Source organism: Desulfotruncus arcticus DSM 17038, assembly GCF_900113335.1.
Lineage (GTDB): Bacteria > Bacillota > Desulfotomaculia > Desulfotomaculales > Desulfallaceae > Desulfotruncus > Desulfotruncus arcticus.
Genome location: NZ_FOOX01000013.1, coordinates 115,343 through 173,013, shown reverse-complemented (window position 1 = coordinate 173,013; position 57,671 = coordinate 115,343). Strand labels below are relative to the sequence as shown.

At 46.3% G+C, this 57,671-nt stretch carries 62 protein-coding genes and 2 pseudogenes (2 of these 64 running past the window's edge); 12 read left to right on the top strand and 52 right to left on the bottom strand.

Annotated features, from left to right (window positions below; all coding sequences use genetic code 11):
- The 9 genes from BM056_RS17270 to BM056_RS17230 form a co-directional block, all read right to left on the bottom strand.
- Positions 1 to 681, bottom strand: partial view of a hydroxymethylglutaryl-CoA synthase gene (locus tag BM056_RS17270; protein WP_238456516.1) — the 5' portion only. 324 nt of this gene lie to the left of the window's left edge; 681 of the gene's 1,005 nt are visible here — the first part of the coding sequence; the start codon lies at positions 679 to 681; its stop codon lies beyond the left edge, outside the window.
- 2 nt (positions 682 to 683) lie between these two features.
- The gene (locus BM056_RS17265) at positions 684 to 1,850 is read right to left on the bottom strand and encodes a thiolase domain-containing protein (RefSeq protein ID WP_238456522.1); all 1,167 of its coding nucleotides are present in this window, start codon (positions 1,848 to 1,850) and stop codon (positions 684 to 686) included.
- Between the two features lie 43 nt (positions 1,851 to 1,893).
- Positions 1,894 to 3,048 (bottom strand): acyl-CoA dehydrogenase family protein, encoded by a 1,155-nt coding sequence (locus tag BM056_RS17260; RefSeq protein ID WP_092472700.1) that lies wholly within the window; start codon positions 3,046 to 3,048, stop codon positions 1,894 to 1,896.
- 29 nt (positions 3,049 to 3,077) lie between these two features.
- Entirely contained in the window at positions 3,078 to 3,857 is a 780-nt protein-coding gene (locus tag BM056_RS17255; RefSeq protein WP_092472740.1) for an enoyl-CoA hydratase-related protein, read from the bottom strand.
- Between the two features lie 31 nt (positions 3,858 to 3,888).
- Complete coding sequence (locus tag BM056_RS17250; RefSeq protein ID WP_092472698.1) at positions 3,889 to 5,076, bottom strand: thiolase family protein; 1,188 nt, start codon at positions 5,074 to 5,076, stop codon at positions 3,889 to 3,891.
- A gap of 88 nt (positions 5,077 to 5,164) precedes the next feature.
- Positions 5,165 to 6,034: a 3-hydroxyacyl-CoA dehydrogenase family protein gene (locus BM056_RS17245; RefSeq protein ID WP_092472696.1), complete on the bottom strand. Its 870-nt coding sequence runs from the start codon at positions 6,032 to 6,034 to the stop codon at positions 5,165 to 5,167.
- A gap of 51 nt (positions 6,035 to 6,085) precedes the next feature.
- On the bottom strand, positions 6,086 to 7,429 hold the full coding sequence (locus tag BM056_RS17240; RefSeq protein ID WP_092472694.1) for an acetyl-CoA hydrolase/transferase family protein: 1,344 nt from the start codon (positions 7,427 to 7,429) through the stop codon (positions 6,086 to 6,088).
- Positions 7,430 to 7,462: 33 nt separating this feature from the next.
- Complete coding sequence (locus BM056_RS17235; protein ID WP_092472692.1) at positions 7,463 to 8,647, bottom strand: thiolase family protein; 1,185 nt, start codon at positions 8,645 to 8,647, stop codon at positions 7,463 to 7,465.
- Between the two features lie 36 nt (positions 8,648 to 8,683).
- Complete coding sequence (locus tag BM056_RS17230; protein WP_092472690.1) at positions 8,684 to 10,522, bottom strand: acyl-CoA dehydrogenase; 1,839 nt, start codon at positions 10,520 to 10,522, stop codon at positions 8,684 to 8,686.
- 400 nt (positions 10,523 to 10,922) lie between these two features.
- On the opposite strand from BM056_RS17230, the gene BM056_RS27340 reads away from it, so the two are divergent.
- The 5 genes from BM056_RS27340 to BM056_RS26945 all read left to right on the top strand — a co-directional run bounded on the left by BM056_RS27340 (position 10,923) and on the right by BM056_RS26945 (position 13,187).
- On the top strand, positions 10,923 to 11,054 hold the full coding sequence (locus BM056_RS27340; protein WP_274377563.1) for a hypothetical protein: 132 nt from the start codon (positions 10,923 to 10,925) through the stop codon (positions 11,052 to 11,054).
- Positions 11,055 to 11,189: 135 nt separating this feature from the next.
- Positions 11,190 to 11,459: a CD3324 family protein gene (locus BM056_RS17225; protein WP_092472687.1), complete on the top strand. Its 270-nt coding sequence runs from the start codon at positions 11,190 to 11,192 to the stop codon at positions 11,457 to 11,459.
- A gap of 147 nt (positions 11,460 to 11,606) precedes the next feature.
- Positions 11,607 to 12,326: an SAM-dependent methyltransferase gene (locus BM056_RS17220; protein ID WP_092472685.1), complete on the top strand. Its 720-nt coding sequence runs from the start codon at positions 11,607 to 11,609 to the stop codon at positions 12,324 to 12,326.
- 109 nt (positions 12,327 to 12,435) lie between these two features.
- On the top strand, positions 12,436 to 12,855 hold the full coding sequence (locus BM056_RS26950) for a recombinase family protein (RefSeq protein ID WP_238456515.1): 420 nt from the start codon (positions 12,436 to 12,438) through the stop codon (positions 12,853 to 12,855).
- The gene (locus tag BM056_RS26945) at positions 12,831 to 13,187 is read left to right on the top strand and encodes a recombinase family protein (RefSeq protein WP_353740152.1); all 357 of its coding nucleotides are present in this window, start codon (positions 12,831 to 12,833) and stop codon (positions 13,185 to 13,187) included. The genes BM056_RS26950 and BM056_RS26945 overlap by 25 nt, the downstream gene beginning before the upstream one ends.
- A 28-nt stretch (positions 13,188 to 13,215) precedes the next feature.
- Here the strand turns inward: BM056_RS26945 and BM056_RS17210 are convergent, their stop codons facing one another.
- The 10 genes from BM056_RS17210 to BM056_RS17165 all read right to left on the bottom strand — a co-directional run bounded on the left by BM056_RS17210 (position 13,216) and on the right by BM056_RS17165 (position 22,139).
- Positions 13,216 to 15,138, bottom strand: a complete 1,923-nt coding sequence (locus BM056_RS17210) for a sigma 54-interacting transcriptional regulator (RefSeq protein WP_092472683.1) — start codon at positions 15,136 to 15,138, stop codon at positions 13,216 to 13,218.
- Positions 15,139 to 15,229: 91 nt separating this feature from the next.
- A complete protein-coding gene (locus BM056_RS17205) occupies positions 15,230 to 16,147 on the bottom strand; it encodes a methyl-accepting chemotaxis protein (RefSeq protein ID WP_092472681.1) in 918 nt (305 codons plus the stop codon).
- A 277-nt stretch (positions 16,148 to 16,424) separates the two neighbouring features.
- A complete protein-coding gene (locus tag BM056_RS17200) occupies positions 16,425 to 17,792 on the bottom strand; it encodes a hypothetical protein (RefSeq protein WP_092472679.1) in 1,368 nt (455 codons plus the stop codon).
- A 167-nt stretch (positions 17,793 to 17,959) separates the two neighbouring features.
- Positions 17,960 to 18,457, bottom strand: a complete 498-nt coding sequence (gene folK / locus BM056_RS17195) for a 2-amino-4-hydroxy-6-hydroxymethyldihydropteridine diphosphokinase (RefSeq protein WP_092472677.1) — start codon at positions 18,455 to 18,457, stop codon at positions 17,960 to 17,962.
- Positions 18,457 to 18,831 (bottom strand): dihydroneopterin aldolase, encoded by a 375-nt coding sequence (folB, locus tag BM056_RS17190; RefSeq protein ID WP_174549973.1) that lies wholly within the window; start codon positions 18,829 to 18,831, stop codon positions 18,457 to 18,459. The genes folK and folB overlap by 1 nt, the downstream gene beginning before the upstream one ends.
- 14 nt (positions 18,832 to 18,845) lie before the next feature.
- Positions 18,846 to 20,039: a dihydropteroate synthase gene (gene folP, locus BM056_RS17185; RefSeq protein ID WP_238456514.1), complete on the bottom strand. Its 1,194-nt coding sequence runs from the start codon at positions 20,037 to 20,039 to the stop codon at positions 18,846 to 18,848.
- 22 nt (positions 20,040 to 20,061) lie between these two features.
- On the bottom strand, positions 20,062 to 20,547 hold the full coding sequence (locus tag BM056_RS17180; RefSeq protein ID WP_238456513.1) for an HD domain-containing protein: 486 nt from the start codon (positions 20,545 to 20,547) through the stop codon (positions 20,062 to 20,064).
- A gap of 212 nt (positions 20,548 to 20,759) precedes the next feature.
- A complete protein-coding gene (locus BM056_RS17175; protein WP_092472671.1) occupies positions 20,760 to 21,194 on the bottom strand; it encodes a DUF3788 domain-containing protein in 435 nt (144 codons plus the stop codon).
- Between the two features lie 68 nt (positions 21,195 to 21,262).
- The gene (locus BM056_RS17170) at positions 21,263 to 21,517 is read right to left on the bottom strand and encodes a TfoX/Sxy family protein (RefSeq protein WP_092472669.1); all 255 of its coding nucleotides are present in this window, start codon (positions 21,515 to 21,517) and stop codon (positions 21,263 to 21,265) included.
- A 13-nt stretch (positions 21,518 to 21,530) separates the two neighbouring features.
- Positions 21,531 to 22,139: a hypothetical protein gene (locus BM056_RS17165; protein ID WP_092472667.1), complete on the bottom strand. Its 609-nt coding sequence runs from the start codon at positions 22,137 to 22,139 to the stop codon at positions 21,531 to 21,533.
- A 532-nt stretch (positions 22,140 to 22,671) separates the two neighbouring features.
- Between BM056_RS17165 and BM056_RS17160 the strand changes: the two genes are divergently transcribed.
- Positions 22,672 to 23,541, top strand: coding sequence for an AraC family transcriptional regulator (locus BM056_RS17160; protein ID WP_165613581.1), 870 nt, complete (start codon positions 22,672 to 22,674; stop codon positions 23,539 to 23,541).
- Positions 23,542 to 23,629: 88 nt separating this feature from the next.
- Complete coding sequence (locus BM056_RS17155) at positions 23,630 to 24,166, top strand: hypothetical protein (RefSeq protein WP_092472663.1); 537 nt, start codon at positions 23,630 to 23,632, stop codon at positions 24,164 to 24,166.
- Positions 24,167 to 24,527: 361 nt separating this feature from the next.
- On the opposite strand, the gene BM056_RS17150 is transcribed toward BM056_RS17155, so the two are convergent.
- From BM056_RS17150 to BM056_RS27520, 4 genes and pseudogenes are all read right to left on the bottom strand, one after another.
- Positions 24,528 to 26,069: an ABC transporter permease gene (locus BM056_RS17150; protein WP_092472661.1), complete on the bottom strand. Its 1,542-nt coding sequence runs from the start codon at positions 26,067 to 26,069 to the stop codon at positions 24,528 to 24,530.
- A 1-nt stretch (position 26,070) separates the two neighbouring features.
- A pseudogene (locus BM056_RS26940) lies at positions 26,071 to 26,214 on the bottom strand (ABC transporter ATP-binding protein); the annotation flags it as partial.
- Positions 26,215 to 26,316: 102 nt separating this feature from the next.
- A complete protein-coding gene (locus BM056_RS17140; protein ID WP_337833521.1) occupies positions 26,317 to 26,754 on the bottom strand; it encodes a sensor histidine kinase in 438 nt (145 codons plus the stop codon).
- Positions 26,755 to 26,805: 51 nt separating this feature from the next.
- Positions 26,806 to 26,955: pseudogene (locus BM056_RS27520) on the bottom strand (sensor histidine kinase); the annotation flags it as partial.
- Between the two features lie 345 nt (positions 26,956 to 27,300).
- On the opposite strand from BM056_RS27520, the gene BM056_RS17130 reads away from it, so the two are divergent.
- The 3 genes from BM056_RS17130 to BM056_RS17120 all read left to right on the top strand — a co-directional run bounded on the left by BM056_RS17130 (position 27,301) and on the right by BM056_RS17120 (position 29,633).
- Entirely contained in the window at positions 27,301 to 27,912 is a 612-nt protein-coding gene (locus BM056_RS17130) for a transglutaminase-like domain-containing protein (RefSeq protein WP_092472655.1), read from the top strand.
- Positions 27,913 to 28,068: 156 nt separating this feature from the next.
- Positions 28,069 to 28,902, top strand: coding sequence for a helix-turn-helix domain-containing protein (locus tag BM056_RS17125; protein ID WP_092472652.1), 834 nt, complete (start codon positions 28,069 to 28,071; stop codon positions 28,900 to 28,902).
- A gap of 71 nt (positions 28,903 to 28,973) precedes the next feature.
- Entirely contained in the window at positions 28,974 to 29,633 is a 660-nt protein-coding gene (locus BM056_RS17120; protein ID WP_165613578.1) for a flavin reductase family protein, read from the top strand.
- A gap of 75 nt (positions 29,634 to 29,708) precedes the next feature.
- On the opposite strand, the gene BM056_RS17115 is transcribed toward BM056_RS17120, so the two are convergent.
- The 14 genes from BM056_RS17115 to BM056_RS17050 form a co-directional block, all read right to left on the bottom strand.
- A complete protein-coding gene (locus tag BM056_RS17115; RefSeq protein ID WP_092472648.1) occupies positions 29,709 to 30,113 on the bottom strand; it encodes a CBS domain-containing protein in 405 nt (134 codons plus the stop codon).
- A 211-nt stretch (positions 30,114 to 30,324) separates the two neighbouring features.
- Positions 30,325 to 30,795, bottom strand: coding sequence for a gamma carbonic anhydrase family protein (locus BM056_RS17110; RefSeq protein ID WP_238456512.1), 471 nt, complete (start codon positions 30,793 to 30,795; stop codon positions 30,325 to 30,327).
- Positions 30,796 to 31,026: 231 nt separating this feature from the next.
- The gene (locus BM056_RS17105; RefSeq protein ID WP_092472647.1) at positions 31,027 to 31,500 is read right to left on the bottom strand and encodes a DUF134 domain-containing protein; all 474 of its coding nucleotides are present in this window, start codon (positions 31,498 to 31,500) and stop codon (positions 31,027 to 31,029) included.
- Between the two features lie 157 nt (positions 31,501 to 31,657).
- The gene (locus tag BM056_RS17100) at positions 31,658 to 33,418 is read right to left on the bottom strand and encodes a formate--tetrahydrofolate ligase (RefSeq protein ID WP_092472645.1); all 1,761 of its coding nucleotides are present in this window, start codon (positions 33,416 to 33,418) and stop codon (positions 31,658 to 31,660) included.
- Positions 33,419 to 33,622: 204 nt separating this feature from the next.
- Positions 33,623 to 34,021 carry a thioesterase family protein gene (locus BM056_RS17095; protein WP_092472643.1) on the bottom strand — a complete coding sequence of 133 codons (399 nt, stop codon included), beginning with the start codon at positions 34,019 to 34,021 and terminating at the stop codon, positions 33,623 to 33,625.
- Between the two features lie 123 nt (positions 34,022 to 34,144).
- The gene (ndk, locus tag BM056_RS17090; protein ID WP_092472641.1) at positions 34,145 to 34,594 is read right to left on the bottom strand and encodes a nucleoside-diphosphate kinase; all 450 of its coding nucleotides are present in this window, start codon (positions 34,592 to 34,594) and stop codon (positions 34,145 to 34,147) included.
- Between the two features lie 12 nt (positions 34,595 to 34,606).
- Complete coding sequence (ftsH, locus tag BM056_RS17085; RefSeq protein ID WP_092472639.1) at positions 34,607 to 36,433, bottom strand: ATP-dependent zinc metalloprotease FtsH; 1,827 nt, start codon at positions 36,431 to 36,433, stop codon at positions 34,607 to 34,609.
- Between the two features lie 75 nt (positions 36,434 to 36,508).
- Complete coding sequence (gene tilS / locus BM056_RS17080) at positions 36,509 to 37,912, bottom strand: tRNA lysidine(34) synthetase TilS (RefSeq protein ID WP_165613577.1); 1,404 nt, start codon at positions 37,910 to 37,912, stop codon at positions 36,509 to 36,511.
- 203 nt (positions 37,913 to 38,115) lie between these two features.
- Positions 38,116 to 40,596 carry a stage II sporulation protein E gene (gene spoIIE / locus BM056_RS17075; protein WP_092472635.1) on the bottom strand — a complete coding sequence of 827 codons (2,481 nt, stop codon included), beginning with the start codon at positions 40,594 to 40,596 and terminating at the stop codon, positions 38,116 to 38,118.
- Between the two features lie 74 nt (positions 40,597 to 40,670).
- A complete protein-coding gene (locus BM056_RS17070) occupies positions 40,671 to 41,534 on the bottom strand; it encodes a Ppx/GppA phosphatase family protein (protein WP_092472633.1) in 864 nt (287 codons plus the stop codon).
- A 51-nt stretch (positions 41,535 to 41,585) separates the two neighbouring features.
- Positions 41,586 to 41,963 carry a S1 RNA-binding domain-containing protein gene (locus BM056_RS17065; RefSeq protein ID WP_092472631.1) on the bottom strand — a complete coding sequence of 126 codons (378 nt, stop codon included), beginning with the start codon at positions 41,961 to 41,963 and terminating at the stop codon, positions 41,586 to 41,588.
- A gap of 74 nt (positions 41,964 to 42,037) precedes the next feature.
- Positions 42,038 to 42,433 carry an FtsB family cell division protein gene (locus BM056_RS17060; protein WP_238456511.1) on the bottom strand — a complete coding sequence of 132 codons (396 nt, stop codon included), beginning with the start codon at positions 42,431 to 42,433 and terminating at the stop codon, positions 42,038 to 42,040.
- A 7-nt stretch (positions 42,434 to 42,440) separates the two neighbouring features.
- Positions 42,441 to 42,665: a helix-turn-helix transcriptional regulator gene (locus BM056_RS17055; RefSeq protein ID WP_092472629.1), complete on the bottom strand. Its 225-nt coding sequence runs from the start codon at positions 42,663 to 42,665 to the stop codon at positions 42,441 to 42,443.
- A gap of 231 nt (positions 42,666 to 42,896) precedes the next feature.
- Positions 42,897 to 43,181, bottom strand: a complete 285-nt coding sequence (locus BM056_RS17050; protein ID WP_174549972.1) for a transcriptional regulator — start codon at positions 43,179 to 43,181, stop codon at positions 42,897 to 42,899.
- A 133-nt stretch (positions 43,182 to 43,314) separates the two neighbouring features.
- Between BM056_RS17050 and BM056_RS17045 the strand changes: the two genes are divergently transcribed.
- Entirely contained in the window at positions 43,315 to 43,953 is a 639-nt protein-coding gene (locus BM056_RS17045) for a stage II sporulation protein R (RefSeq protein ID WP_165613576.1), read from the top strand.
- Positions 43,954 to 43,978: 25 nt separating this feature from the next.
- Here the strand turns inward: BM056_RS17045 and yabQ are convergent, their stop codons facing one another.
- From yabQ to yabN, 7 genes are all read right to left on the bottom strand, one after another.
- Positions 43,979 to 44,539 (bottom strand): spore cortex biosynthesis protein YabQ, encoded by a 561-nt coding sequence (gene yabQ / locus BM056_RS17040; RefSeq protein ID WP_092472625.1) that lies wholly within the window; start codon positions 44,537 to 44,539, stop codon positions 43,979 to 43,981.
- 43 nt (positions 44,540 to 44,582) lie between these two features.
- Positions 44,583 to 44,870, bottom strand: coding sequence for a YabP/YqfC family sporulation protein (locus BM056_RS17035; RefSeq protein ID WP_337833519.1), 288 nt, complete (start codon positions 44,868 to 44,870; stop codon positions 44,583 to 44,585).
- Between the two features lie 114 nt (positions 44,871 to 44,984).
- Positions 44,985 to 45,938 (bottom strand): SpoIID/LytB domain-containing protein, encoded by a 954-nt coding sequence (locus tag BM056_RS17030; protein ID WP_092472621.1) that lies wholly within the window; start codon positions 45,936 to 45,938, stop codon positions 44,985 to 44,987.
- A 118-nt stretch (positions 45,939 to 46,056) separates the two neighbouring features.
- A complete protein-coding gene (locus BM056_RS17025; RefSeq protein WP_092472619.1) occupies positions 46,057 to 46,341 on the bottom strand; it encodes a hypothetical protein in 285 nt (94 codons plus the stop codon).
- Positions 46,342 to 46,498: 157 nt separating this feature from the next.
- Complete coding sequence (locus BM056_RS17020; RefSeq protein ID WP_092472617.1) at positions 46,499 to 46,759, bottom strand: RNA-binding S4 domain-containing protein; 261 nt, start codon at positions 46,757 to 46,759, stop codon at positions 46,499 to 46,501.
- Positions 46,760 to 46,785: 26 nt separating this feature from the next.
- A complete protein-coding gene (locus BM056_RS17015) occupies positions 46,786 to 47,058 on the bottom strand; it encodes an HU family DNA-binding protein (protein WP_092472615.1) in 273 nt (90 codons plus the stop codon).
- 99 nt (positions 47,059 to 47,157) lie between these two features.
- Positions 47,158 to 48,639: a bifunctional methyltransferase/pyrophosphohydrolase YabN gene (gene yabN / locus BM056_RS17010; RefSeq protein WP_092472613.1), complete on the bottom strand. Its 1,482-nt coding sequence runs from the start codon at positions 48,637 to 48,639 to the stop codon at positions 47,158 to 47,160.
- Positions 48,640 to 48,817: 178 nt separating this feature from the next.
- On the opposite strand from yabN, the gene BM056_RS17005 reads away from it, so the two are divergent.
- Entirely contained in the window at positions 48,818 to 49,765 is a 948-nt protein-coding gene (locus tag BM056_RS17005; protein WP_092472611.1) for a methyl-accepting chemotaxis protein, read from the top strand.
- A gap of 28 nt (positions 49,766 to 49,793) precedes the next feature.
- Here BM056_RS17005 and spoVT read toward each other — a convergent pair whose 3' ends face one another.
- From spoVT to BM056_RS16965, 8 genes are all read right to left on the bottom strand, one after another.
- Positions 49,794 to 50,354: a stage V sporulation protein T gene (gene spoVT / locus BM056_RS17000; protein WP_092472609.1), complete on the bottom strand. Its 561-nt coding sequence runs from the start codon at positions 50,352 to 50,354 to the stop codon at positions 49,794 to 49,796.
- Positions 50,355 to 50,487: 133 nt separating this feature from the next.
- Positions 50,488 to 51,528, bottom strand: a complete 1,041-nt coding sequence (locus BM056_RS16995; protein ID WP_165613575.1) for a peptidylprolyl isomerase — start codon at positions 51,526 to 51,528, stop codon at positions 50,488 to 50,490.
- Positions 51,529 to 51,765: 237 nt separating this feature from the next.
- Positions 51,766 to 55,278, bottom strand: a complete 3,513-nt coding sequence (mfd, locus tag BM056_RS16990; protein ID WP_092472605.1) for a transcription-repair coupling factor — start codon at positions 55,276 to 55,278, stop codon at positions 51,766 to 51,768.
- Positions 55,279 to 55,377: 99 nt separating this feature from the next.
- Entirely contained in the window at positions 55,378 to 55,611 is a 234-nt protein-coding gene (locus BM056_RS16985) for an anti-sigma-F factor Fin (RefSeq protein ID WP_092472603.1), read from the bottom strand.
- A gap of 23 nt (positions 55,612 to 55,634) precedes the next feature.
- Positions 55,635 to 56,033: a hypothetical protein gene (locus BM056_RS16980; RefSeq protein WP_092472602.1), complete on the bottom strand. Its 399-nt coding sequence runs from the start codon at positions 56,031 to 56,033 to the stop codon at positions 55,635 to 55,637.
- A 40-nt stretch (positions 56,034 to 56,073) separates the two neighbouring features.
- On the bottom strand, positions 56,074 to 56,640 hold the full coding sequence (gene pth, locus BM056_RS16975) for an aminoacyl-tRNA hydrolase (protein ID WP_238456519.1): 567 nt from the start codon (positions 56,638 to 56,640) through the stop codon (positions 56,074 to 56,076).
- Between the two features lie 96 nt (positions 56,641 to 56,736).
- Entirely contained in the window at positions 56,737 to 57,060 is a 324-nt protein-coding gene (locus BM056_RS16970; protein ID WP_092472600.1) for a hypothetical protein, read from the bottom strand.
- A 75-nt stretch (positions 57,061 to 57,135) separates the two neighbouring features.
- A protein-coding gene (locus tag BM056_RS16965; RefSeq protein ID WP_092472599.1) for a 50S ribosomal protein L25 crosses the window boundary here: on the bottom strand, positions 57,136 to 57,671 show its 3' portion. The gene runs 94 nt beyond the window's last position; 536 of the gene's 630 nt are visible here — the last part of the coding sequence; its start codon lies beyond the right edge, outside the window — the gene reads right to left on this strand; it ends in the stop codon at positions 57,136 to 57,138.

The following is a 57,671-nucleotide window of genomic DNA, read 5'->3' as shown; positions in this document are numbered from 1 at the left end:
CACCACGTGACTGTAATCATTGGGGGCTAATTGCATTTTCTGCAGCAGTCCCTGTGCCGCCCCTTTAATGATTTCATTGTAGACCTGGTTGGCATAAGTTTTTACGCCAATATCCCTGACTCCTGTTTCACCGGGCAGCCTGTAGCGAAGTCCCATCGCTTCCCCGGCCTGCGCATATACGCCCTCAAGCTCCAGACCCGGCTCGTCTTTGGCCAAAACAAAGGCGCACGCGCCTGCGCCGAACCCGTGCTCCAGATCTACGGCGGCAGCCGCCACTGGAGCATCGGCAACGATTACCAGGGCATATTTTTGTTCGGTTTGATCCAGCATCCCCATAGCCGATAAAAAGGCTTCGGTGCCCGCCAGGGTTGAATTGCCGTGCTGGCAGGTCAATATGTTATTGTTAAGGCCCAGCGCTTCAATGACTGTTCCCGCCATTATTTTTTCCGAGTAAGGAAAATTGGCCGAGGCCAGTGATAAGGCGCCAATTTGCGCGGGATCAAGGCCGGCCATAGCGTCTCTGGCTGCTTCAATGGCCATGGTAATTATATCTTCATCTACATCCATTACCGCTTTTTCTTTGAACGCGGCACTGCAGCTGCCCAGGGCACTGATGTATTCATCCCGCTTAATCCTTAGATAAGGCAGATACACCCCATAAGAGATTACGCTTTTATTCATCACTAGTCACCTCTCTGATAGACGAATACCGCTGCCGTTCCACCGGAACCGCCGACATTGTGAGACAGCGCAAACCTGGCGTTTTTAATCTGGCGGCTGGGTTCCTTGGCCTCATCCCGCAGCTGTTTAAATATTTCAACGGCCATGCCGCAGCCCGTAGCGCCAATGGGGTGTCCCTTGGCCTTTAAACCGCCGCTGGCGTTAACCGGCAATTTACCGTCGGGACGGGTATAGCCTTCCTCCAACAATTTGTGGCCTTGCCCCACCTTGCAAAAGCCCAGGTCGCCGTAAGCCATAATTTCAGCTATGGTAAAACAGTCATGCACTTCGGCAAAATCGATGTCCCTGGGACCAACACCGGCCTGTTTGTAGGCCTCGGCGGCGGCTTTTTGCGTTGCGGCCAGGCTGGTGATGGAATTTCTGTCGTGGATGGCCAGGTAATCGCTGGCCGCGCCAAAGCCCCTCAAATATACCGGTTTATCGGTAAAGCTTTTGGCTAATTTGGCGTTGCAAAGCAATACCACCGCAGCTCCGTCAGTGGTGGGGCTGCAGTCCCAAACGTTAAAGGGATGCGCAACCGGAACTCCTTTAAGTGCCTGTTCCATGGTTATTTCTTTACGAAACTGCGCCTTGGGGTTGGCCACGGCGTTGCGGTGGTTTTTAACCGCCACCATTGATAAATGCTCTCTTTGCATCCCGAAATCGTGCATGTACCTGGCCGCCATCAAGGCATAGATACCGGCAAAAGTTGAGCCGGCCAGACGCTCGTATTCAGTGTCCCCGGATACTCCCAGCCAGTAGCGGCCTTTGCTGGAAGATACGTCTCTCATTTTTTCCACGCCGGCGGCTATTACCAGGTCATATTTCCCTGACGCCACCGCGCACGCCGCAGTATGGAGTGAGTACCCCCCGCTGCCGCAGGCGTTTTCGATGCGAACCGCGTTAACGCTGGGCAAGCCCACGTGCCCCATCAGCAGCGGCGCCAGCTGCCCCAGCTGAAAACCGCTGCCGGCGCTTAAACAGCCGATATAAGCGGCCTGGATTTGCTGCGGTTCCAGTCCCTGATCCACACTCTGCAGCATCTCAAAATAAGCTTCGGCAAAAAGTTCTTTGACACCCTTGTTTGGATAATCACCATATTTTGTCTGGCCTGCTCCTATGATGGCCACGCCTTCCAATAGTGACACCTTCTTTCATCGTAAGCTGTGCAAGCTATATTTCAAATTCTTTAAGCAGTCTGCCGGCTATAACCATCCGCTGAATCTCGTTGGTTCCTTCATACAAACGGGTAATCCTGGCGTCACGGTAGAAGCGCTCCAGCGGAAACTCCTTCATGTAACCCATACCGCCGTAAACCTGAACCGCCTTGTCAGCCACCCTGGCCAGCGCCTCGGAAGCAAACATTTTTACCATCGGGCCCTCTTTCAATACCGGCAGCTTCTGATCAACCATCCAGGCCACCCGGTAGGTCAGAGCGCGGGCAGCTTCGGTATCGGTAGCCATTTCCGCCAGCATCCACTGAATGGCCTGGAAGGAGGAAATCGGCTTGCCGAATTGAACCCGCTGCTGGGCGTACCTGGCGCATAACTCCACCAGTTTGTCACAGGCGCCGACACAGCGGGCGCCAAGGGCGACCCGACCCTTGCTCAGGATTTTTAAAGCGCCGGCATAGCCCCGGCCAACTTCACCTATAACATTTTCTTTGGGAACTTCGCAATCCTCAAAAATTACCTCTGAAGTATGCGAGCCGCGCAAACCCATTTTCTTTTCAATGGTGCCGATGGAGAATCCGGGAAAGTCTTTTTCCACCAGGAAAGCCGTATAGCCCCCGCGGGTTCCTTTATCACGGTCGGTTACCGCGATGACGGTAAATACTTTGGCTTCCGGAGCATTGGTAATGAAGTGTTTAATGCCGTTTAAGATCCATTTGTCGCCTTTTAATACGGCATTGGTTTTCATGCTGGAAGCGTCCGATCCGGCATCGGGCTCGGTCAGGGCGAAAGCCCCCAGCGCGTCACCGCTGGCCATGTCGGGCAGGTATTTTTTCTTTAGTTCTTCACCGGCCATTTCCACAATGCCGGTGGAGCCGATACCCGTATGGGCGCCGATCAGGGTGGTAAAACTCATATTGGCCCGGCCCAGCTCCTCCAACAGCAGGCATTTGTCCAGCATGCTCAGGCCCAGCCCGCCGTATTCTTCAGGTATGCTCATGCCGAACAGGCCCATTTCTTTGGCCTGGTCGATCAGGTGCTGCGGAATCTGATCCTCTTCCTCAATTTGCTGAGCATATTTATCCACTTCATTATCAACGAAATCCCTGATGGTGCGCTTCATATCCCGAATCTCATCGGTAATGCTAAAATCCATAACCAGCACTCCTTTGTTTTTTCAATTGATTATTTACCTTTAAAATCAGCCTTGCGTTTCTCTAAAAAAGCCGAGGTTCCTTCGATCCGGTCCTCAGTGGCAAAAGCTATGGTCTGCGCAAATTTCTCAAACAATAATCCGGAATTAATGTCGGTATTGGCGCCCACGTTAATGGCGGTTTTAGCCAGGCTTACGGCCATCGGCCCTTTGGCGATAATCTTTTGAGCCATTTCCCTGGCCGCGGGCAGCAGGTCTTCCGGCTGCTCCACTACCTTGTTCACCAGACCGATTTCTTTGGCCTCTTGGGCGCTGATGATATCACCGGTAAAGATTAATTCTTTGGCTTTGCCGATACCAACAACCCTTTGCAGCCGCTGGGTCCCACCGGCCCCCGGAATAATGCCCAGGTTAACCTCGGGCTGGCCCAGCTTGGAACGCGCGGTGGCTATCCTGATATCACAGGCCATGGACAGCTCACACCCGCCACCGAGAGCAAACCCGTCTATAGCGGCTATCACCGGTTTTTCCAGGTTTTCAACATCGTTTAAAGATTCCTGGGCCTCACTTTTCAGTACTTCCAGGGTTTCACGTTCCCGCAGCGAACGAATATCGGCGCCGGAGGCAAAGGCCTTGCCGCCCGCACCGGTAATGATGACCACGCGCACTTCCCGGTCAAAGCGGCATTCTTTAATGGCTGCGCGTATTTCCGCCCAGGTTTGGGGGTCCAGCGCGTTGCGAACTTCCGGCCGGTTTAAAGTTATAAATGCTATATGTCCGTCTTTTTCCAGCAATAAATTTTTAAATTCCATCTTTGCCACCTCACTTAACATAATTTCATAATTATAGGTTTTCAATCACCGTGGCCATGCCCTGCCCACCCCCGACGCACAGGGTGGCCAGGCCCAGGCGGGAATTTCGCCGCTTCATTTCATATAACAAAGATACGCATAATCTGCAGCCCGTTGCCCCCAGCGGGTGCCCCATGGCAATGGCACCGCCGTTAACGTTGGTGATGGTTAAATCCAGGCCAAGTTCCCTGATGCAAGCCAGCGATTGCGATGCAAAGGCTTCGTTAAGTTCTATCAAATCAATGTCGTGCAAACTCAAATTTAATTTGCCCATTATCTTTCTAACTGCCGGTATGGGACCAACCCCCATATAACGAGGATCAACAGCTACAGCGCTGAAACCCAACAGTTTGGCCAGCGGAGTCAGCCCCAGTTCATTAACCGCTTCGGCCGATGCCAGCACAGTAACCGCCGCGCCGTCGTTTCTACCGCAGGAGTTCCCGGCCGTCACCGTACCGCCCGGCTTAAAAGCTGGTTTCAATTTGGCCAGTGCTTCTATTGTTGTTTCCGGGCGGACATGCTCATCAGTATCAAACATGTAGGTATTCTTCTTAAACTTCACTTCCACAGGAATAATCTCATCTTTAAACTTGCCCTCTTTAATGGCTCTGGTGGTAAACTGGTGGCTGCGCAATGAGAATTCGTCCTGGTCCTCGCGAGAAATTTGGTATTTTTCCGCCACATTTTCCGCGGTCATGCCCATTCCCAGATCGTAGCCGTATACCTCCTGCGGCTGGGCTCCGGTGGCGCCCTCCTGGTTGGAATCAATCAATTGGATCGGCTTATCGTTCCATCTGGCGTTACGGAGATAATGGGGAGCCCTACTCATATTTTCAGCTCCGCCAACAACTACCACGTCACATTCCCCTGCCGCCACCCGTAAAAACCCGCTGTACATAGCTTCCATGGCCGAGGCACATAACCTGTTGATGGTGTATGCCGGCACTTCCTCAGGCAGGCCGGCCCTTAAAGCGGCCACTCTGGCCATGTTGGCCGATTCAGTGCTCTGACGGACTTCGCCCATAATTACTTCATCAACCTTTTCCGGGGCTACCCCCGCCCTTTGTAAAGCCTCTTTGACGACAACGGCCCCCATCTCGCCGGTGGTAATCAGCCTCAGGCTGCCGCCGTAACGGCCAATAGCCGTACGAACGGCGCTGACGATAAATACATCTTTCAATTCTCCAACCTCCCGATTATTATGCCTATAAAAAATAGCATGGCAATGGACGGGTAAATGCTCCGGCCATTGCCATTACCCGGGTCATCTATTTACAGTACTCATAAAAACCTTGACCGGTTTTACGTCCCCATTCTTTCTTGACAAATTTCTCCACAACTACTGGTGAGGGCTTATATTTAGGATCGCCGGTCTCCTGATAGCGTTCCATTCCGACATAGTAACTCAGGTCAATGCCTGTCAGATCCATCAGCCTGAACGGGCCCATGGGATGCCCCAAAGCGTGTACCACCGCGGTATCAATGTCTTCAGGGGTGGCCACGCCCATATCGTAAATATAAAGAGCTTCCGTTTTAATCGCCGACACAACGCGGTTAACCAGGAAACCATAAATTTCTTTTTGCAAAACAACAGGCACTTTACCCATTTTTTTACAAACACCCACTGCAACTTCAACAGTCTCATCCGCTACATGGGGTCCTTTAACCACTTCCACAAGTTTCATTACCAGCGCAGGATTAAAGAAGTGCATGTTGCAGACCTTCTCAGGCCGCCCGGTTACGTCAGCAATTTTAGAGCTGATAATATAGGAGCTGTTGGTGGCCAGAATGGCATGGGGGGGGCAAATTTTATCCAGATCGGCAAATATCTTGCGTTTAAGCTCTAATTTTTCAATTGCCGCCTCGATAACCATGTCGGCATCTTTGGCTGCCTCCGCCAAGCTTGCGGTAAAAGTAAGCCTGGCCCGGGCCGCTTTGGCATCCTCCTCGGCAAGTTTCCCCTTGGCCACTCTTTCCGGCAGGTAGGTATCAGCAAAATTTTCAGCCTTTTGCAATATCTCCCGGTTAATATCGGTACAAATTACCGTATAACCGGCCAGTGCGGCGGAAAGGGATATTTGGTGTCCCATATTGCCCGCCCCGATAACACAAATTGTTTTAACCTCAAAATTTGGCATTTTTCTACACTCCCTTTTTACTTTTCATTCCTGCAGGAAATAAGCGTTAAGCTAGATTTTTTTGTTGGTTTTAGTCCAGATTTTCATTTTCTCAGCCTGTTTGATCAGATCTTCCCGGTATTCCGGATCAGCGACGCTAATCAGCATTTCAGCCCTGTGCCAGGTTGCTTTCCCCTTTAAATTCACTTTACCATGCTCAGTAACCACGTATTGAACGACCGACCTGGGCAAAGTCACAATATTGCCGGGAGTAATGGTTGGCACAATCCTCGATACCACGGTGTCTTGGACCCGTTTGGTGGAGCTCAGGCAGATAAAGGATTTCCCGCCCCGGGAACGAAAAGCGCCATAAACAAAGTCGAACTGTCCGCCCGTTCCCGATATCTGCCGCGAGCCAACTGATTCGGAGCACACCTGGCCGTATAAGTCTATCTCAATGGCATTATTAATTGATATCTGTTTGTCATTTTGGGCAATTACGCCGGCCGAGTTGGTATAATCAACAGGGTAAATGGCGCAGGCGGGATTGTTATGCACAAAGTCATATAGCCTCTGATTGCCCATGGCGAAAGAAAATACCATTTTAAAACGGTCTATCGACTTCCTGGCGCCCGTTATTTTCCCCTGTTCATACAAATCGACGAAAGAAGCGCACAGCATTTCACTGTGTACCCCCAGATCTTTTAAATCTGATTCGGCCAGCATCCGGCCAATCGTGTTGGGCATCCCGCCAATGCCCAATTGCAGGCAGGCCCCGTCTTCGATTTCTCCTACTATTAAAGAAGCTATTTTTTTATCTACTTCCGATGCAGGGTGAGAGGACACCTCAATTAAGGGATTGTCATTCCCCTCAACAATATAATCAACATCAGATATATGAATGCTCTCCTGATCCCCTCCGAGACAGCGGGGCGCATTCCGATTGACTTCAACAATAACTGTTTCCGCTACCTCACAGGCCGCCCTCTCATAGGAGTTGGAAACACTGAAGTTAAAATACCCATTTTCATCCATAGGGGTGGTAACCATCATGGCCACTCTGGGTGTTTCAGCTTGGCCTGTTCTTATACTAACAGGTGATTCCCCGTATAAGCCGGGTATATAGTAAGCCCTGCCGTCATCCTGCAGCTTCCTGTCATTGCCGCTGAAAAAGCCATTGTTATAGATAAAATGTTTTTGATCGGCATCCACCAAAGCCACTTTTACCGGGTGAACTGCGCATACCCCTCTTATTTTTACTCCGGTTAATTCATCTTTTCTTTTGGCCAGCGCTTCGTCCAATACCACCGGCGTCATGGCAAAATGGCTGTACGCCACCCAATCGCCTGATTTAACCACTTTCACCGCTTCATCCGCTGAAACAAGCTTTTTATTGTACTCGTCTATATATCCCATAGAAATAACTCCCTTGCTGTCTCTAATTATTGATTAACCGACCCATTCCCAGATTGCCGCAGCCCCCTGCCCGTGGCCGATACACATGCTTTCAACCGCATATTTGGCCCCGTAATAAGGCATTTCGTGCATAATCGTAGTGGCAATGCGAGCGCCGGTGCAGCCCAGGGGGTGACCCAGAGCGATACCGCTGCCCCGGGGATTTAACAGCGGGTGATTTCTGATGCCAAGTTCCTCGGTGCAATAAACTGCCTGAGAGGCAAAAGCCTCGTTAATTTCCCACAGATCAATCTGCTCCCCGGTCATGCCCGCTTGCTTTAATGCTTTGGGTATGGCCACGGCCGGCCCAATGCCCATAATGGCAGGATCTACGCCAACTACTGCATAAGTCACCAGCTTCATTTTGGGTTTGAGGCCTAATTCTTTGATCTTTTCTTTACCGGCAACCAGCAGAACTGCCGCCGCGTCATTGGTCTGGCTGGCGTTCCCGGCAGTTACCGTAGCCTGCTCATCCTGCATAAACACCGGCTTTAACTTGGCCAGTGTTTCCAGGCTGGTACCGGGTCTGATGCCCTGGTCGCGGTCTACCACCATCTTTTGAGTTCCCCCGTCATCGGTGGGAGCATCTGCTTCAATGGGTAAAATCTCCGGTTTAAATAAGCCTTCTACGGTGGCCTTGTGGGCCTTGGCATGGCTTTCCACCGCCATTTGGTCCTGTTTTTCCCTGCTGATATTAAATCTGCGGGCAACCATCTCGGCCGTATAACCCATGGAACTCATATTGGGATCGGCAAATTCGCCCAGCCTGGGGTTGGGATCGGCGCCCGCGCCCATGGGAATATGCGTCATATGCTGAACTCCGCCGGCAATAATCAGGTCGGCCCACCCCATGGCTATGGTTGACACTGCAAAGGCGATAGTCTGGAGACCCGAGGAGCAAAAACGGTCCACCGTGCAACCGGGCACACTATAGGGCATGCCGGCCATAATAGTGGCATAACGGCCGATATTGCCCCCCATTTCTTTCATTAATGCCGTTCCGCCTAAAATAACATCGTCAACCTGCTCCCGCTTTTTCCCGGTGATTTCAGCCCGCTCCAATACCTCATTAATTACCAGGGCAGCCAGGTCGTCGGCCCTTTTGTTGGCAAACCAGGATTTTTTTCCTGCTTTGGCGATAGCCGTCCGGACACCTTCAACCAAATAAACCTCTCTCATCTATTTACAGACCTCCTCGCCGAAGTTTTTGTTTGATTAACTGACGATAAATGCTTCCTCCGGGCATTCAAGGGCAGAGACGTCTGCATTTTTAATCAGTTCGGCCTGGTAATAAACGTTGGGCAATATATTGTTGATGAAAAATTTAGCGGAGTTAACCTTGCCCGCGTAATAAGTATAATCATGGTGGTCAGTGCCAAGCTCTTCAATTTTACGTTTGGCCAGTATGGCCTGGTCCAAAATAGATTCAGCCGCAAACAACTGGGCGCAGCAGGTTAGCACCCGGAGAGCATATAAAGGTATTAAATGGCCTTTTTGAGTCTTGTCTGCGTAATAAGCGGAGTAAAGCTCTTTGATTTCAGCCACGCATTGATAAGCTTTCGCCAGCCGGTTAAATTCAGCGCCAAATCCCTCATTATTTTTGTTAGTTTCGATAAACTCTTTCCTGTCATTCATCCAGTTGGCAAAAGGCACGCCGTCGCCCATTCTCATTTTCCTGCCCACCAGGTCCATGGCATGAATAAATGAGGTTCCTTCCCAAATCGATAAAATCTTAACGTCCCTGGCGTACTGTGAAACGGGATATTCTTCAGTATAGCCCACGCCGCCGTATACCTGGATAGCCTGACCGATCATCTGCCAGGCAGTTTCAGCGGCATAAGTTTTAATCAATGGAGTTAAGATTTCCGCCAGCCCCTGGCACCTTTTAGCCTTTTCTTTGTCGGAACTATGTTCGGCAATGTCCAAATAATAAAAACCCCTGAAGATCATGGCCCTGATACCTTCCACCTGGGCTTTCATTTCCAGCAGTATTCTTTTGACATCTTCATGTTTAATCAGAGGTACACGACCTGCCTTGGGATTGGTAAAAAGACGTCCCTGGATGCGCTCGGTGGCATATTTGGCGGCAAAGTAATAAGCAGCGGCCATTTGGGACAGAGCATTATGACCGGTCCCGATGCGGGACTCATTCATCATGTGGAACATCATGGACAAACCTTTGGAAGCCCCTTCGCTGTCCGCGGGACTGCCGACCAAAATACCGCGGCAGTTATCGTTTTCTCCGAAACTAAGCATTGCTGTAGCGGAAGCTTTTAAACCCATTTTGTGCTCAACGCCGATACAAACAACATCGTTAGGTTCGCCAAGACTGCCATCTTCGTTAACCCATATTTTGGGAACAATATACAGTCCCAGTCCCTTTGAGCCTGGTGCGCCACCTTCCGGACGGGCCAGGACCATGTGAATAATATTCTCGGAAAGATCAACTTCACCGCCAGTAATAAACATTTTGGTGCCCTTAATTTTATAAATTCCGGGGTCGTCAGTAGGGTATGCCCTGGTTGTAGAATCTCCAACATCCGAACCGGCGTTGGGCTCGGTTAAACACATGGTGCCGCTCCACTGCCCGTTGAGCATGTTTTCAATAAACATTTCCCTATCCTGATCAGTGCCGAATCTATAAATCAGGTTGGCTGCGCCTGTAGTCAACTTGATGTAGGAAGTTAAGGCCGGGCAGGCGGCCATCAGCATTTCATTGTAGGCTCTGTACAACGTTAAGGGCATCAATTCATCAGAACCCAGCGATTCATTGGCCGATCCCCAGCCGTTTTCCTGTAAAAACTTATACGCCTCAATATAAGCGGGAGGCAGTGTAACTTTGCCGTTTGCAAATTTTAAGCCAATTTCGTCGCCTTCTTTGTTAATGGGGAAAACAACTTCTTTGGCCATTTTGTAAACTTCGTTTAAAATAAAATCAATATCATCTTTCTCATAATTGTCCTTAAACCGATCAAGTCCAAAAACCTCATCCATATCAAGCCATTCATTTAATATAAACTTTAAATCCCTGATGTCATATGCAAATTCAGCCATTATTAAAACCCTCCCCAATTTACCCAAAAACATAGTTCAGTTTTAAGAGTTAAGCCCTGCTGCAGGAGACCATTTCCATATTTGATATAGACTACATCCCCCCCACTATAAATCCGGAAAATTGTTTTATTATATTGTTTTAATACTTAGTGAGCAAAACGCATGCCACGTTATTAAGAATAGTTAACTGCCGCCATTAATTTGAAAAACCCTTGGGAAATGGGAGATTTGTGTTGATAAATATCTGTCCGGGATAATAAGCAACCCTTGAGCGTTTCATTATGTAACCGTCAGGTTACTGAATAAAACATTGAGATATAAAAAAACCGCCGCTTATGGCGGCATGTGATAAGGAAGTAATGGAACACTGTCCGAAAAACGCTTTGAGAGCTATCAAAAATTGCAACGGGAAGTATCATACGCCGGATTAAATGCCCGCCAGCTTGAAAACGAGAAACTCAATAGAATGTTCGGCGGCAAGGGTGAAATGAAACAATTAAAGAAGCATATTAAAGACAAGAACAATAGATAAATACGAAAGGAGCGTTGTCTTATCCCTAAAGGTGCATTGGAGTCGGTATTGTGCGTAGCAAGGGCTATCGCATAATCCAAATATGAGGATAGTCCTTGCGTAATCCTATTTTTTGATTATTATAGGAGGCGCACAATGGGCTATAAAAATGCAATCTGTGTATTGCCAGATGATTTGATTATGGCAATACAACAACATATTGACGGCGAATATCTTTATATTCCTCGTAAAGAAGAAAACAAAAAAGGCTGGGGCGAATTAAGTAATAGTAGACAATTGCTTGACGAACGTAATGCAACCATTTTTACGGAATACCAGCGTGGTACACCTGTCCCGCAACTGGCAAATAAGTTCTATTTGTCGCCCAAGACTGTATATAAGATATTATCCGAAATGAAGAAATGATAAATATACCTTAAAGGCGGCATGGCAGATTTGTCATGTCGCCTTTTTGCTTCTGTATCGTTCAGTAGGGAGCTTTTATAAAAGGAACGGGATATAATTTAACTATGCAAAAGCAATAAAGCAAATAAAAGATAAGGAGCAATTACAATGGAGTATCCAATAAGCCAAAAGTACAATACCCCCGAATTACTGGCTACGGCCATGGGGCCTAACCCATTCAAATTGCAGGAAGAAATGCTGCTAAATCATAAAATCCCTGCCGGAAGTCTCGTCTGCGACCTCGGAAGTGGGCAAGGGCATACAAGTGTTATGCTCGTAAAAGATTATGGCTTCAAGGTTTACGCCGCCGATTTGTGGAGTGAGCCGCAGGAAAACCGTAGTTTTTTTTATAAAATGGGATTAACCCTTGAACAGATTACACCCGTTAAGGCTGACGCCACCGCCTTGCCCTTTGAAAAAGAATTTTTCGATGCGGTAGTCAGCACAGATTCCTATAACTTTTGGGGACGTGACCCAAAATACTTGGACGAAAAACTACTGCCCTTTGTCAAACACGGTGGATATATTTACTGCTGCGTACCCGGCCTGAAAAAAGATTGCCATGATAACCTGCCGAAAGAATTGCTTCTCTCGTGGACACCGGAGCAGCTTGCCTATCTGCGTGATATTGCTTATTGGACGGAAATAGTGAATAGCAGCCGTGATGCAGAGGTAATTTCCATATACGAGATGGAAAGCAACGAGAACGTTTGGGTGGATTGGCTGAACCAAGAAGAAAATGAGATTGCGGTTCATTGCCGCAAAACAATGGACGCAGGCGGCGGGAAATATCTGAATTTTATTGCTTTCGTACTACGGAAAAAATAATAGCGCCGGACGCTACCGCCTATGCAAAAGAGAGATAAAGCAGTGAAAAGAACCCTAAAAATAGCTTCCACTCCAAAATGCCGCCAGACAACGGAAATAAAAAAAACCGTTGTCATGGTGGCTGAATAATAACGAGTTTACCCCGTTCCGCAATATCATCAACGAATGGTATTGCCGCGATACCAGCAAGAAGATCCGCGCCGTGTTCAAGGCAAAGGGACAAGCCGGGGAGCATCTGTCCCCCCATCCTCCCTACGGATACCGGAAAGACCCAGCAAATCCCAAGCAGTGGCTCGTGGACGAGGAAGCCGCTCAGGTGGTACAAAGGATTTTTGATCTGTGCGTCGCGGGTTTAGGCCCCACGCAGATTGCCCGGCGGCTGACAAAAGATGGCATCCTTACTCCTACCGCTTATTTGCAGCAGCAGGGGCAGAAGACGACCAATCCCGTTCCCGCCGATCCCTGCCGCTGGGTCACGGAAACGTCAAGCGGATTCTGGGGCGGATGGAATACCTGGGGCATACGGTGAATTTCAAAACGTCTTGGAAGTCCTACAAAAGCAAAAAGAAGCTGGAAAATCCGCCGGAAGACCGCCGCGTGTTTGAAAACACCCATCCGGCCATCATCGAACAGGTGCAATGGGACAGGGTGCAGGAACTTCGGAAGAACAAGCGCAGGCCGACCAAAACAGGCAGGACAAGCATGTTCTCAGGCTTGCTCTACTGCGCGGACTGCGGGGAAAAGCTACGGCGTAGCCTTCCGGCCACACCGTTCCCTGTTAACAATACTTCCTTATTGACGCCCGCCGTGTACGACGGTTTTATTGCATCAATCAATCTAGCAATCAATCAAGCAATTTAATCAGGCATATTTTTACGGTACAAGCTATTTATCTAATCACGGCTTTATCCAGTGTCTTAAACTTACGCCATAAAGTTGTCCTACTGGCACCAATCAATTCGGAAATTTCCTTAATACTGGCTCCTGTAGAAAGAAGATATTCAATAACTTGCATTTCCATATCTTCTAATTTACCAATTTTTAAAGTTATTAAGTTCTCATCATCTGTACGGACTTTATAAATCTTTCTAATTTTCTCATTTATTAACTTATCAACTAAGCTATCACAATTTTGGTTTGGCTCAGATAAAAGAACATATTTGTGAATTACATTTTGCAGTTCTCTAATATTCCCGGGCCAATCATATTTTTTAAGCTTGCCCAGGGCTGACTCCGATAAACCATGAACATGTTTTTTCTCTTCAAAAACAAATACTTTTATAAATTGGTCAGCCAGCAGATCAATATCTTCTTTTCTTACACGCAATGGGGGTATGTCGAGATTCAACACTTCCAGGCGATGGTACAAATCACTGCGAAAATTCCCTTCTGCCACAATCTGGTAAAGTTCATAATTAGTTGCTGCAATAATCCTAACGTCTACAGGTATAACCCTGTCACTGCCAAGTCTCATTATTTCCCGTTCCTGTAAAACGCGTAATAGACGGGCCTGCACAGGTAATGTCATCTCACCAATTTCATCTAAAAATATGGTGCCGCCGTGCGCCATTTCAAAAAGGCCAATTTTACCACCTTTTTTAGCCCCGGTAAAGGCGCCTTCCTCATAGCCGAAAAGCTCACTCTCGAGCAAATTTTCCGGCAGCGCGGCACAGTTTATCGCCACAAACGGAGCTTTGCGCCTATCGCTTGCATTATGAATACTTTGGGCAAATAGTTCTTTTCCAGTCCCGCTTTCCCCGCCAATTAACACTGTTGCATTGGCAGCGGCAAATTTTTTGGCACTTTTTATTGTATCTTTCAACACCTGGCTGCGCCCGATAATATCATCAAAAGTGTGTTTGGCATACAAACCTTTTTTAAATAACTGCCGCCGTAAATTTTGTTCCATAACCTGAATTCTGTCCGCACTCTGAAAGAGAATAAGCAAATCTTTTTCCTTATCGTCTACAGATAAAGGCATACTGCTAACCCAAAACTGTTTTCTTCCTATTTCTTTAAATGCTTCTTCGCCTTCGGTACCGTTAAACAGATTGCCCAAAACTGATGATTGACGCAACTCCTCAACATTCTTACCGATAAATTGGCTGACATCGGTTTCTAACAGGTTTTGGGCGGCCGGATTAATAAAAGATATTCTATTGAATTCATCAATAATAAGAATGCCGTCATTACTGGCCTCCAGTACAGAACTAAACCTTTTAGTGCGCTCCTGGTTCCTGCGAATACCATGTACTAATTCTATGGCCCGTTTCATTGAGCTGTATATTGCATCATAACCGGATTTAACAAGGACAGCGTTAATTCCCGCCCCCTTGGCCATTTTATAGATACACAAACCCGTACTAACTATAACGTCGGCATCGGACCTTAACATTTTAGAGGCCTGCTCTTCCATTTCAAATGAATCGCTGTAAGGGTAGCAATCAACTTCAATGTCAAGAATTTTGGTTATAGTTTCAAAATCAGGACAGAAATCTTGCTTTCTGTGGCCCAGGAAAGCTATTTTTTGACCCATTTTCTTAGCGGCATAAAAGGCTTGCAGGATATCGAAAGATGTAATTTCAATTAATACTACAGGTACAGAAATGGCTTTTTTAATCTTTTGACCTGTAACACCCCTGCTAATAATAACATCTACACCCTGATGTTCAAATTGATAGGCTAAAGAAACGCCTTCTTCAAGAATACCTTCTTTTATTTGCAAATCCAGCATCATTTCACCGGCTATTTTATTGATATAACCAGATAACTCCTGATAAGTGGATATTACACCAATCTTTACGTCAGTCACAGCTTACCCCCCTTTTTTTAAAATTAATTATTTACCTTAGCTAACCATAGACTTTTTTATTTTTCTAAAAATTCAATCATTATTTACTATATTATTCAATCTCAAAATTACTGGCTTCCGCATTCAATTCATTGGCAGTCTCACTTATATCTCTGATACTTTGATCAATTTCTTCAATGGAAGACACCTGTGTTTCAGATACTGCCAATATTTCTCCGGAGTGCTGTTCCATTTGGGTTATTTTGTCTTGAATGCTTTTAAGTTTTTCATTAATGTCTTTTACCGAACCCGCAGTTCTTAAAGCCAATTTTCTAATCTCTTCGGCGACAACGTTAAAACCCCTGCCCATATCTCCAGCCCTGGCTGCCTCTATTGCGGCGTTAAGACCAAGTAGGTGGGTCTGCTGGGTTATTTCTTCAACCAGTGCCAGAATATCGTCCATATGCCTGGTTTCCTGCCCAATTAGCTGGGAATTCTGAACTAACTGCGCAGCCTCAGCCACCAGCTGTTGCGAAGAGGCCACTAGGTTTGAAGTATTATCAGATATCCCTTCAATAGATTGATTTAACTCCGAAGACATTCTTGCAAATTTTTCCTGTTTGACAGCCAAACTTATAGTAACCATCGAGCCAATTACCTGGCCTGAATTGTTATTAATGGGAATAGCGGTGGCAATATATGGCTGGCCATATAAATTAGCCGGAACCAAAGTAACCATTCTTTCACCGGTTTCCATCGCTTTATGGGTAGAACTCCCCGGCTTTACAGGATCTCCTGGTTTGACTCCTAATTGTGACACCTGACTGGGAATAACAAAAATGAATTTTTCTTTATCAGTGATCGCCCTGCTGACATTTGGGCCGTAAAGATCAAAAAAATAAGGGGCATACTCAATCAAGTGGTCAAGTAAGGATTTATGCGAATCGACCGGTAAATCATCACCAATAAGCTCTTCTTCCTTCATTGCGGTTGGTTGGTTGTTAATAACCGTATCTAATTGTTTATCCATATCTGTCTTTTAAATTGAACCTTTTTTTGGAACCCCGGCAGCATCATCATTCCCCTTTTTTCCAGTTAATTTTTAAAATTTTACGATTACTCTTGCAAAAAAGGTGCCTTACCGCTACGCCACGGGGACGGTTCCATCGCTTTCCCTTCGGTCCTTCGCTACGCTTCGGAAGCGCTCGAACCGTCCCCATGCTCTCCGCTAACTTTTAGTTTACGCTGTAGTACTAAGTACAATGATGTTTCACCTTGAAACATTGTTTAATTCAATATTTAACAGGTTACATATTAATTATTTGCAGCAATGGAACAGCAGAAAGCAGCAAAATCATAATTAAACTAAATAGCCAATTTGAGCGGGCCACCTCAAAAGAAGACTGACGTGATAAGCTGGACATGATCAAGGTTACCCCGGTAAACGGGGAAACAATTACACCCGCAGCCCATCCGCCAATAATGACTAAAGATAAAAGATGAGGAGATATACCCATCAGGTCCGGTTTTAACGAAGCGCTGTAAGCCATAGCTGTTATCATTGGCGTAATTCCAACAACAGATAACAATACAATTGATGAAACAATAAAGAAACAAAGAAAATATAAATTCACTCCCAAGTAATCACGAAAAAGCAATGACACTTGATCGCTATAATCTGAGGACAACATTGCTGCCGTCAAAAAGCCGGCCCCGATAAATATAGCCACTTCCGAGGTAAACCTTGGCAAGGTATTCTCCATATAATCAAGGTAAGCCGGCAATATTGACTTTGCCCTGCGCAAAGAACACAACCACAAAACAGGAAAGACAAGTGCCAGCACAGGTACGGCATGAAGAACGGTAATCGATGTTTTAGTTGCAATATAAATAATTGAGCCTAAAAAAGCCAGGCAAAAAAAGATCAGCTCAGCAATTTTTCGGCCGTTAAGCTGTTGATTAATTGGCGGCACATGACAATCCGGAGTGCTTTTGTCAAACATGATATAAACAAGCCATCCCACCAATAAAGTTAAAATGGTAAAAAATATACCCACCCTGGCAAACTCGGCCCAGGATACCTGCAAATAATGGGTAACCAGAGCGACAGAGATCATATTGGGCGACCAAAAAATTGAAGCGCTAAAGCCCCTTAAAATTGCCGCCGGCACTTTCTTGAACTCTTGCGGCAACTTTCCATGAATTATAAGCTGATAAACAACCGGTATTGCACCCATGTTCATTAATGCGCCGAAAAAATGGCATAATAACGCAGGGACCCAATAAATTCGGTGCTTATTATTCATATACTTATTTACTAAAGCATCCAAAACCTCGTAGTATCCACCATATCTTAAAGGAATACCGAAAGCAGGTACAAGAATCAACAAAGTAATTAAGTTCGCATTTTGGGATAATGAGTTGATCCAAAGATTGGAATCCGCACCCGAATTAGTAAGAACCACAGCTCCCGCTACTAACAAAATTAACGTAAGGACACGCGCATTCCCCTTGGCGAAAGGAAGACATACCAATAGGCACAGCACGCTGATTCCGCTTAATGTATAATTTAAAAAATTGTTCTGTAGTACCGTATTTAGCAGGTAAACCATTGCCAATCCAGCAAAAACAATAGACCTGGTCCTGGTAATCAAGCCGCTAGTATTAATATTCATTCACCTTTTTTCTGTAGTCTTTACCTTAAATGTAATACCATAAAATATAATAAATATTGCAAAAATAATGCCTATTGGGTTTTTAAGCTTTCTAAGCATTGTTCTTGAAAACCGTTTCATAAATAATGGATTACGGTTTCAATGTGAAAGTAATACTAGCTAAGATGTTATTCAGGCACAATAGCGTAAATATCCTGTTCACCGGACAGCCGCCGCGCCAGCTCGTCAACCTTTTCCCCGTTGATAACCAAATCAGGGCATATGTCTGCCAGCGGCACCACCACAAAAGCACGCTGGTGCATTCTGGGATGAGGGACTTCCAGGTCCGGCTCATGAATCAATTCATTGCCATAAAGCAATAGGTCAAGATCTATTGTGCGCGGACCCCAGCGTATCAATCTGACTCTGCCAAGTTTGTTTTCTATTGCCTGCAATTTTTCCAACAATGCTTTAGGGGAGAGAGTTGTATATATTGCGGCCACGGTATTGATAAAATAGTCTTGCTCAGTGTACCCCACCGGTGCAGTGCGATAAAAAGGAGCCCGGGACGCAACAGAAATACCCCCGGTATTAGCCAAGAGCTTCAGCGCCTGCTTGATATTAGCTTCGGCATCTCCCATATTGGAACCAAGCCCGATGAAACAACGAATTCCTTCCGCCGGCATTAGTTTTCCTCCATTGTCTCTCTTGACCTTTTAATTTCCACTCCCATATAGCCAAAATGTCCCGGTACCGGTGCTCCCGGTTTTTTTACCCGTACCAGCACTTCGCGCAACAAAAACCCGTCCAATAGCCGGTCGGCAATTCTCTCTGCCACCGCCTCAATCAGGTTGCAGGGACGGCCTGTGACCACCCGCCGCACAACTTCATATACGTCGGCGTAGCTAACAGTCATTTCAGGATCATCGCTCTCCCCGGCCACCCGCAAATCCAGGCCAAGCTCAACATCCACCACGAAAGTTTGTCCCAAATCTCTCTCCTGTTGGAGCACTCCGTGATACCCGTAAAAGGACATTTCTTTCATAATAATTTTATCCATGATCATACCCCATTTCAGTGGCTCGCATGGCGCACTATGGCATCAGTCATTCTGGATATCCGAACCATTTCCTTGACATCATGAACCCTGACAATGTCCACTCCGGCAGCTATACCCAGGGCAACAGTGGCCCCGGTTCCTTCAACCCGCTGATCCGGCGGCAAATCCAATGTTTTTCCGATCATCGACTTGCGTGAAGTTCCCAATAAAACCGGCAGTCCCAGGCAATCCAATTCTTTAAGCCGCCGCATCGCCTCTATGTTTTGTTCCACTGTTTTACCAAAGCCGATCCCCGGGTCAACAATAATGTTATTACGTTCTACCCCTGCTTTAAGCGCTATATCCATGCTTTCCCGGAAAAACCGGATCATATCGCCCATCAGGTCATGGTAATCCGTACCGTTTTGGTTGTGCATCATCACCAGAGGAGCCCCGTATTCGGCTACCACACCGGCCATCCGAGGATCCGCCCTGAGCGACCACTGATCATTGATAATATGGGCTCCCTCCTCCAGAGCAACGCGCGCAACTTCGGCCTTGGTGGTATCAATACTTATAGGAACATCAAACTCTTGAACCAATACTTTGATTACAGGAGTAATCCGTCTGATCTCTTCATCCACACTGATCGGCTCATATCCCGGATGGGTTGATTCACCGCCGAGGTCGATAATATCCGCTCCTTCATCCACCATGCGCCTGGCCTGCTCAACTGCGCTTTCAAGGTTATTAAACTTACCACCGTCGGAAAACGAATCGGGTGTCACGTTAAGAATCCCCATAACCAGGGTCCGCTCACCCAGTACCAGGTGTTTACCGCGGCATTCGAGCGTGCGAACCTTACGCCCCCTGAGGTTAACCAACGTCTCTTCCAGTTGTTCAGCCAGCCGTGCCAGTCTGAAGGGCTGCAGGCGCAGCTTTTTAATAGCGGCCCGGAATTGCTTTTCAGTGCCAATTAGTAAAATGTCGGTCTTTTCTATGGAAGCATCCACACACCCCCTGGCCACAGCGGCGTCACCGCCCTTGCCCAGCATCTCTTGTTTTAAAATGTTGGCCTGTTTGGGAGTAAGATCATACACCTTAAACAAATAATGAAACGCTTTAGGAGCCATAACCCCGGCCCCGCCCCCGTCTACCCCGATTTTTTTAAATTCTTCCAATACCTCTTCCCGGTTGGAAATTACTATGTTATGTAAATTAAAAGACACTGCTTGCCCCCCCTGGTTTACTTTAATATAATAGTTTGCCTGCTGTTTCCATGCGGTCCACCTTGTAACACTCAGCCCTGGCTTTACAGTGATAACACGGGCGCGAGAGATCATCGGCCCTGGCCATATAACGTCCAAGCAAACTGATTGATTCTTCGTCCCCGGCCCGGTGCTCGCGAATGGCGGTTAAAATAATAGTCTTTTCCCGGTCATCAAACCCCGACCTGTCCAGCACAGGCCCGGCTAAACGCGCCCCTGCCGCGGCATGGTCCTCTCCCGTTTCATATTCCAACCAACGGGCTAAATCATGCAGCAAGCCGGCAGCATAAATAATCTCCCTGGTGAGTGCGGCTTTGCCGGGTATGTTCCGGCGGGCATCCTCCAGCACCAGCATATTAGTTATACGGGCCACGTCAAGCATGTGCTGCAGGTCATGACGGCAAAATAGCCGGTTAATTTCCGCTGCGGCATTACGTTCCAGGCATTCCCTGTAAAAATTGTCATTCATCAGCTTGCCCACCCGGTGCAATCTATCACCTTCTGACAATATGCCATTTTTTCTGATAATAACATAGAAGCTTAATCAGTAACAAGCTGTCAAGTACTTTTGGGTATACGACCATACCGCAAAAAAAAGCCTCCCGGCGCGGATTGCGCAGGAGACTATTAAATATTTCCCTCAACCTCATGGTTCGGCCCCCAAGCTATAAACCCATTTTCCTATTTTTTCATTTTCAGTAATATAAGCTCCCTGACACTATTAAGCACAACCCGATCAGACACCTGTATCATCAGCCACAGTGTGCCGTTAAAAGGCCTGGCTTCCCTCATAGTCTCCAATACAGAAGCATCCAGCCGGCTGGACATGGCCTCAATTAGAGAGACCATATCCAGGGTAACCACCACAAGGGCCACAAACCCCTCCAGCTCCGGGTACAGTGTGCACAAAGACTTGCCTGATTTCTGGTACTTCACGTTCCAGCCAGGCTTGGCAGAGCACTTGCTGTAAGTTATTTTGGGCACGACCTTAAAACTTTGCCGGATAAATGCATTCATCTCCTGCCACAGGCCCCGGGCGGGCTCAGTTATGTAGGCGGCTATTTCATCATATACCGGCGCATGGCGGGCATCAAGAATCAGATCCCGTTCATCCATATAATAATCTCCCTTACCATTTATTAAGATTATCTTTGGGTATCAAGGAGACGGAGGCATTGTCATTTTCATTTGAATGAATCAAAGAATTTCTTCAAGTCCTCTTTTGTTGCCCTGCTCAAGTTGTGCCACCTGATGCCCTGAATGGCGCCTTCAAGGCCACAGAGAGAACTAAAGCAGGTGTCTCCTTCAAATAACCGCAGTTTGATAAAAGCTTCTTTGCTCCCTACTTTCATCAGTGTTTCAACATCATTGATTTCCACCGCGGCAAGCCTTTTTTCCATGGTCTTGCCTATGTTGGGCAGCCTAACCAAATCAGACATACCAATCCCCACTTTACATAAGCTTTAAAATTTCCCTTTTTGCTTTTTTGTCAAGAATTTCACCCGTCATGGCATTACTGATATAAATATCAATTTTATCAGCCGGCTCCTGTTTTTTGATGGCAATCAATACATTAAGAATATCCAAAAGCAGTATTTTTCTCTGTGTCTCTTTGCGTTTCATTATTTCTATGGACACCAGTTTGTGTGCAATCTTCGCACAAAGGTGCCTTTTATAGGGGACCACCTTGCACAAACTCTGGATGCATTGGCGAACAGTTATTGGCTTCTCATCATCGCAAAACGAAAGGAGAAAATCAATGGCTTCATCAAACCTGCCTTCTTTATCCCACTTTGCATTTTCAGCCATTAGCATAAGACCTATGCTGCGCTGGTATGAATTGGAGCTGTGCAATTTATTCAAAAAAACATCCCAATACGGATAAACATCGTTATGCTCCCGCGACCTTTCCTGTAAAAGTAAAAACGAACTGTATCTGATAGTGTCATCTTTTTCGCCAAGCCATTTGATTAGCTGATCGATGTCGTCGGCGTGAAGTGAATCAGCTAACCATGACAGATTATTTATTTCATAAGACAACATCTTTTCAATAGTAATCATACTCATCACTCATTTGTAAATCAGATTCTTCCCACCGGGTGCCGGAGCACCGTTTTCATGCTCTCTAGCATTCATTGCAATATGATCCGCATTTATTGATCATTGAGATAGCATCCTGCTTTTTTAGTTAATAATATCACAGCAAACCTGACAGCAGTGTGTCATGTTTGGTACACCTTGCCAATTCTTTCGGCAATGCCTTTTATCTTATGTTCTAAAATATAACACCTATATTTAAGGTTTTTCGGCCTTTAGAGCCCAAAAGCAACTTTTCTGGTATAATTAAACTATGATAAAAAAACTTTACCATTGAACGGTATGAAAAAAAGTTGAAATTAAGCAAGCCGGTGCTGGATAATTTCTATGTTTGGCTAAAGAAACAGCAGCAATAGTCCCTGCCTAAAAGCACTTTTGGGCAGGGACTATTGCCTAAATCAATGAGAAAACCTGAATAACTATACCACTATTTACTATTTTCTCCTTATATAAAAGTGTGCTCGTTTTTATGCTTACAGTAAGGAGGACTAACTTTATGGATCCATTCTTAAAAAAGCTATTGGGAGAGATGTTACTCCCCGCGCCGGAGGATGTAAATGCATATTTCGGTGATCAGATAGCTATTTTTATACCCAAAGTTAACATATATCTCGAATCCACCCATGTACACGGAGGTTATCAGTTTCTCGTTCCATTAACGACATCTTTTCCCTTCCAGGTAGAGAAAAAAACTATTATTTTAGAGCAAAATAAATTTTTTCCCTTTAATCCCGAACAAATTCATCGGGCAGCTAATAGGAACATGGACCTGCGCTTTTTGGCTATATTCATAGATAAAGAATATTTGCATGAAACCTCTAATTCAGTTTATGGACAAAGAAACATTTTATTTGAAAATTCCAATATTGAATTGGATGCTAATACGCAAAATCTAATCCGAATGTTCATAGAGGAGTCACGTAACTGTCAGGCTGGACATGATTTTATACTGCAAAGCCTGAGTTTGAACATCACCATTAACCTTTTGCGTCAGGTGAAAAGTAATCTCCCTTCGGTAACCGGTCGACGGTATACAGAGAACCAAAGTATCCACAAGGCTGTCGATTTCCTGTGGGAATGCTATAAAGAAGACTTTTCTCTGCACGATGTGGCCAGGGTAGCCAATCTAAGTGCCAACCAATTGATCCGCTCTTTTAAACAAGAAACCGGGAAAACTCCCTTTGATTATTTGTTGGATATCAAAATACAAAGAGCCAAAGAAATGTTGAGACTAAAACAACGGACGGTTACAGAAATCTGTTATGCCTGCGGTTTTAATAATCTTAGTCATTTTACAACCGTATTCAAAAGAAAAGTGGGTGTTTCGCCATCCAAATACCGGCAGTTCATTTTGGGAATTTTATGATCACAGCAAAATTACTGGTGATAAAACCAAAGACTTATGGAGTTAAATGTACTAAATTTAATGCAAAATAAGGAGGTGCATTAAATTTATGGAAGCTCAACAGATGGTGACTATTGCGCAGGGGGCGCAAGATGCTGTAATTAATCTCCCGATGGAGTCCATCGACTTGGCGACTTGGTTCTTTACACTCAAGGATGAGGAATATGCAGCATGTTCTTCCGGTCACAACGGCATGGTACAGGGCCGTTTGCCAAATGGTAATCGTGTATCAGTAAGTGTCGAGACAATCGGTGGCGATTTTATTGTGAACAATTTTATTGAAGACGTCTCGCGCCGTGATTACGTGCGAGCCGTATCCTTTACCGTCGCATGGACCGGGGGGGAAGATGAAGTTTACATGGCACCGCTTAAGATTACATGGGAACTGAAGCTCACTTCTGAGTCCGCACAATCGTGTATGTTGACCTCTAGCCTCACGGCAGAGACGGCAGATATGAAATTATTATCAATGCTTCAGGAACCCTCGCCCAGTAGTTCTGATCCGCTGCAAGAGCATTTCATCGCGGAAACCCCCCGTTTTGCGGCAGACATAGAAAGGAAAGCACGGATGGGAATCTTTGATTAGTGACTTACACCATCTATTGCGCAATTTTGGGGGTTTTTGTTATTTGCACTAACAGCCTTCCCCTACGGAAGACGAGCTGGTAGAGCTGGGATTTGCTGTTGCCGGGGAAAATTGTCCCGGGAACAAATTGTACGCTGGATAAAAACAGGGCTAAATAGCCAGGCAGGGTATTTTTTATATGACGAGATCATCCCCAAAAAGGAAAACAGCTTGCAAAGGGTAGCATTTTACGCTAAAAGGCAGTCTTTCTTCACTCTTCAACTCGGCAGATATTCCGGGCAAATAAGGAAAGTGCCCAATAGATTTGGGCACTTTATAACAATTAGTATATACAGGAGATAGCAGGACAACTTGTTCAATGTTACTCCGCTTCCCGAAGCCTCTCCACAATGCTTTGCCTGTTGACCCCGTGATAAGCCGCATATGGTATGACGGCGGACAGTGTCAAAAGTACCGGATAGGAAATAAGCAGCGGCGCGATAACGAACTTATAACTGAAAAACCACAAGCCGCCAACAACTCCCCTGATTATGATAAAGGAAAACAGTATGCCAAAGGCAAAAGATAATACAATGGCAGCCAGTGCGTAGAACAGACCTTCATAAATCAAAAGCTTATGCAGTTGCTTACCGGTCATGCCGATACTCTGCAGCATGGCGAATTCCTGCCGCCGCGCAATGATGCTCGTGAGCATGGAATTGATGAAGTTCAGGATACCGATAAGCCCTATGATTACGCAGAGGGCACCGCCCACCGTCAGCAGCATGTTTTGCAGTTTCCCACATTCGTCCGCATAAGACTGCTTCGATTCATAATCCATCGCAGGCTCGATATTTTCGGTGTAATTCTTTACAAATTCCTCCATAGCGGAGGTATGGGCGTCGTCCACATTGAACTGATAGCTCATGACCGTGGCATACGGTACAATCGAACAGAACTCCGATGCCGGCAGGTAAAAGCCGAAATCCCCCCAGTACCGCACATGGTTTGCGTAGCCCATCCTGCACTTCGCCATAACTTGATATTCATGCGTACCGCTCCCGGTGGTAATCGTAACCCTGTCTCCGATGGCATAATGATCTTCGTCCCATTGAATATTCCCGTTATCATCATCCGGCAGACCCTCAATGATATATTGGCCTGTTTTGAATTGGTCACGATCCAGCTTGCCTTCCACGATATCCAACTGGGAAAGCGGAAAATCCTCCAGTCCGAACAACTGCAAGTGCTGGTTCTCGCCAAACGACGGATTTAAAAGCCCGGAGGTATCACCAGTATATTGAATGATGCTTTTGCCCAGATTATAATAAAGCCTGCCGCCGCCTTCAAAACCCTCCTGTGACGATACTACGTTAATAAAACGTTCGCTCAGGGCATCGTCCTCCGAGTGAAAACCGTTTAGAACATTAAAATAATTTGCGTTTCCGATGAGGAAATCGGTTTGAACGAATTTGTTTAAATATTTGTCCAGGTCAAAGCCGTTTGAAACTGTATACACCGAATTGAGCAGAATCAGGCTCAGCGACATGGAGATCACGACGATCACTGTTTTCTTTTTATCCCGCCCCAGGTTGGCAAGAGCCATTTTATACAGCTTTGCTCCGTTTACAGATTCTTTTGCCGCCCGTTTCGGGTTACTATTGATCCCAGTATAACGCACCGCCTCCACGGGAGAGACTTTGGCTGCGATTCTTCCCGGCCTGTGGCAGCTTAAGCTTACGGTAATCAAAGAAAAGGCGGCGGCGCCCAGAAATATGTATGGACTTGCCGAAACGCTTGCCTGCCCGCTGTAAGCCGACACGCTCACCACCAGCGGCAGAAGGACGACACCAAGCAAATACCCGATTACAAGGCCGATGGGAATACCGATAATGGACAGCAGAAAAGCCTGTCTCCTGATCATGCGTTGATTTCCCGCTTCCGGATGTACCTACAACCGACACAAATTCTCCATTTTCTATCGAAAGGGTTATCCCGTCCAGCGCCTTGATAAGATTAGGCCCGCTTCCGTAAAGCTTTATAAGGTCTTTCGTTTGCAGTAGGGTCATGATGAATTCCTCCACAAGAAATAGTCTATACATCTAATCTGTATAGACTATAACATTTGATTCTTTCAAGGTCCTTTCTGAAATATAACAAAATTGCAAGATTTATGTCTTCTCTTTACTGTTTGGCAAGAAAACCCAAAACACCGAGCCTTTTCCCGGCTCGGATGCAACCTTTATATATCCGCCCCCGGCTGTAATGATTTCCCTGGCCAGGTAAAGTCCGATCCCGACGCCTTCATAGCGGCTGACTTTCGGAGAGCGGTAAAATCTTTGAAAGATGCGGTTGACCTCCCCTTTTTCAATACCGATCCCATTATCTTCAATATTAATCCGGGTAAATAGCTCATAACCGGTCGTCGATATGGAGATTGTTCCGCCGGTCGGCGTATATTTTACCGCGTTGTCCAGAATGTTTATCATGGCTTCCTCCGTCCATTTCAAGTCAAAGCAGGTTTCAATATTCCTGTTAAACTTTATGTTTAAAGTGATGTTTTTTTCATCCGCTTTGGTCTTGATTGCATGAACCGAAGTTGTTATCAGTTCTGCTACAGACGAGGGTTGCGGGTTTACGCTGATAATTCCAGTCTCAAGCCGGGAGGTTTTAACCAGAGCCTGGATCAAAAAGCTCAGTTTTCCCGACTGAGAAGCGATCTCATTCACAAGTTTCCGCGCCTGCTCCGGCATCCCCTCCTGCTCCTGTAAAAGCTGGGCGTAAAGAAGGATATTGGAGATCGGCATTTTGGTCTGATGGGAGGGATTCTACAGCAGTGTTACATTAATTATGGTCCAATTCAAGATACTCAGTAAAAAACCTTACAATTGTTTTTAGGCTGAAGTTTTGGCTGGCAATCTGTCCGCTGCTGTCATGCACAGTGAAGATTATAATGCTTGTTCCCACTGAAGACGGAGTACCGCTAATTACTCCCGATAAGTGTGAAGCATACTTATAGACCCGGAAACTCAAATGTATTAAGATAAAAAGTAATAAATTATGCAACTGCGCCGACCTCACAAGCTGCTTAGCTGATTTAATGTTGCCTGCATCTTACGCCTAAACGTAATTTTTTAGAATTTGGAGGGGAAGAAATGCAGAAGGATTTAGTATTAGCCAATCAGGATATAAATAATTATTTAAAAAACTCTGAGATTATCGATTTTGAATCTCCGGAAATTCAGGATATTGCCAACAACTTAACTCAAGGAAATTTTGATGAAACAGTGATAGCAAAAAAGGCGTTTGAATTTGTACGTGATAATATTGCTCATTCAGCCGATATTAATGGCGATGTTGTAACATATAAAGCTTCAGAGGTATTAAAACATAGACAGGGAATATGCTATGCCAAATCACATTTATTAGCTGCGATTCTAAGGCGTTTAGGCATACCAACGGGTTTTTGTTACCAGAAATTACTCCTGGACGATAAGGGAAAACGGCGGCTGATTATCCATGGACTGAATGCGGTTTTTCTAAAAAGCATAAATAAGTGGATTAGAGTTGATGCCCGGGGCAATAAAGAAGGTGTTAATGCAGAGTTTTGCCTGGACAAAGAAAAATTGGCCTTTCCAATAAGAAGGGAACTGGGCGAAGAGGATATTTTAGTAATTTATGCCACTCCCAATAGCAATGTATTAGATGCATTAAAAAGCAGTCAAAATGTTGCTGAATTAATTAACAATCTACCATCGGATTTATAGTTTAAATAATTCCAGTAAGTCTACATTCTTTGCCTTTTCACCACGTCCCGTTGACACCAAGCAGGAGAGCTTAAAAAACTTTTTTCAGTTTTGGAGTATTAAAGATGATTCTGGCCAACGCGGATATTGAAAGATAAATAAGGATGATGGAACTCAATGTCCCCAAATAATATTTTTGATGGTTTCATTTCGAAGCAGAGCCTTGCAAGTTTTACATATGACCGAAAGCTTTATATGGAGTTCAAGCCGTGCAGGCCACTGCGAAAATTCATCCATTGCTATTGGGTCTTGCCTGTTGAGTCTGGCTATATCCCAACATCTGTGGGCAGTAAAGAAATTGTCGTGCCGGACGGATGTATGGATATTATCTTTGATATAGATAATGTTACATTTGAGTATTCAAACATTGTTGTTGGTATTGCGGAAAAGCCTATTACCGTATCTTCTTTTAAAAAGGGCATACAAACATACGGAGTGCGTTTTTATCCGGCTGGTGCTTATCCTCTTTTTAGGTTACCTATGTATGAATTTGCGGATTCATGGACAGTGTTGGGTGAAGTGTTAAAAAGGTCCGAACGTGATCTTGCAGAAATATTTATCTCAAGCCTCGATCTTAATTGCAAACTAAAATGGCTGGATTCATTCTTTTTCAGAATCTATTCAAATTTTGAACAAAATAATGTGGTAATGAATACGCTTGATCGTATTATAGCCTCTGGTAGCGCAATCAGTGTTAAAGAACTTGCAAGAAGAGAGATTGTTAGTGAGAGGCACCTGGCAAGGCTTTTTAAACAGTGGGTTGGGCAGTCGCCCAAAACATTCGCAAGAGTTGTAAGATTCCAGATCATGCTTGAGATGCTCCGGAGGGAAAAAATGATGAATACAGCGAGACTAGCCGCACAATGCGGGTATTACGACCAATCACACTTTATTGGCGAGTTTAAGACCTTTAGCGGAAAACTGCCTTCGGATTATATGGAAATTTTGTAGTATGTCCGATTTTTACAATACGTTTTATGTGATATGTAATATAATTCCGGGTAATACGAGGAGGGATGGAGATGAAAATTGAATTACCCATAATGCCGCCGAGGAATGTTAAAGAGGCCTGGGAAGGCCAGTTTTCCGTTTTTTCCTGGTACAATTTTGTTATCAACGTACCTTCTGCAGTTTTTATTGTAACTACACTTAAGGAAAACGGACATGCCAATGCCCAGCTCAATGCTTGGGGAATGTTGATTGGCTCCGGGAAAGAGCCAAAGTTTTTATTCCAGGTTTTGAATAATTCCGATACTTATAGGTTGGTTAAAAAGAATAAGGAATTTGTTATTAGCTATCCTTCTTTGAGTCTGCATGAGAAGTTCATGAAAACCACTACTCATTTTGAAGATAAAGCTGATGAACTTCTTGCATCCGGCTTAACTCATGAGAATTCCAAAATTGTTCAGGTGCCCAGGGTTAAAGAGTGTTTTGCCAGTCTTGAATGTAAGCTGGATTGGGTTCAAGATGTGGAGAGTGAAGAAAAAATCAATGCCATTATCCAAGGAAGTATAGTCAATGCGGCTATTGATGAAGCCGTTCTGTATGATGACATCAAAGAATCCCACATAAAAAGAGAGTTTGGGTGCATCCTGTCGGAGGTGCTTAACCCGGTAACCGGGGTTAGTCTGGGAAACTATGGGTTGGCTGCATTGGACATGAAGAATTGCGTAGAGTGCTAGTAACAAGAAACGTATTGCGGGAACGGGGTTGTTGACAACACCATGCTGCCCACAACCTCGTCCTCTTGACACCGTTTATGGAATTAGCTTGGAACAATATTCAATAATCTCCCTTCTTCTAACAATACCGATAAATACATCATCATCATCTACAACCGGTATGAAATTTTGTTCAATCGCCCGGCCAATCAATTCCTCCATGGTGGCATTGATACTGACAGGCAGGTTTTTCATCCGCTGGGGTACTTGCTTTAAAGAGACCTTAGCAGTATTGTCAAAAGTTAAGCCGGGATTATTTTTAATTTTCCAGAGCAGGTCTCCTTCTGTTATAGTTCCCGCATATTTACCTAGCTCATCAATTATAGGAATCGCCGTATAGCGGTGATACTCCATTTTCTCCAATGCCTGACGCATGGTGGCATTCTTGTCTAAGAAAACTACATCCTGCTTTGGAATAACAAAGAAAGCAACGGTTGTCATCAATCTTCGCCTCCTTCAAAAAAGTCAAAAGGACCTCTTGCAAGGCAAGGAACCCGGCGAGCAAGAAGTTAATACTCCGATAAAAATAATCCTGCTGCTAGTAAAATAATAAATTAATTATTATTTTACGCACACTTTTTGACCTTTTGACCTTCCAGAAAAAAAATAATTAATTATTAAGACGAAGAAACACTCAAAATTGTTCCCCTATCTACTTTTCCACTTTTCCAATCCCCTGCTTTAGATAGTTTTCGGCCAGGGCCACATAGGCATTGGCACTCTGTTCCACCCACCAGAGGGAATTACCGGAAAGCTCTTTTTTTGGTTTAGCGGGGGTCCCGGCTGCAAGATACCGGTCGGGAATCTGTGTGCCGTCAGTTACCACGCTGCCCGCAGCGATCATCGCCTGTTCTCCTACCACTGCGTTATCCAGAATAACCGCGTTCATACCGATGATGCAGCCTTTTTTTAAGGTACAATTATGCAGCACCGCGCCGTGGGCCACAGTTACTCCTTCCTCAATGACGGTTTGCCCGCCAGGCAGCATATGCACTACTACATTGTCCTGAATGCTGCTGCCCGGCCCAACTACGATTTTGCCGAAGTCAGCCCTTAGTTGGGCTCCGAACCAAATGCTGGCCTCATCTTCCACTGTAACATCACCAATTAAGGTTTGGCGCAACAAATGCTTTTTCAGAAACCTTTGGTTTTTTTCCGTTTAATTCAATTAGCATCTAGCCTACCTCCTGATAGATATTCTATCAATACCGGCTGACCGGTTTGTTATTTATAATATATTTTATTTTAAAAATTCTGTCAATGAGGGCTTGGTTTGACATATAAAAACCCAAAACAGGGACACAGCTTCAATAAGCAAAATAAAAAGAGGGGATAGGTCCCCTCCCAATATCTTTTACTCATTTACCTTTTTATTTTGTCTTTTCTGCCAGCGGCAGCCAAATGGTTCACCGTCTGAATTTACCCTGAAAACTTCATCACTCTGACAATCCGGGCAGGTCATTTCCGCCCCCCTGACTCCCGTGCCACAGGGCATTTGAAATTGTTTATTGCATTTAAAGCACTTGAAATTGCGAACAACAACCTCAAAATTCCCGCCCTCTACCCGAATGGCTTTACCGTTTACCAAAGCCTCGGCCACCTTTGAACGGGCTGAAGATAAAATACGGTGATAAGTGGGGCGGGACACCCCCATTTTTTCGGCGCAGCCTTCCTGTTCCAGTCCCAGCAGGTCTTTTAGCCTTATTGCCTCAAGCTCTTCTACTGTCAACTGGACTTCTTCCAGCTCGGCCAACGGAACTCCGGCAGGTTTAAAAAAAGTTAATTCGGGCATAAATTCAACTCTACGACATTTTGGCGGTCGAGACATTATTAAGCACTCCAATCTATCAGAAAAAATTAAAAAGTATAAAATTATATAATTCTATTATCACCATTTTTTCTCCTGCTCATATTTAAAAATATTATTTATAAATTAAAAAGGGACCTCCTTTTTTTAGGAAGTCCCCTTAATTTTGAATTATTTTTTAGAACAGGCCCAGAACTTTTCCGGTTTCGGTATCTACATCGATTCTCCGGTAAGCCGGGTCGGAGCTGGTACCGGGCATCAGGCTGATGGTGCCAGCCATCGGGCAAAGGAACTTGGCTCCGGCATAGATCAAGACGTCACGGATGGGCAGAGTCCAGCCTTTGGGCACACCTTTGAGAGTGGGGTCATGGGTCAGGCTCAGGTGAGTCTTAACCATCATTGTGGCAAAATCTTTATAGGCGGGATTCTCTTCAAACATTTTAGCCTTGGCTTCGGCTTCAGCTGACCAGCTTACGCCGTCAGCGCCGTAAACTTCTTTGGCGATCATTTCAACACGCTGGCGCAGAGGCAATTCCAACGGATAGAGGAACTTGAAGTTAACTTCATCGTTACATGCATCGATAACGGCGTCGGCCAGTTCCAGCGCACCTTCGCCACCCTTGGCCCAGTGCTCGGACAGAGCACAACGGGCGCCGGCTGCTTCAGCAGCCCTGCGGACAACGGCAATTTCGTCCTTGGTGTCGGTATGGAAAGCGTTAATGCAGACAACCGGGTTGATGCCGGCTTTCCGGATGGTATTGATATGGTGCACCAGGTTTTCGCAACCCTTTTCAACCAGCCCGACGTTCTCCTTGATATACTCTTCGGGCAGAGGACGGCCGGCGACAACTTTGGGGCCGCCACCGTGCATCTTGAGGGCCCTGATGGTGGCTGTAAGCACGGAAACGTTGGGAATATGACCGCTGAAACGGCACTTAACGTTCCAGAATTTTTCGAATCCGATGTCTGCTGCGAATCCGCTCTCAGTGATGTGGTAATCGAACATCTTCAGAGCAATACGGTCGGCGATAATGGAGGACTGGCCGATGGCAATGTTGGCAAACGGACCGGCATGTACCAGCACAGGCTGGTATTCAGCAGTGCTCATCAGAGTCGGGTTAATGGCATTACGCATGAAAGCGGTCATGGCGCCGGCCACTTCCAGGTCCTCGGTGGTTACAGGATTGCCCTTCTTATCGTAAGCAACAATAATTCTGCCAATGCGCTCACGCAGGTCTTTCAAGTCAGTGGCAACGGCAAGAATGGCCATAATTTCGGAGCTAACGGCAATACCGAATCTAGACTGCATCATATAGCCGTCCATTTTGCCGCCGATACCGATAACAATGTTACGCAGTGCCTGGGCGCAAAAGTCAATGATCCAGCCAAACTGTACATTGGTGGGATCGACATCCAGGCGCTTTAAGTTACGCTTGGCCAGTTCAGCATCATCATAGTTTCTTTCGTGCTGCATCCTGGCGGTGAGCGCCACCATGCCCAGATTGTGCGCATTCATAATGTCGTTCAGATCGCCGGTGAGGCCCAGTGAAAATTCAGTCATGGGGATGGCCAGCGAATTGCCGCCGCCGGCAGCAGTGCCTTTAATGTTCATAGTGGGGCCGCCGGAGGGCTGGCGAATCGCAGCACCTACATTTACGCCTCTCATGCCAAGGCCTTCGGTTAAGCCCATGGAAGTAGTGGTTTTACCTTCGCCCAGCGGGGTTGGGGTAATAGCGGTTACCTCGATAAATTTACCATCTGGCTTGTCTTTCAGACGATCGGCAATTTTCATGAAGTCAAGCTTGCAAATCCTGCCCATGGGAATAATTTCGTCTTTTTGTAAATTAAGTTTTTCAGCCCATTCATAGGGCAGGGGCATATTTTTCTCCGCCTGCTCAGCTATTTCAAAATCCTTAAGTTTAGTTGCATCGTATGCCATTAATTATTTCCTCTCCTCTCATTGATAGTTCTTTAATAATTCTTACTATTTCCCCCCTACTTAACCCCCCTTATGGCTATTTTTTGGTTTTATTTGCACAGAAGCAAAATAATCTGCCATAAAATAATACCTAATTTCATGCATGATACCGCTATAAGTAACTATAGTATATTTCTACCGGTGCAAAGTATTCCCTTCATATATTCATAATCTTTCCTTAACCTTCGACAAAAACCTTTCAGTGGTTACTATAAACCGCTCGTGCCGGCCACTGCCAACTAAATCCTTGCCGTCAAAAGCTTCTACTTTAAAAATTAACCGGCGCCCGTCAATCTCCAAAAGTTCGGACCGGGCTTCAACGAAGCCACCAACCGGAGTGGCGGCCACATGCTCCACATCCACTTTAATGCCAACCGTTGAGTGTCCCTCGGGCAACAAAGGGTCGACAGAACTGAGCGCAGCGTTTTCCATTAAACCAATCATGGCCGGAGTGGCAAACACATTAATACTGCCACTGCCGTAGGCAATAGCTGTGTTTTTTTCACTAACCTCTTCCCTGGCTGAACCGCGTAACCCGATTTCAATTTTAGCGATTAAGGACATAGCTATCCCTCATCTCACTATTTCTTTTAAATGGAATTTATTCTACATGCAGTGAACATTTCCTGCAAACCAATGAACATTATTTAACCGTGCAAAAAACAAAAAGCGGCCCTGCCGCTTTTGTTACTCATAAATCCAGCTATCTGTAGCTCTTTTATATTCAATTATTTCTTCGGGAGCAAAAAATATATTTATCTCCCTGCCGGCGCTTTCGACTGCATCAGATCCGTGAATTACATTTCTGCCGATATCCATGCCGAAAGTTCCCCGTATCGTACCCGGCGCCGCTTTGAGCGGGTTAGTGGCCCCCATCATGTCCCGGGCCGTACTTACCGCGTCCTTACCTTCCAATACCATGGCCACTACCGGCCCGGAGGTTATATATTCCACCAGAGGCTCAAAAAATGGTTTACCTTTATGTTCTCCATAATGGCGCTCGGCCAATTCCCTTGTGATCTGCAGCATTTTCAGCGCGGCAATCTTTAATCCTTTTTTTTCAAAACGGGAGATTATTTCCCCCACCAAATTTCTTTGTACACCGTCAGGCTTTACCATTACATAAGTGCGTTCCACTTGATATCCTCCTTATGCCTTGTTGGCTTCAACGCCGGCTTCCCGCATTAATGCGCCAAATTCTTCCGATTCCAGCGTTTCTTTGTCCATCAAATTGCGGGCAATTAAGTGCAGTACTTCCATATGTTTATTCAACAAGTCTTTAGCCCGGTTATAATTTCTTTCGATCATGTGCCTTACTTCCCTGTCAATTGCCGCGGCAACTTCTTCCCCGTAGTTGCGGTCACGGGAAATATCACGTCCCAAAAATACTGTTTCCTGCTTGCGGCCTAATGTCAGAGGACCTAATTCATCGCTCATGCCGTATTCCATAATCATTTTTCGCACCAGCTCGGTAGAGCGTTCCAAATCGTTTTGTGCTCCGGTGCTGATTTCCTTTAAAACCAGGGCCTCAGCCACACGACCGCCCAGCAGCATGGTAACCTGATCCAGCAGCTGGGATCTGGTCATATAGTAGCGGTCTTCCTTGGGCAGCAACAAGGTATAGCCCCCCGCCCTGCCCCTGGGGATAATTGAAACCTTGTGCACGGGATCGGTATGCGGGAGCAGGTATCCTACCACGGCATGGCCGGCCTCGTGATAAGAAACCAGTTTTTTCTCCTGCTCGCTAATGACCCGGGATTTCTTCTCGGGACCCGCAATAACGCGCTCTATGGAATCCTCAAGCTCACTTTGTCCCACTTCTTTTTTATTGCGGCGTGCCGCCAGCAGCGCAGCTTCGTTCATTAGGTTGGCCAGGTCGGCTCCGGTGAATCCGGGGGTGCGCCGGGCCAAAACATCTATATCCACAGCCTCTGCCAGAGGTTTGCCCCGGGCGTGAACTTTTAAGATTTCCTTGCGCCCGTTAACATCAGGTATATCAACCACCACTTCGCGGTCAAAGCGTCCCGGCCTGAGCAGTGCAGGATCCAGGATGTCCGGACGGTTGGTGGCAGCTACGATGATAATGCCTTCGTTGGCCTCAAAGCCATCCATTTCCACCAGCAGCTGGTTCAGTGTCTGCTCGCGCTCATCATGGCCACCGCCCAAACCGGCCCCGCGCTGACGTCCGACGGCGTCAATTTCGTCGATAAATACAATACAGGGGGCGTTTTTCTTGGCCTGTTCAAAAAGATCACGCACCCGTGAGGCGCCCACGCCGACAAACATTTCCACAAAATCAGAGCCGCTGATACTGAAAAACGGAACCCCGGCTTCCCCCGCCACGGCCCGGGCCAGCAAAGTCTTGCCGGTTCCGGGTGAGCCAAAAAGCAGAACGCCCTTGGGGATGCGAGCACCAAGTTCATTGAACTTTTTGGGGTTTTTAAGGAATTCAACAATTTCCTCCAGTTCTTCCTTAACTTCATCAGCGCCTGCCACATCGGCAAAAGTAACTTTTTTCTTGTCGTCGGTATGCAGCCTGGCCCTGCTCTTACCGAAAGACATCACCCTGTTGCCCCCACCCTGGGTTTGCTGCATCAGGAAGAAAAATAACAGCACAAAAATCAAAATTGGCAGCAGCGTGGTTAAAAGACCGGTCCACCACCCCGGCTGAGGCAAAGGAACAACATTATAGCTTACCTGTTTTTCAAGCAAAATGTTGCCTAATTCCTCAACGCCCGGAGTTATGGTCCTGGCCTTGAACTGTGTTCCATCCACCCTCTGGCCCGTAATAAGTATGGTCCCATCCTCGGGCTGCAGCGTCACCAGTTTGATCTTGCCCTGATTCAACGCTGCGTAAAACTCGTCATAACGCCATTCTTCAATTTCAGTACTAGGGTGGGAGGTATACTTGATCAGGGCAATGGTAACCAGGACAATCAGTAAATAAATGCTAAGGTTCTTCATGACCTTGTTCAAACATGGCCACTCCTCTCGAATACCAGGCAATTTTATCAAAAAAACATAATTGTTTCAATTAAAAAAGCCCGTTTTTTAGCTTATACAAGAATTTTTTCCGTAATCATTTATATATAACCGTAAAACAGTAATTGTTTCATCGGTAACTTTCCATTTATCACCCGGACGCTGCCCGGCAACCCAAACGATATCCGCCCCGGATACAACAAGTGGTATATAATTTCTAATATTTACAGGTATTTTGTTATCAATGAAAAATTTTTTCAGTTTAATTGTTCCATCAAGTCCCAGCGGCATAAACCTGTCACCATTCAGCCTCCTCCTTACTACCAGAGGCATAGACAGGCTATCGTAATCCAGGAAGGCCTCCCAGGGCTCGGCGCCCGACAGCTCCGGCACATCTTCCCTGGCCAGAAGCTGAGCCCCAACAGACATCCCAACTTCCGGTATAGGCGTTATGCCCGGGATATTAATCAGATACTGATAAAAAGGGATAGCCTCCTTAGCGTGGTTTATAGTGAATTCTACCAGATTATAGTTTTTTACGCACGTCACACCCCTGGGAAGTGCAATTTGACGATAACCCCCTCCACCTTTTATTATTTCCAAAACCTTATTAATATGCTTATATTCCAAATCATCACTGTCACCACAAATTTCAAACCAGGCCATTCGTATTACCCTATTCCTCAAAGCAAGAGGGATTGCGAGCAACCGATCCCTATCTAACCTAACGGTGCCGCCGCCGGATGCCAACTTGGCCTGCCGGTAAGCTTTACCGGCTTGCTGGTCCAAGTATTCATCTTCTTCCCTGATAATTTCCCCCAGGCGATTGATGGCTTGAATTAAGTTGGGGTTATATTGGCTCTCCAGTAAAGGAACCAGCTCCAACCTGAGTCTGTTGCGAAGATACTTTGACTTATCATTGCTGGCATCGTGCCTGTAGGCCAAGCCGTGCTGTTTACAATATGACTCGATCTCCTTTCTCCTAATCGTAAGTAAAGGCCTGATAAAAAAGTTGTCCCTGACAGGGAGCATTCCCCTGAGTCCTCTCGTCCCCGTACCCCGGATAAAATGCAGCAGTATTGTTTCGGTTTGGTCATCAGCATGATGTCCCAGCGCTACCCTGGCAGCTCCTGTTTTGGTAGCTACCTCACTTAAAAAATTATATCTCACTTCACGGGCGGCAACTTGGGCGGACACCCCCCTGGTATTTTTATAAGCCGGAACATCACGGGATTCGACATAAGCTTCCAGGTGCCAGCGTTCCGCCAGTTCCGAAACAAACTTGGCATCGGCATCCGCTTCTGCACCTCTGAACCGGTGATTCAAATGTGCCACTACCAATTTTATTTTTAGCTCATCCTTTAGCATGTATAGGATATGCAGTAATGAAACAGAATCTGCCCCGCCTGAAACTCCTACGACAATTGTTTCTCCCGCGGTGACCATGGCATGTTCTTTTATTTTTTCAGCCACCAACTGGATTAGAGGCATTTTATCACCTTTATACCCACAGATATTATTGACTTAATCTTCAACACCGGAGAAAAAATTTCCTTCCGTTACTAAAAATTTCACAATTATAAAATATGCAAAGGCCCGCCAAAGCGAGCCTAAAATTTTTCACTTTACTTGTATCTGGCCTCCGGTGGTTCCCTCCGCGCTGGCGGCATGGGAGCCTATTTAACCTTCTCTGCCCTCACCACAATTACAGTCATGTCGTCCGCCGCCCGGCTCCCTTCTCCGGCGCCGCTAAGCGCCAGCCTTAGGATTAATTCGGCCACTTCCTGGGGGGGAAGTTCAATGATTTCCCCCAGCACGGCACTTATCCAGTCCTCTTTCTCATTTTCCCCCGGGTGTACATCTAAAACCCCATCCGTCACCATAACCAGCATATCACCCGCAGTAATATCCATTTCCGCAGAAAAAGTATTTATTTCATCAACAACCCCCACAGGAAGGGAATTCGCCCTGATCACCTCAACCTGGCCGCGGTGGACAAAAAAACTGGGGGACGCGCCTATTTTAATCAACTCAGCGCTTTTTCCGTAAAGATCCACTAAAAATAAATCAACGGTGGTAAAATTGTCTTCGGGCAAACGGCACATCATTACGGAATTGAGGATTTTAACTGCCAGGTCATGGCTAAAACCAGCTTTTAACAGCTGCTGCAGCAAGGCCAAAGTAGCTCTGCTTTCTGCCGCCGCACCCGGGCCGGATCCCATCCCGTCACTCATCATAATGGCCAATTGACCGTCTCCCAACTGAATGAACTCATAAGCATCACCGGAAACAGTATTGCCTTTCCTTGGTGAGGCAGCAACACCCAGCCCCAATCTGAGTTTTAAATCCGGGTAAAATCTAATCGTGCAAAAATCATCTCTTTTAAAACGTGTACAGTCTTTTATTGCCGGTGTTAAATGCAGGCCTGTCATACTGCTTAAAACGGGGGCAACGTCATAAATACATCTTTTGCCTCCGCCGCAGGCCGCCAGGGTAATTTCAATTTCTAAATCTCTGACCCCCGGGAACATGGATAACGAGGCGACGTTCAGACCGGCCTGCTTTAACTCCTGTTTCATTTGCTCACCTCGACGAGCGCAACTATGGTCTTCAACGTCCATACTTCTGGCAAGATTGTCTATCACCCCCTGCATGCCTCTCAGCTGTTCCGCTACTAATTTTCTGCTTTCCCGTAAGCGACTTTCCCAGAACCGGTTCATTTTCTGCATTCTGTACAAGCAGTTGGCGGCAACAACCAATTCTCCCGCACGTGAACAGCGGGCCCGCATATTTTCTTCCAGTTCTTCTTGGCCAACCGCACCTTTTTGCTCCACAAGATCTAAAAACGCCTGCATCTTTTGGTAAGTAAGCATTTGTTCTCTTTCCCAGCAGACCCGGCTTAAAACACAATTTAGGCAAACCATGTTTTTAATTTCGTTAATTAACGGGTCCCATCCCCGGACATCCTGCTCCGGCTCTAAAGCACCGCTGACTTGCTCATAAACACTGGATACTTCTTTAAATACAGATCCCCAATTACTGACCCGATCCTTAATGTCCGGCAGCACACAGTCCTCAACGGGCTTCGGCCCTTCCAGCCACGGGTTGAGCATGGGGAAGAATTTTTTAATTTTGTTTAATAATGAACTTGGCGCCAATAAAAATATTACGGCTGCCGCCGAGCACTCTGAAATAACACCTGCGATATCCTGACCGCTGTTTAAGTAGACCGTAAGCAGGATGTTGCCCAATAAAAAACCTCCTGCCACCCCAATCTTACCCATTGCGCCGCCAAGCCCTCCCAGAAAACCAGCAAAGGCAAAGGCCCCCAGCGCGGCGGGCGACACATCGAAAATCAGTCCGGGCAACACGCCCATAATTGCTCCGGCAGCAGCTCCAAATCCGGAACCGCCCAGAAAAGCCGCAGTCATGACCACGATTCCAGCCATAATACCGCCCAGGCTAATACCGTCCCACTGCACCTGCCCCGCCCCGGCAACCGCTGATATCAACAGGGTTGCTAAACATAATAATTCATCAACGGACACCTGGTTCCCCCGGACAATCCGGTTAAGCCCCGCCAGCGCAGTATAATAGACAGCGGCAAAAAACGCAGCAAAAATTGCTTCGAACAAAACCCTGACATACTCATAAGTAGTTGGATTGGTAAAAGCCTCATAACCGGTTCCGATCACAACAACCGCTGCAAAGACTATGCCGCCCAGCATTATTCGATATCTGGGAGCTTTTGCAGGCAAAGCCAGGACACCTACACCGGCGACCAGCAGCGACATGAAATGAACCAATAGATCCCAACCGTAGGATGCTGTTGCCAACCCCAAGGTTGAACCTATCAGCGCCGCCAATACAATTTTGCGCCTATAAGCAGAAGAAGCCGCCACAAAAGCGGCGCCAAACGGAAAGATCTCACCTAACAAAACCGCTCTGCCAAGCAAAAAAGCCGCTGCCAGTATAACTGCCTGAAGAGCCAGCGCTTTAACTTCAGGAATTCCCAACAATTTAATACGGCTGCCCTTTTCACACCGGCTATCATTAAAAGTGGTTTGTTCTTTGCTTTTCTGATGGCGCTGGAACATGTTAACTTCGACTCTTTCGAACAAAAAATCCACCCCTTTGGCCCGCAATATCATTTCCATTATATTACAGGTGAGTGGAATTGTAATGACCTATTTGGAATTTAATACCATTTTTATTACGACATTTTTCGGCATTAGCCCTGCATCACCAGACCGTACAGAATATCGGCCTCGCTTACCACCACATACTCTTTTTCAAGCCCGCGCAGTATCTTGCTTAATATCAACGTCCCGGCCGGTATAATGTCAGCTCGCTCAGGCTGCAACCCGGGCAACCGCTTCCTGGCTTCCACCGGGAGACCAATCAAATGATGATAAATCTGTTTAACCATGTTCAAAGTCAATTTATACCCGTGTACTTTTTCCCGGTCATAAACACGCAATACTTGCGCCATGGCAGCCAGTGTTGTCACCGTACCGCCTACTCCTACAACATCACCATGGCAATCCGGCTTAACAGCCTCTATAGCTTCTTTAAGCACAGCTTCAACTTGTTCCTGACCACAACCCCATTCGGTCATCCGAACTGCACCGGCATTAACACTGACGGATCGGGGGCGCCCGCTGCTGACCCAGGTGAATTCCGTGCTGCCTCCGCCAATGTCAACCACGGTTATGCCCTCACCGCTATCTGTTCCTGCTATAGCCCCCTCGTAACTTAACCTGGCCTCCTCGGTGCCCGACAGTACCCTCAGTTCTATCCCTGTTGACGAATAAACCGCATCGGCAAATTCACGGCTGTTTTGGGCATCCCTAACCGCACTGGTGGCAGCAATATAAATTTTATTCACCCCGTGCTCATAAGAACAGCGGACAAAGTCTTCAATAGCAGCAATCGTCCTGGACATAGCCTCTTCCAGCAACCGGCCTTCCATGAAGCCCTGTCCCAGTCTCGTTGTTCTCATATCCGTAACAATGGGCACTACTTGGCCCTCCTGTACATCCGCAACCAGCAAACGGGTAGAATTACTTCCCACATCAATAGCCGCAGCTAACATAAGCTATCACCCCCGCATAGAAAAAAGCATTCTTTGCCAGAATGCTTCGCCTTAGCTTTTTCTGCTTGAACCCCGGCCACCCCGCTTCGACTCCGTGTTGCGGCGCAAACTTTGCAGCCGCTCATCACTGTCCTTTAAAAAACGCGACAACTTTTCCTCAAAGGATACTTGTGGCCTTGCAGGCTTTCGCCTTCGTTCAATTGTTTGTTTTATTGAAAGCCCGATTTTACCTTTGGGATCAACGGATATTACCTTTACTTTAACCATATCATTAACTTTTAAAAAGTCATTGATATCCTTGACGTATTCCTCAGCAATTTCGGAAATATGTACCAGGCCCGTTTTCCCGTCAGGTAGTTCAACGAAAGCTCCGAAACTTGTAATGCCGGTGACTTTGCCTTCTATAATTTCTCCCAGTTGGACTGGCATATCGGAAATAGTTCCTCCTACATTGAAAGACCTTGATTAATTATATCAAAGCCACACCATGTGTCAAGCAGTGTTTAATCCCGAACATCGGGAACATTAGTTGAGGCATCAGACCCCTCGGGCTGTACAGGTACGATTCTGGCCTCACCGGGTTTAACCAGTCCTAATTTCTCTCTGGCTACCTGCTCAACGTAAGCGTCCGATTGCAGGCGTTCAATTTGTTTTTGCAGTCCCTGGTTCTTGTCTCGTATTTCCGCAATCTCTTTTTGTATGGCGTCAAGGTCGTTCTGCATGGCATGAAGCTGGTCAAAGCGCGTCACGAGTGAAAAAGATATATATACTAATAGCAACGCAACAATCACTAACGGCAGCTTACTGCGGTCAGGCCGGAAAACTCTGCGGCGCCGAATCTCTGGCTCATCTTTTATATTTACCACGTTTTTAAGTCCTGAATTTGGCGCACCTGCCACTTTGTTTTCACTCCTCTTCGTCAAGCCCAAACAGGCCCAGACTTGCAGCGGGAATTACAATGACCACCTCGTAGCCCTTGGAACGTGCCCGGCCATAAAGCGTAGCCACTGTACTGGCGCTTAATCCCAGTTGTTTGGCCACCCGGTCGTTGGAATAACCCGATTCCTTTAAAGCAACAACTTGCCGTTCCCGAAAGCTGAGCTTTTCAACACCTCTGATTTCAATTTTCAATTTAGCCCACCCCGGCCAACCAGGTTAGCATCCAAATTATATAAGCATTCAGGAGTCAGGATATTATGTAACGATAAACCATTCTTTTATACTTTTTACTGACTCCTGACTTCTGTCTCCTATGTAATTTACATTTTAACTACAAACTGTGTACAAACCTTCTACAAAACTATAATATTTCCTGCCAGGCCGAAAACTTTTTTCTTTAAAAAAAGAAAGCCGGTCATTGGATTAACCGGCTTTCTTTTCGTCCACCAGGACCAGGTATTCCTCACCAAGCTTGGTCAGACTGCAGATTTTACTTTTACCTTCTGTTGACACATCTACCAGGCCCAAGGCATACAACTGCATGATTACATGATCCAAAACAGCTCTTTTAACTCTGGAGAGTAGTGAAAGATCCTCTTTATTCATATTACCTTCGTTAATTAGTGCCTCTAAAACCCTGTTAGCTTCCTCGGGGAGTCTTTCACCGGCCTTTACCAGGTAATCCGCCAATGTAGTAGTTCCTATCATTTGTATTCCTCCTTTTTATCTATTTTTGACTTTTTTTTCTTAATTAATAAGCCATTAAGCAAATTTTTTACGTGTTTATTTAAGAAATTTATGGGAACAATATTACTAATTAACTAAAAAGCAGGTGATGTCATTGCGTAAGCTAAAACATATTGCATTATTATTAATTCTTATGACCGCTGCAAGCTGTGCTTTTATCAGCTATATACGATGCAACACCGTACCGTCGGGTTTAATACGGCTCCACGTGATTGCCAACAGTAACACTTTTTATGATCAGCAGTTGAAATACCAGGTTAAAGATCGCATTGTCTTGGCAACAAGGGACGATTTCGGCAAAGCGAACAGCATTGAGGAAGCCCGTGCAATTGCTGACAGCAGCGCGGAGAAAATAGCAATGGCGGCCGCAGATGAAATTAAACGTCAGGGTTTTAATTACCCGGTAAAGGTTGTGCGGGGAACATTTCAGTTCCCGGCTAAAACATATACAATTGAAAAAGAATCCGGACAGGTAAGTCAGCTCACCCTTCCCCCCGGAAAATATGAAGCAGTCCGGGTTATTATTGGGGATGGCCAGGGAGCCAACTGGTGGTGTGTGCTTTATCCGCCCCTCTGTTTTGTGGACCTGGCCAAATCCACACCGTCAGCATCGATTGCGGCAGCCACAGCCGCGGAAAAGCAAGCTGCAGAACAGTATGATAACGTAAAGCCCAAAATTGAATACAAGATTAAGGCCGCCGAACTTTTTAGCTCCTTGTTTCATAAAGATTAGAAGCCGTCCGATACGGACGGCTTTTTTATGGCCTTGGCTTTTTTATTTTTTTCAGCAAGTTGACAGCTTTACCAACCACTTTTTTAATCAGCCTTTTAACCGGCGCCGGTATGATAAACCTGAGCCCGGCCCCGGCGCCCCGGGCGGCTAATCCCATCCCCGCGCCCAGCATTCTGAAAGGAAAGACTACCGCCATGTACAGTACCTTGAATGGGAACACCGCCACCATTGCTGTCCAGCAAAAAACCATGGCAGCCAACCGGAAAAATTTGATTACCTGCTTAATAATATCAACAATCAAGCCCCTTACCGTGCGTTTGGAAATAAAAAAATAACTACCTGTACCCAGAACAAACCCAATCAAAATAAAAAACCTTACTTCACCTTGATTGAAATAAAGCAGCAAAGCATATACTGCAGGGGTAAGCAGCAGCCAAAAAATAATATCGCCCACCAGGACCCCGACTTTTCTTAATCTGAGCACCTGTCCCAGCCCGGCATATACATCATAGAAAAGACCGGCCAGAATTCCGGTCAAAATTGTATAAAAAAACACCATAAACTGGTTGGTTACCGTCTCCGTCACACCTACTACCTCCAGTTATGCCGTGCGGCGCACCACCCGGTGGTTATTTAAAAATTCTATCCAGCATTCCTTTACCCCTTACACCCTTGCCACTTTTCCGTTCAAAAAATTCAAGAGCAAATATCCGGCCTTCGACGACCATATTTTTTGTTTCCAGGTCTAGATTAGTGATATGTAACCCCTCACCTCTCAGCACCAAAAATCCCAAGTTAGTATCAAGGTTAATTTCCCTTTCGTTAAATTTCCCAACATGCTCTACTCCTTGAACCACCAGGTGGCTCCTTTCGGTAAGGGTCAACCGGTTGCTGTATTCCTGCTTTTGTTCCACCACCAGTTTCACCTCCCGGCCCGAATACGGGTAACCTTTCATATCATATCTATGCCGTTTAGCCGGGAATATGCAAAAAGGTGGTCCCGTCAGGACCACCTTAAACCTAAATATCTGTTAATCCCATAGTTTCTGTATTTTAACGTCCCTAAAATAAAATTTAATTATCTCCTCAGGGTCTTTCCCTTCGTTGGCCATTTTTTGGCTGCCCCACTGGCATAACCCAACTCCATGACCGAACCCGTTCCCCACAAGTAATAGATTATTCCCTTGAACTTCAGCGCGGGAAATAAGTGTGGAACGAACTTGTTCGCTGCCAAGGGCAAGTCTTAACTCAGGGCCGCTAACTGTTGCAGAGCCAATTTGAAATTTGGTGACTCTTCCTGAAGGCCCCCTTTCAGTTATCTTTACCGCATTAACGTTACCAGGATCAGTTCCATTGATTTTTCTGACTGCCTCACGCACGCGATCCAATGGTATTTCAGCATGCCAGTCTCTGTTTTCCGGTACGGTTACCGCCAGGCAACCGTCCCGCGCACCAGCCTTAATATACTTTGTGGGCTCTTTATTGTACCCAAGCCCCTCCTGGGCTGAGGCGGAAATGCCACCGTCGCAGGCTGAAAACCATCCCTTGATATAGCTGTTTTGATAAGTAATAACCTTGCCCCGGGTCATTTTAACTGCTTTGCGCACGTTATCATTGATACGGGAAGGGTCGTAAGCTTGAAATTCCTCAACGCTGGTGGATGCATCTGTCCCATGCAACTCTTTAACCCGCCCTGCCTGGATATTCTCCATGGTGAATGTCCGGGCAACAATAGCCTGGGCAGCTAATGCGTTTATTGGCCAGGTAGGTTCCATTTCCGCGGCCACCACACCGGCCAGGTAATCTTCCAACTTAATATTCTCCTTGGTGCCTTTATCGTTGACATAAAGACTAATTGTCGGCTCTTTGTCGGGCGCACCTGGAACACGTTCCAAAGGTTTGCGCTGGGGGCCGAAGTTGCATGCCCATAACAGCCCCAAAACAACTACTAACGCCGCTATAATTTTGATATACCGCAAAACCATCCCTCCCGCTATTATTTTTCTATATCTTTTGTGGGGAGGTTGCAAATTATTCTATAACTGGGGACATTCTCGGACGGTAGGCAGGGCCGTCCGTTCCCAACCCCTTTTTCATTTTCTGCTAGTCAGGCCCCCTGGTAAAGTAGTTCAGCACTCCTTTTAAACGCGCCGCACCTTCACAGCGAAGTCCTCCGGCGTACGATGGCACTTCCAAGCCAGGGCAAGCCGCCAGGGGAAGGGAATCCGGAAAATTTACACGGCAATTAACGTAAACCGCCATTAAGCAGCCAAACTTATCAATTAACCACCCGGTTAATTTTCGCCCTCGCTTATGAATCAGGTTTAACCGTGGTAATACAGCCCAGACATCACCCAGCTTTTGATAATTATGACCTGAAGGTAACATTACCAGTCCCCCAATCCATTTATTGTTAATGTTACCATATTAGGTCAAACGTCAAATATTTAAAATATAATGGTATTTCTAAGTCTTAAATAGTCTTGCTGTCATATACTCGTAAATGCTTTTTAAACAAAATAAAAAAGGCCCCTTGGGACCTTACTTATTCCTTCAACCTAAAATCTTCAATTAATTCATACAAATCTTTGGCCTGGCTTGCAGGAATTGTTTCCCGCACTTCAGCAATCCTGACCTTAACCCGTCGCTGACCCAATGAAATTTCAATCACATCACCGGTCTCAACAACTGTTCCGGCCTTAGCGATTCTGCCGTTAACCATTACCTGCTGCCGGTCACATACTTCCTTAGCCAGAGTACGGCGTTTAATTATACGGGATACTTTTAAAAACTTGTCTAATCTCAAAAAATGCCTCTACCTTATCTGTTAATTTAGGAAATGGCTTCGCGCAAAGCTTTACCGGCTTTAAACACCGGCACCTTAGCCGCTGCAATATCTATTTCCTCACCGGTTTGCGGATTGCGGCCTTTGCGGGCGGCCCGCTCCCTTACTTCAAAAGTCCCGAACCCAACCAATTGGACCTTATCACCGTTTATGAGGGCTTCTTCAATACTTGCTAAAAATGCCCCAACAGCTTTTTCTGCGTCCTTTTTGGTCAGTTCTGCCTTTTCTGCCACACTGGCAATCAGTTCTGCTTTGTTCATGGATACCCCCCTCAAAAATTAAACGTGGTAACATGCTCTAAACTATTCGCTATCTAACTTCAAGTTCCTTCTAAACAGTAAATTTTTCCTACATTTTTTCTATTTTTCATCTTTTTTTTTCTCGTTCCATAGTCTGTCCATTTCTTCTAATGACATTTCAGCCAAATTTTTGTTCATTAAGGAAGCACTCTGTTCAATGTATTTAAAACGCCGGGTAAATTTACCTATGGAAGCTAAAAGAGCAACTTCAGGATCAATACCAGCCAGTCTGGCGGTGTTTACCACCGCGAACAGGACATCTCCCGCCTCATTTTCAATATCTTCCCGGATGCCACTATCCAGCGCCTCCTCCCATTCTCTGAGCTCTTCCTTAACCTTGTCCAGAGCGCCCCTGAAATCAGGCCAGTCAAAACCTACCCGCGCAGCCTTCGCCTGTACTTTTAACGAACGAGACAGGGACGGTAACCCGCAGGGCACCCCGTCGAGTATAGATTGATTATGACCGGTATCACCATCCTTTTCGGTTTTTTTAATTTTATCCCAGTTAACCAGCACTTCAGCGCTGTTCTTAACGCTGATATCGCCAAAAACATGGGGATGGCGGCGGATCATTTTCTGGCTGATGCCGTCAACCACATCATTGATGTCGAATATTTCTTTCTCTTTTGCTATCTGGGCATGAAAGACAATTTGTAGTAATAAGTCTCCCAATTCTTCACATATTTTATACATATCTTCCTGCTGAATGGCTTCCAGCACCTCATATGTTTCCTCCAGCAGGTAAGGAGTCAGGGTATGGTGGTCCTGTTCACGATCCCACGGGCAGCCGTTTTTTCCACGCAGCTTATCCATTATTTCCACCAGTTCGTCCAGTGGATACCGGCTTGCGCCCTTGTACAAATCAGCATCAACAGGGGGAATATACAAGCTGGTAAGATGATCAATCCAATCAACACGGTCAACAGTATAAAGCGGCAATTGCTCAACCATTTCCCGGCCGGGAACACCTGCAGCCCGCACCAAAAACACTGCGTGACCGGCAGGGTAGATATCCAGCAAAGTAAGTTTTAAGTCCGACGCTACCAGACGGTTGTATACCTGAACAACCACCGCAGCAGTCTTCGGGTTCAAGCTCAATTGATCAGGCTGTAAGCAGTCCGCAATTTGCATACCCTGCACCGGATCTATCCTTAACAATGCATAGATAGCGTCTAAAAAACTCATAGCCGGTACAATATTAACTTTAATCCCCCTGCGGTCCGACTCTTGCAAGATCAATCCAACCGCTGTCTCCGCCACCAGCGGGTGCCCTGGAACGGCATACACCACCGGACAGGAATCAGCGGCAGCGATAATATCATCGGCGATCAGCCGGTAAACCTCTTCAAAACTTCCGGCCTTTTGATAATATTTATCAAAGGATTCGAATAATATGCTTTGTTCTTTGATCCAATCAACAACAGGGTGTATTTCCGTGCGCAAGTATAATTTGGACGCATTTTTTAAAGCATTAATGTTGGCCTGAGGCAGTGCATCCTTACCGCCCGGTCCCAAACCAACTACGGTGATCGTTCCCGCCAATTTAAAGAACCTCCTGCTAGGCAATCTCTTACTGTTATCCTTACCAATTACCACAAATTTTACTGATTTCCTTTAACAATAACAAAATCAATAGTTTTAAAAAAGGTTTTTGGCAAGATTTATCCAATGTTTGTTTTTATGAAACATCGCTTAAAAAACATTCTGGAGGGGATTGAAAGTGTTTGGCTTAATCAAGAAAACAATCAATCCGGTGCCCGGGGAACAATTGGCAATGCCAAATGAACAATTAACAGTTGGAGATGAAGGTCAGGCAATTGATAAGCTGATTAACGAAGAAACAATAATTGACCGCATTAAAGCAGCCATGCCCTTTTTTAAGGCATCGCTCAACCCCGGTGTCGGTCTTTACTTGTTTGATCAAAACCAGGTGGTCTGGTGTGAGGACAGTGTCAAAGGAGCAATATTTGGGTTGGGAGACAAAATAATACCCGGTAGTGTACCCGATCAAGTACTGAGCACCGGGCAGCCCGTAACGAAAACTTATACTGATGAAAGATTCGCAACGCCTTACATTATGGCCGGAGTACCGGTTATAGGGGAAAGGGGAGATATCCGGGGGATATTTATCCGGATAAGATTTGAACAAAGTACGGAATTTATCCGGGAAGCGCTGGAACCTCTCCAGCAAATTGTCACCGGTATTTCCGAGAAAATCACCGATGTTTCCGCCAACAGCCGGCAGTTGTCTGCCATTGTGCAAAATATCAGCAACTACTCGGCGGAGGTTGCTTCCACCAGCAATGAAATATCCAATGTAACCGGGTTAATTAACGACATCGCCAGCAAAACCACTATTTTAGGCATCAATGCCACCATTGAAGCCGCTCACGCGGGAGAACACGGCAGAGGATTTTCTGTTGTTGCCGGGGAGATTCAAAAAATGAGCGATAAAACCAAAGAGGCTACCGCCAACACCGGAAAACGGCTGCAGGATATTCAAAACAGAATCCAAAACCTTTCCCAGGAACTGGCGCAAATGTCCGGCGCGCTGCAAAATTTAACGGACGTCATTATGGATACCAATCAAATGATCAACAATTATGAAAAAGCCGTTGTTGTGGCAAACGGCAAATTGGAACAAAAAATGCAGACGTTGTTTAAGTAATATAAAAACAGCCCATTGGGGGCTGTTTTTATTGTTCCATTTGTTTAGCCAGAAACCCTGCCGCAGTTTCAGCCAGTTTCAATTCCAATTCTCCCATCATCAAATCGTTCTCCCGAGAAGCCAGAATCACCGCCCCGATAGGATCTCCCTCAGATATTATCGGAGCTATGACTTCCGCCGAATATTTGCATTCACCGTCCTCCGTAATCAAACATTCCTTACAATAGGGGTCTTTGCCAGGATTATTGATTATTACCGCCTTGCGCTCTTCCATTACTTTTTCTACGGCAGTACTGATTGGTCTATTTAAAAATTCTTTTTTGGGTGCACCGGAAACGGCAATAATGGTATCCCGATCGGCTATACAGGCAATATGGCCCAGAGCCTCGTGTAATGAATCAGCGTATTCCTTGGCGAAATCACCCAGTTCACCTATGGGAGAGTATTTTTTTAAAATTACTTCGCCTTCCCGGTCAACAAAGATTTCCAAGGGGTCGCCTTCCCGGATTCTAAGCGTTCTTCTTATCTCCTTTGGAATAACCACCCTGCCAAGATCGTCTATACGTCGCACAATACCGGTTGCTTTCATCAGCCGCCCCTTCCCTCCTTTACCTGAAGATAATCACGACTAAAAACCTTCTATGTTAGTATATAACCGGAGGAAAGGAATTATTCATTTTTTTCCAATAGCAAAAAAATATTTTCAACTTAACCAAAATCAGTTATTTTTTTGTCGAATCATCTTTGTCATCTTTATCAGCCTGTTCGGGCTGATCCTTTTCAACATTGTTTACAATTTTAGCTTTATCCCGCAAGCTTTTCAGGTATTCGTCCGTTTTTTGGTTAACCGCATCCTGGTTCAGAGAAGAAATGATACTGTCTTTGGACTCTTCCAGTGTCTGGGTTTTAGCCGGAATAATTTCGTCCAGGCGGATGATGTGGTAACCAAACGTAGTTTTAACCGGCTCCACAGTATACTCCCCTTGTTTCAGGTTAAAGGCGGTATCTTCAAATTCCTCTACAAAACCACTGCCTTTGCTAAAGGCCGGATATTGGCCGCCGTTATCTTTACTGCCCTGGTCATCACTATATTTTTTGGCCAGCTCGGCAAAATCTTCCCCGGCCTTGATTTTCTGGACTACTTGCAGGGCCAGCACCTTGGCATCAACTTCAGAACGTTTTTGGCCGTTCGAATAATCACCCACACCGATTAAAATGTGACTGACCTGTCTTTGCTCCGGCTGGCTGAACTGTGTTTTATTTTGCTCATAGTATGCTTTAATTTGCTCATCAGTGGGCTCTGGAACTTCAGACACTATTTTTTCCTGCAAATTGTTCATGGCCAGCTGCTGTCTGAACAGATCATTTAATTTAGTCTCATTGACCCCGTTGGCAGCTAAATACTTTTTAAAATCAGCTTCGGTGCCCAGCTGCTTTTTGATTTCGTCAATTTGGTCTTGGACTTCCTTGTCACTGGGCATCATGCCCTTCTTTTCGGCATCCTGCAACACCAGCTTCTGGTCGATCATCTGGTCCACAAGGTTTTGGCGGAGCATTTGCTCCAATTCTTTACCCTGGTCCCCCTCAAAGCTGAAGCCCTGCTGCTCGAGATTTGTTTTCATCAGGGCAACCTGCTCGTCCAGCTCTTGAACGGTAATATCTTCACCGTTAACCGATGCCACCACGTTTTTACTTCCGCAACCCCAGAGGATCGTGGAAGCCAGTATGATAAACAATCCCAGAATAAAAATATTTTTACGCAAATTATCTCCTCCCAATAATCACCGGGCGGACCGAGTCGTCCGCCCTACAATGATTTTTAATTAATACCGTCACCTGCGGTGGCAGCAACTCATTCAATTATATAGCAAATAAACACCTACAGCAACAAACTATAATTACCGGTTAAAGTATTCAGAATTCAGTAGTCAGTAGTCAGAATCCTAAAATACACCAAGACGATAAACTGTTCTCCATTCTGTCTCCTGTCTACTGACTCCTCACTTAATATCCATTAAAAACCGTTCCAGATCAACCAACTGCCTTTCAATTGTCCTCCCGGCTTCTCTGTATTTTAACCGAATTTCAAACTCTTCTTCGGTATTATTAAATTTCACTTTATTCCCATAATTCTCCCCGACCCTGACTAACTTATCACCGGTAAGGTTATGGTTGAAAGCAAATACCATTCGGTAAAAACCCTGCTGCCTGCTGATAGATTTTATTTTCAAGCTGCCTGCCGTAACCCGTATCCGGGCAACCTTCAGCAGGTTTTGCACCTGCCGGGGCAAATCTCCAAAGCGGTCAACCAGTTCCTCCTCCAGGTCCGGAACCTCTTCCGGTTTTTTCAGGGCGGCAATTCGCCTGTAAAGTTCTACCTTTTGATTGGTATCAGTAATATACTCCTCAGGAATGTATGCTTCAACAGGCAGTTCCACCACCGTCTCCACAGGCTGCTCTGTCTTCTGGCCCCTTGCTTCCTGAACAGCTTCTTCCAAAAGCCTGCAATATAGGTCAAAACCAACCGCTGCAATGTGGCCATGCTGTTCCGCACCCAGCAAATTGCCCGCGCCTCTGATCTCCAGGTCACGCATAGCCACTTTGTAGCCTGAACCCAGTTCAGTAAATTCCCGGATGGCAGACAATCTTTTTTCGGCCACTTCGTTTAAAACCCGGTCCTTACGAAAGGTAAGATAGGCATACGCCAGCCGGTTGGCCCGCCCGACCCTGCCGCGCAGCTGGTAGAGCTGCGCCAGGCCAAAATTATTGGCGTCTTTGACAATCAGCGTATTTACATTGGGGATATCCAGGCCGCTTTCAATAATGGTAGTGCAGACAAGCATGTCATATTCGCCGTCAATGAAATCGAGCATTATTTGTTCCAATTCCTCTTCCCGCATCTGCCCGTGGGCGCATATGATCCTCGCCTCAGGCACCAGCGATTTAAGCCACAGGGCAATAGTATCCAGGTCACTGACCCTGTTATGCACGAAAAAAACCTGTCCGCCGCGCCCCAGTTCCCGGCGTATCGCTTCCCTGATCAAAACCGGGTCTTCTTCCAGCACGTAAGTTTGAACAGGAAACCTGTTTTCCGGAGGTGTTTCCAGCAAACTGGTATCGCGGACGCCCACCAGAGACATATGCAATGTCCGGGGTATGGGTGTGGCAGTCAATGTAATCACATCCACATTGGTGCGCATTCTTTTTAATTTTTCTTTGTGGGCCACGCCGAATCTTTGCTCCTCATCCACCACCAGCAGGCCCAGATCCTTAAAAAGAACGTCTTCCTGCACCAGGCGGTGGGTTCCAATGACTATATCAACCCGCCCTTCCTTCAGATCCTTGATGATGGCGCGCTGTTCACGGGGTGACCGGAACCTGCTCAGCATTTCCACCCTTACCGGGTATCCGGAAAAGCGTTCCCTAAAGGTATTGTAATGCTGTTGAGCCAGGATGGTTGTAGGGACCAGCACAGCCACCTGCTTGCTCTCCATCACCGCTTTAAAAGCCGCGCGTAAAGCCACTTCCGTTTTTCCGTAGCCCACATCACCGCAAAGCAGCCGGTCCATGGGCCGCTTGCCTTCCATATCACGTTTAACTTCTTCTATTGCCTTTACCTGGTCCGCAGTTTCCTCATAGGGGAAAGCATCCTCAAATTCCTTTTGCCAAACCGTGTCTGCGCCGAAAGCATAGCCATAGACCGTTTCACGGGCCGCGTAAAGGGCCAGTAATTCCTGGGCCATATCCCTTACCGCTTCCCGTACCCGGCTCTTGACCCTGCTCCACTCCGCGCCGCCCAACCTTGACAGCCGCGGGGCGTCGACCTCGGCGCCAAGATACTTTTGCAGCAATGACACCTGGTCCGTTGGCACATAAAGCTTATCCTCACCGGAATATTTAATTAACAAATATTCTTTGCGGATGCCCCCTATATCCAGCGGCACTATGCCCTGATAGCGGCCGATTCCGTGATTAACGTGAACTACATAGTCCCCGACCTTAAGATCGGTGAAGGGTTCCATCCGGTTCCCTTCGCGGGGCTGCTCCCGGCGTTTGCGCCGTCTTTGTCCGAAAATCTCGCCTTCGGTAATAACCACCAGCCGGGCGTTAACCAATTCAAAACCGTTGGATAACTGCCCATGACAAATCACTGCGTTTGAAGGCTTAACCTCCTGGTCCAGATTGCTTACATAAAACACGTCAATTTTTTCGTCCCTTAGAGCGTCAAGCAAGTGCCTGCCCCTATCCTGTCCGGTTACCAGCATGACTACGGCATTGCCGTTGCGCCGCCACTGTTTAATTTCCTCCGCCAGCATTTCAGTATGGCCAAGAAAGCTATGCATCGACTTGGCGGTAAGGTTGACTATATTCTGCGGCCGGATAAAGGGCGATTGGCGGGGCATAAAAGTAAAATACGCGGTTCGCCTTGATCCAATGCCCTCGTATAAGGCGTCCCAATCAATGTAGCCTTTGAGCTGGCCGGGCAAAATCTTACCCCTGGTAAGTAGGTCCGCGTATGTTTCACTCCGCTCGCGCTGTATGCTTTGTACTACTTCTTTAACTTTTTGGGGTTCGTCAATGTAAACAGGAACGCTGGCCGGCAAATAATCAATCAGGGTTGAGGCCCGGGGATAGAAATAAGGAACAAAAGGCTCCAACCCCTGAAAATATACTCCGTTATCCAGCATTTCCAGCTGGTGCCCATAATGTTCTTCAAAAAACTGCAGTGCTGCGGCATCGCCCGATCTGGCCAGCTTACGCTGCTGGATTCTGAAATCCGCCTTTACCGCGCTCCTGCCCATGGGCCATTTTTCCGGAGGAATGATAAATTCCCTGGCCGGGTAAACAGAACATTGATATATCTTCCTCTCCGACCGCTGGGAGCCCACTTCAAAAAGCCTGATAGAATCCACCTCGTCGTCAAAGAATTCCAATCTTACGGGCGTTTCCCAGGTCATAGGATAAATATCGACGATACCGCCACGCACACTAAAATGCCCGGCGTTTTCCACCAGGTCAACTCTTTCATAGCCCATAACAAGCAGGCGGCGGACCAGTTCCTCCGTCTCCAGGCGGTCTCCCACAGCAATATCCACAACAACCGATTTAAAAACGTCAGGTGGCGTCAGCCTGCGCATCAGGGCCTCCACCGGCGCCACAACAACCAGCGGCTCATTACGGCAAAGGGCTTCCATAATGCTTAAACGGCGGGAAATAACCTCCTTACCGTGGGCAAGCACCTGGTAAGGCAATAGTTCATACACCGGAAGTTGTTCCACCCGAACCCGGGGCAGCAGTGAGGCCAGGTCGTCGGAAACCTGCCCTGCTTCAATTTCACTGTTTGTTATCACCAGGGCGGCAGGATTAAAATCTTCCACCAGTGCTGCTATTAACAGGTTTCGCTGGGCGCCGGTCAGCCCAAAAACCTGCTGTTGATTGCGTCCGGTATTAAAAGCCTTAACCAGTCCGGCATATTCTGTTGTATTAATAATTCGGGACAGTAAACCTTTCATTGCACCACCATAAAAAAGGCATCACAAAAAGAGCTTTAGCGCTGTCGGGCTAAAGCTCCGATTACCTTTTATTCTCTCATTCCAACTCCTGACTCCTTTTTAATTCAAACCATGATAAGAATACGCTATCCGGTCATCGGTTCCGTATATCTCCTCACGGCATTCTTCACAAAGGCCAGTAATAAAAGCATTATTTCTTTCATTTTCTTCCATCATTATACCCCCGGCCTCATGCCCCGTCAAGCTGCCTATACCAGATTGTTCCAAATTGGAATCCGATTCAGTTGTCTTGAACACACAATCACAGCATTCACAAATATAGTATGTTCTCATGGTTAGCTCCAGTATTTGATTTTTTACCTTTTTTTAGGGTTTGGACCCAGCAGTACCACTACAGTATAATTCCAGGCCGCGTGCAGCAGCACAGCCACTGTCAAGGCCAGGGCCGGCGATCCGTAAAGGAGGTAAAGCCATTGGGTTACCAACCCCAATATGCTATGCAGCGCTAATGCCGCCAACCCGGGCCAAACGCCCCGGCGGCGCAGGGTATCCATAACCAGTTCTACACCGCCAAAAACCACGTGGGTATAGAATATGCCTGCATTAAAAAGCAGAGCCGACCCTGTTTTCGCTGTTTCTTCCACTATGGGCGCCAATACAACAATCATCAAGCGTGAGCTGCCGGAGACAGTGATTGCTCCCAGTACAACCCTTGCCGCCAGTGCGGAAAAAAAACCTGAAATGAGGTAATACACTTCTGACTCCTACTTTTAGTATTGACACCCTAAAGAAAGCTTATACCGCAGCCATTCCGTTATACTTATTCATAGCCGCCCCGACACCATGTTCAACGATTTCCCAAAGCACTTCAGGCACGTTTTCCAAAGCCCGGTTGATGGCGCCGGTATCCTCGGGGTTTGGGCGCCCCAATACCCAGTTTACAACATCCGGCCCTTTCTCCGCAGGCCGGCCGATGCCGATGCGCAGCCTGTTGAAATCACCGGTTCCCAGTAAATTGATTATTGACGCCAGTCCACGGTGGCCACCGTCCCCACCGCGTTGTCGCACTTTGATTTTACCCGGTTCAAGATCCATCTCATCATAAATTACCGTCATATCGCCCGCGCTTAATTTATACCAGTTGAGTAATTTGACCACAGCCTCACCACTCAAATTCATATATGTTTGAGGCTTGGCCAATATTATTTTTTCCCCTTTATGCAAACCCTGTCCCACAATGGCTCGCATAAAAGTTTTGTCCAATTTTATCCCCAGTTGGTCCGCGATCACGTCAACGGCCATAAAGCCGGTATTATGCCTTGATTGGGCATATTGCCTCCCGGGATTTCCCAGGCCCACCACCAGTTTCAATTTTAATTCACCTCTGCCTTGCCCCGGCTGTAAAAACCCCCTCCCCATATGAAGGGAAGGGGGCTCAACCAGGTTATTGTGTGGGAATTATTTCCCCGGTGCCGCTGATGATGACATCGTCATGGGCTGCTGCAAAGGAATTACCACCGATGCTACCGCCGGCAGAGGAATAATAACTGCCTCATGAACAGTATTTTCCGGCGTTGTCCGGTGAATTTCCAAAAAGTTTGATCCCACAGCATGCAGCGTACCTGCTACGGGCACATTTTCTTCACCGACATAAACGGTGATAACTCTGCCAACACACCCTTGGAGCCTATCACAAAGTGACATTCCGCAACCAGGGCCGTAGCCGGGGCCATAACCTCCCCCGGGTGGATAGTACCCCCCTGCTCCAGTGGCATCAGCCATAAGAATCTCCTCCTTAAACATCATGTTGCACCCATATTATGCAAATTAAGGAGGAACTGTTAACAGGCAACAGATTTATTCTTCCGTGGCCCCCGCCGCCGCACCTTCATTGGCATCCGCCGGTTCAGCAGCAGGCTCTTCCGCCTTGCGCTCCGCCAGCACAGTAACAATTAACGCCTCAGGATCATCTAAAACAGTAACATCGTCTGGAACATTGATATCCTTAACAGCCACAGTGTCACCTGCATTCAAACTATCCAAATCAACCGCTATTTCCGATGGAATATTCGCAGCCAGACATGAAATTTGCAGTTCCCTGATGCCATGCTGGGGTATGCCTGTTTTGACCTCTCCATTGAATGTTATAGCTATAGAGGTGGTAATTGATTCTTTCATTGAAATTTGATGAAAATCTATATTCCAGATCATCCTCTTAATCGGGTCATGCTGCATGTCTTTGATTAATACCTTGAAATTCTCTGGCGCATCGCCGCCCTGAACAGTTAGATCAATAATAGAATTTTTAGCATTAGACAGGATGTTTTTTAGTGGCTTAAATTCCACTTCTACCGGGATACTGCCGCCGCCGTCGCCAACCTCCTTACCGTATA

What these genes read in the sequence shown, in the direction of transcription:
- BM056_RS17260 (WP_092472700.1), bottom strand. Translation starts at nt 3,048, where the DNA reads ATGGATTTTAGCATTACCGATGAGATTCGGGATATGAAGCGCACCATC.
- BM056_RS17255 (WP_092472740.1), bottom strand. Translation starts at nt 3,857, where the DNA reads ATGGAATTTAAAAATTTATTGCTGGAAAAAGACGGACATATAGCATTT.
- BM056_RS17245 (WP_092472696.1), bottom strand. Translation starts at nt 6,034, where the DNA reads ATGCCAAATTTTGAGGTTAAAACAATTTGTGTTATCGGGGCGGGCAAT.
- BM056_RS17240 (WP_092472694.1), bottom strand. Translation starts at nt 7,429, where the DNA reads ATGGGATATATAGACGAGTACAATAAAAAGCTTGTTTCAGCGGATGAA.
- BM056_RS17235 (WP_092472692.1), bottom strand. Translation starts at nt 8,647, where the DNA reads ATGAGAGAGGTTTATTTGGTTGAAGGTGTCCGGACGGCTATCGCCAAA.
- BM056_RS17230 (WP_092472690.1), bottom strand. Translation starts at nt 10,522, where the DNA reads ATGGCTGAATTTGCATATGACATCAGGGATTTAAAGTTTATATTAAAT.
- BM056_RS17225 (WP_092472687.1), top strand. Translation starts at nt 11,190, where the DNA reads ATGGGCTATAAAAATGCAATCTGTGTATTGCCAGATGATTTGATTATG.
- BM056_RS17220 (WP_092472685.1), top strand. Translation starts at nt 11,607, where the DNA reads ATGGAGTATCCAATAAGCCAAAAGTACAATACCCCCGAATTACTGGCT.
- BM056_RS26945 (WP_353740152.1), top strand. Translation starts at nt 12,831, where the DNA reads ATGGAATACCTGGGGCATACGGTGAATTTCAAAACGTCTTGGAAGTCC.
- BM056_RS17205 (WP_092472681.1), bottom strand. Translation starts at nt 16,147, where the DNA reads ATGGATAAACAATTAGATACGGTTATTAACAACCAACCAACCGCAATG.
- BM056_RS17200 (WP_092472679.1), bottom strand. Translation starts at nt 17,792, where the DNA reads ATGAATATTAATACTAGCGGCTTGATTACCAGGACCAGGTCTATTGTT.
- folK (WP_092472677.1), bottom strand. Translation starts at nt 18,457, where the DNA reads ATGCCGGCGGAAGGAATTCGTTGTTTCATCGGGCTTGGTTCCAATATG.
- folB (WP_174549973.1), bottom strand. Translation starts at nt 18,831, where the DNA reads ATGGATAAAATTATTATGAAAGAAATGTCCTTTTACGGGTATCACGGA.
- BM056_RS17180 (WP_238456513.1), bottom strand. Translation starts at nt 20,547, where the DNA reads ATGAATGACAATTTTTACAGGGAATGCCTGGAACGTAATGCCGCAGCG.
- BM056_RS17175 (WP_092472671.1), bottom strand. Translation starts at nt 21,194, where the DNA reads ATGGATGAACGGGATCTGATTCTTGATGCCCGCCATGCGCCGGTATAT.
- BM056_RS17170 (WP_092472669.1), bottom strand. Translation starts at nt 21,517, where the DNA reads ATGTCTGATTTGGTTAGGCTGCCCAACATAGGCAAGACCATGGAAAAA.
- BM056_RS17165 (WP_092472667.1), bottom strand. Translation starts at nt 22,139, where the DNA reads ATGATTACTATTGAAAAGATGTTGTCTTATGAAATAAATAATCTGTCA.
- BM056_RS17160 (WP_165613581.1), top strand. Translation starts at nt 22,672, where the DNA reads ATGGATCCATTCTTAAAAAAGCTATTGGGAGAGATGTTACTCCCCGCG.
- BM056_RS17155 (WP_092472663.1), top strand. Translation starts at nt 23,630, where the DNA reads ATGGAAGCTCAACAGATGGTGACTATTGCGCAGGGGGCGCAAGATGCT.
- BM056_RS17150 (WP_092472661.1), bottom strand. Translation starts at nt 26,069, where the DNA reads ATGATCAGGAGACAGGCTTTTCTGCTGTCCATTATCGGTATTCCCATC.
- BM056_RS17130 (WP_092472655.1), top strand. Translation starts at nt 27,301, where the DNA reads ATGCAGAAGGATTTAGTATTAGCCAATCAGGATATAAATAATTATTTA.
- BM056_RS17125 (WP_092472652.1), top strand. Translation starts at nt 28,069, where the DNA reads ATGTCCCCAAATAATATTTTTGATGGTTTCATTTCGAAGCAGAGCCTT.
- BM056_RS17120 (WP_165613578.1), top strand. Translation starts at nt 28,974, where the DNA reads ATGAAAATTGAATTACCCATAATGCCGCCGAGGAATGTTAAAGAGGCC.
- BM056_RS17115 (WP_092472648.1), bottom strand. Translation starts at nt 30,113, where the DNA reads ATGACAACCGTTGCTTTCTTTGTTATTCCAAAGCAGGATGTAGTTTTC.
- BM056_RS17105 (WP_092472647.1), bottom strand. Translation starts at nt 31,500, where the DNA reads ATGTCTCGACCGCCAAAATGTCGTAGAGTTGAATTTATGCCCGAATTA.
- BM056_RS17100 (WP_092472645.1), bottom strand. Translation starts at nt 33,418, where the DNA reads ATGGCATACGATGCAACTAAACTTAAGGATTTTGAAATAGCTGAGCAG.
- BM056_RS17095 (WP_092472643.1), bottom strand. Translation starts at nt 34,021, where the DNA reads ATGTCCTTAATCGCTAAAATTGAAATCGGGTTACGCGGTTCAGCCAGG.
- spoIIE (WP_092472635.1), bottom strand. Translation starts at nt 40,596, where the DNA reads ATGGAAATGATATTGCGGGCCAAAGGGGTGGATTTTTTGTTCGAAAGA.
- BM056_RS17070 (WP_092472633.1), bottom strand. Translation starts at nt 41,534, where the DNA reads ATGTTAGCTGCGGCTATTGATGTGGGAAGTAATTCTACCCGTTTGCTG.
- BM056_RS17065 (WP_092472631.1), bottom strand. Translation starts at nt 41,963, where the DNA reads ATGCCAGTCCAACTGGGAGAAATTATAGAAGGCAAAGTCACCGGCATT.
- BM056_RS17050 (WP_174549972.1), bottom strand. Translation starts at nt 43,181, where the DNA reads ATGATAGGAACTACTACATTGGCGGATTACCTGGTAAAGGCCGGTGAA.
- BM056_RS17030 (WP_092472621.1), bottom strand. Translation starts at nt 45,938, where the DNA reads ATGGTTTTGCGGTATATCAAAATTATAGCGGCGTTAGTAGTTGTTTTG.
- BM056_RS17025 (WP_092472619.1), bottom strand. Translation starts at nt 46,341, where the DNA reads ATGTTACCTTCAGGTCATAATTATCAAAAGCTGGGTGATGTCTGGGCT.
- BM056_RS17015 (WP_092472615.1), bottom strand. Translation starts at nt 47,058, where the DNA reads ATGAACAAAGCAGAACTGATTGCCAGTGTGGCAGAAAAGGCAGAACTG.
- spoVT (WP_092472609.1), bottom strand. Translation starts at nt 50,354, where the DNA reads ATGAAAGCAACCGGTATTGTGCGACGTATAGACGATCTTGGCAGGGTG.
- mfd (WP_092472605.1), bottom strand. Translation starts at nt 55,278, where the DNA reads ATGAAAGGTTTACTGTCCCGAATTATTAATACAACAGAATATGCCGGA.
- BM056_RS16985 (WP_092472603.1), bottom strand. Translation starts at nt 55,611, where the DNA reads ATGAGAACATACTATATTTGTGAATGCTGTGATTGTGTGTTCAAGACA.
- BM056_RS16970 (WP_092472600.1), bottom strand. Translation starts at nt 57,060, where the DNA reads ATGGCTGATGCCACTGGAGCAGGGGGGTACTATCCACCCGGGGGAGGT.